The sequence below is a fragment of the Saccharopolyspora indica genome (genome assembly GCF_027853965.1).
Lineage (GTDB): Bacteria > Actinomycetota > Actinomycetes > Mycobacteriales > Pseudonocardiaceae > Saccharopolyspora > Saccharopolyspora indica.
This window is the reverse complement of sequence record NZ_JAQGLB010000016.1, coordinates 1-57,671: the sequence shown is the minus strand read 5'-3', so window position 1 is coordinate 57,671 and position 57,671 is coordinate 1. Positions and strand designations below refer to the sequence as shown.

45 protein-coding genes and 1 pseudogene (1 of these 46 running past the window's edge) are annotated in these 57,671 nt (G+C 72.0%); 15 read left to right on the top strand and 31 right to left on the bottom strand.

Features of this window, described 5'->3' with window-relative positions:
• The 5 genes and pseudogenes from OU416_RS28500 to OU416_RS28480 form a co-directional block, all read right to left on the bottom strand.
• A pseudogene (locus OU416_RS28500) lies at window positions 1–32 on the bottom strand (transglycosylase family protein); its annotated part reaches 214 nt to the left of the window's first position; the annotation flags it as partial.
• Window positions 33–318: 286 nt separating this feature from the next.
• Window positions 319–1,146 (bottom strand): TatD family hydrolase, encoded by an 828-nt coding sequence (locus tag OU416_RS28495; protein ID WP_270930119.1) that lies wholly within the window; start codon window positions 1,144–1,146, stop codon window positions 319–321.
• Between the two features lie 78 nt (window positions 1,147–1,224).
• Complete coding sequence (metG, locus tag OU416_RS28490) at window positions 1,225–3,018, bottom strand: methionine--tRNA ligase (protein WP_270930118.1); 1,794 nt, start codon at window positions 3,016–3,018, stop codon at window positions 1,225–1,227.
• Window positions 3,019–3,184: 166 nt separating this feature from the next.
• A complete protein-coding gene (locus OU416_RS28485) occupies window positions 3,185–4,033 on the bottom strand; it encodes a lipase family alpha/beta hydrolase (protein WP_270930117.1) in 849 nt (282 codons plus the stop codon).
• Between the two features lie 203 nt (window positions 4,034–4,236).
• Window positions 4,237–5,259, bottom strand: coding sequence for a DUF4185 domain-containing protein (locus tag OU416_RS28480; protein ID WP_270930116.1), 1,023 nt, complete (start codon window positions 5,257–5,259; stop codon window positions 4,237–4,239).
• A 112-nt stretch (window positions 5,260–5,371) separates the two neighbouring features.
• Between OU416_RS28480 and OU416_RS28475 the strand changes: the two genes are divergently transcribed.
• Window positions 5,372–6,619, top strand: coding sequence for an aminodeoxychorismate synthase component I (locus OU416_RS28475; protein ID WP_270930252.1), 1,248 nt, complete (start codon window positions 5,372–5,374; stop codon window positions 6,617–6,619).
• Window positions 6,620–6,628: 9 nt separating this feature from the next.
• Here OU416_RS28475 and rsmI read toward each other — a convergent pair whose 3' ends face one another.
• The gene (rsmI, locus tag OU416_RS28470) at window positions 6,629–7,462 is read right to left on the bottom strand and encodes a 16S rRNA (cytidine(1402)-2'-O)-methyltransferase (RefSeq protein WP_270930115.1); all 834 of its coding nucleotides are present in this window, start codon (window positions 7,460–7,462) and stop codon (window positions 6,629–6,631) included.
• Between the two features lie 97 nt (window positions 7,463–7,559).
• Between rsmI and OU416_RS28465 the strand changes: the two genes are divergently transcribed.
• Window positions 7,560–9,134 (top strand): dolichyl-phosphate-mannose--protein mannosyltransferase, encoded by a 1,575-nt coding sequence (locus OU416_RS28465; protein ID WP_372907216.1) that lies wholly within the window; start codon window positions 7,560–7,562, stop codon window positions 9,132–9,134.
• Window positions 9,135–9,205: 71 nt separating this feature from the next.
• On the opposite strand, the gene OU416_RS28460 is transcribed toward OU416_RS28465, so the two are convergent.
• Together OU416_RS28460 and OU416_RS28455 are read right to left on the bottom strand one after the other, a co-directional pair.
• Window positions 9,206–9,931: an ABC transporter permease gene (locus tag OU416_RS28460; RefSeq protein ID WP_270930114.1), complete on the bottom strand. Its 726-nt coding sequence runs from the start codon at window positions 9,929–9,931 to the stop codon at window positions 9,206–9,208.
• Window positions 9,928–10,821, bottom strand: coding sequence for an ABC transporter ATP-binding protein (locus OU416_RS28455; RefSeq protein ID WP_270930113.1), 894 nt, complete (start codon window positions 10,819–10,821; stop codon window positions 9,928–9,930). Before OU416_RS28455 ends, OU416_RS28460 begins: the two co-directional genes overlap by 4 nt.
• A gap of 134 nt (window positions 10,822–10,955) precedes the next feature.
• Here OU416_RS28455 and OU416_RS28450 point away from each other — a divergent pair, with 134 nt between their 5' ends.
• Together OU416_RS28450 and OU416_RS28445 are read left to right on the top strand one after the other, a co-directional pair.
• On the top strand, window positions 10,956–12,131 hold the full coding sequence (locus tag OU416_RS28450) for a sensor histidine kinase (RefSeq protein ID WP_270930112.1): 1,176 nt from the start codon (window positions 10,956–10,958) through the stop codon (window positions 12,129–12,131).
• Window positions 12,128–12,724 (top strand): response regulator transcription factor, encoded by a 597-nt coding sequence (locus OU416_RS28445; protein WP_270930111.1) that lies wholly within the window; start codon window positions 12,128–12,130, stop codon window positions 12,722–12,724. The genes OU416_RS28450 and OU416_RS28445 overlap by 4 nt, the downstream gene beginning before the upstream one ends.
• Before the next feature lie 160 nt (window positions 12,725–12,884).
• On the opposite strand, the gene lat is transcribed toward OU416_RS28445, so the two are convergent.
• On the bottom strand, window positions 12,885–14,252 hold the full coding sequence (gene lat / locus OU416_RS28440) for an L-lysine 6-transaminase (protein WP_270930110.1): 1,368 nt from the start codon (window positions 14,250–14,252) through the stop codon (window positions 12,885–12,887).
• Between the two features lie 243 nt (window positions 14,253–14,495).
• On the opposite strand from lat, the gene OU416_RS28435 reads away from it, so the two are divergent.
• Together OU416_RS28435 and OU416_RS28430 are read left to right on the top strand one after the other, a co-directional pair.
• Window positions 14,496–15,107, top strand: coding sequence for an NADPH-dependent FMN reductase (locus tag OU416_RS28435; RefSeq protein ID WP_270930109.1), 612 nt, complete (start codon window positions 14,496–14,498; stop codon window positions 15,105–15,107).
• 23 nt (window positions 15,108–15,130) lie between these two features.
• Entirely contained in the window at window positions 15,131–16,699 is a 1,569-nt protein-coding gene (locus OU416_RS28430) for an MFS transporter (protein WP_270930250.1), read from the top strand.
• Here the strand turns inward: OU416_RS28430 and OU416_RS28425 are convergent.
• From OU416_RS28425 to OU416_RS28390, 8 genes are all read right to left on the bottom strand, one after another.
• Complete coding sequence (locus tag OU416_RS28425) at window positions 16,677–19,850, bottom strand: ATP-binding protein (protein ID WP_270930108.1); 3,174 nt, start codon at window positions 19,848–19,850, stop codon at window positions 16,677–16,679. The two genes, OU416_RS28430 and OU416_RS28425, sit on opposite strands and share 23 nt — an antisense overlap.
• A gap of 45 nt (window positions 19,851–19,895) precedes the next feature.
• Window positions 19,896–20,297 carry a cytidine deaminase gene (locus tag OU416_RS28420; protein ID WP_270930107.1) on the bottom strand — a complete coding sequence of 134 codons (402 nt, stop codon included), beginning with the start codon at window positions 20,295–20,297 and terminating at the stop codon, window positions 19,896–19,898.
• A gap of 82 nt (window positions 20,298–20,379) precedes the next feature.
• Window positions 20,380–20,763 carry an ankyrin repeat domain-containing protein gene (locus tag OU416_RS28415; RefSeq protein WP_270930106.1) on the bottom strand — a complete coding sequence of 128 codons (384 nt, stop codon included), beginning with the start codon at window positions 20,761–20,763 and terminating at the stop codon, window positions 20,380–20,382.
• 91 nt (window positions 20,764–20,854) lie between these two features.
• Window positions 20,855–22,312, bottom strand: coding sequence for a catalase (locus OU416_RS28410; RefSeq protein WP_270930105.1), 1,458 nt, complete (start codon window positions 22,310–22,312; stop codon window positions 20,855–20,857).
• Between the two features lie 22 nt (window positions 22,313–22,334).
• The gene (locus OU416_RS28405) at window positions 22,335–22,769 is read right to left on the bottom strand and encodes a Fur family transcriptional regulator (protein WP_270930104.1); all 435 of its coding nucleotides are present in this window, start codon (window positions 22,767–22,769) and stop codon (window positions 22,335–22,337) included.
• 289 nt (window positions 22,770–23,058) lie between these two features.
• Window positions 23,059–23,856, bottom strand: coding sequence for a phosphotransferase enzyme family protein (locus tag OU416_RS28400; RefSeq protein ID WP_270930103.1), 798 nt, complete (start codon window positions 23,854–23,856; stop codon window positions 23,059–23,061).
• Between the two features lie 194 nt (window positions 23,857–24,050).
• Complete coding sequence (locus OU416_RS28395; protein WP_270930102.1) at window positions 24,051–25,232, bottom strand: acyl-CoA dehydrogenase family protein; 1,182 nt, start codon at window positions 25,230–25,232, stop codon at window positions 24,051–24,053.
• Between the two features lie 456 nt (window positions 25,233–25,688).
• Window positions 25,689–27,134, bottom strand: a complete 1,446-nt coding sequence (locus OU416_RS28390; RefSeq protein ID WP_270930101.1) for an alpha/beta hydrolase — start codon at window positions 27,132–27,134, stop codon at window positions 25,689–25,691.
• Between the two features lie 222 nt (window positions 27,135–27,356).
• Between OU416_RS28390 and OU416_RS28385 the strand changes: the two genes are divergently transcribed.
• The 3 genes from OU416_RS28385 to OU416_RS28375 all read left to right on the top strand — a co-directional run bounded on the left by OU416_RS28385 (window position 27,357) and on the right by OU416_RS28375 (window position 30,406).
• On the top strand, window positions 27,357–28,523 hold the full coding sequence (locus tag OU416_RS28385) for a sensor histidine kinase (protein ID WP_270930100.1): 1,167 nt from the start codon (window positions 27,357–27,359) through the stop codon (window positions 28,521–28,523).
• Window positions 28,524–29,201, top strand: coding sequence for a response regulator transcription factor (locus OU416_RS28380; protein WP_270930099.1), 678 nt, complete (start codon window positions 28,524–28,526; stop codon window positions 29,199–29,201). It begins immediately after the preceding gene.
• A 233-nt stretch (window positions 29,202–29,434) separates the two neighbouring features.
• Window positions 29,435–30,406 (top strand): peptidoglycan-binding protein, encoded by a 972-nt coding sequence (locus tag OU416_RS28375; protein ID WP_270930098.1) that lies wholly within the window; start codon window positions 29,435–29,437, stop codon window positions 30,404–30,406.
• 47 nt (window positions 30,407–30,453) lie between these two features.
• On the opposite strand, the gene OU416_RS28370 is transcribed toward OU416_RS28375, so the two are convergent.
• Entirely contained in the window at window positions 30,454–30,903 is a 450-nt protein-coding gene (locus OU416_RS28370) for a nuclear transport factor 2 family protein (RefSeq protein WP_270930097.1), read from the bottom strand.
• 255 nt (window positions 30,904–31,158) lie between these two features.
• On the opposite strand from OU416_RS28370, the gene OU416_RS28365 reads away from it, so the two are divergent.
• Window positions 31,159–33,426, top strand: coding sequence for a M20/M25/M40 family metallo-hydrolase (locus OU416_RS28365; protein WP_270930096.1), 2,268 nt, complete (start codon window positions 31,159–31,161; stop codon window positions 33,424–33,426).
• A gap of 46 nt (window positions 33,427–33,472) precedes the next feature.
• Here the strand turns inward: OU416_RS28365 and OU416_RS28360 are convergent, their stop codons facing one another.
• Complete coding sequence (locus tag OU416_RS28360) at window positions 33,473–34,741, bottom strand: sulfate adenylyltransferase subunit 1 (RefSeq protein WP_270930095.1); 1,269 nt, start codon at window positions 34,739–34,741, stop codon at window positions 33,473–33,475.
• Entirely contained in the window at window positions 34,741–35,676 is a 936-nt protein-coding gene (cysD, locus tag OU416_RS28355; RefSeq protein ID WP_270930094.1) for a sulfate adenylyltransferase subunit CysD, read from the bottom strand. Before cysD ends, OU416_RS28360 begins: the two co-directional genes overlap by 1 nt.
• Window positions 35,677–35,798: 122 nt before the next feature.
• Here cysD and OU416_RS28350 point away from each other — a divergent pair, with 122 nt between their 5' ends.
• Complete coding sequence (locus OU416_RS28350) at window positions 35,799–36,536, top strand: sulfotransferase-like domain-containing protein (protein WP_270930093.1); 738 nt, start codon at window positions 35,799–35,801, stop codon at window positions 36,534–36,536.
• Window positions 36,537–36,610: 74 nt separating this feature from the next.
• Here OU416_RS28350 and cysC read toward each other — a convergent pair whose 3' ends face one another.
• Together cysC and OU416_RS28340 are read right to left on the bottom strand one after the other, a co-directional pair.
• The gene (cysC, locus tag OU416_RS28345; RefSeq protein WP_270930092.1) at window positions 36,611–37,147 is read right to left on the bottom strand and encodes an adenylyl-sulfate kinase; all 537 of its coding nucleotides are present in this window, start codon (window positions 37,145–37,147) and stop codon (window positions 36,611–36,613) included.
• Window positions 37,148–37,158: 11 nt separating this feature from the next.
• Complete coding sequence (locus OU416_RS28340; protein ID WP_270930091.1) at window positions 37,159–39,033, bottom strand: non-ribosomal peptide synthetase; 1,875 nt, start codon at window positions 39,031–39,033, stop codon at window positions 37,159–37,161.
• A gap of 135 nt (window positions 39,034–39,168) precedes the next feature.
• On the opposite strand from OU416_RS28340, the gene gntD reads away from it, so the two are divergent.
• On the top strand, window positions 39,169–40,257 hold the full coding sequence (gene gntD / locus OU416_RS28335) for a guanitoxin biosynthesis L-enduracididine beta-hydroxylase GntD (protein ID WP_270930090.1): 1,089 nt from the start codon (window positions 39,169–39,171) through the stop codon (window positions 40,255–40,257).
• A gap of 3 nt (window positions 40,258–40,260) precedes the next feature.
• On the opposite strand, the gene OU416_RS28330 is transcribed toward gntD, so the two are convergent.
• The 6 genes from OU416_RS28330 to OU416_RS28305 form a co-directional block, all read right to left on the bottom strand.
• Complete coding sequence (locus OU416_RS28330) at window positions 40,261–40,620, bottom strand: ACT domain-containing protein (protein ID WP_270930089.1); 360 nt, start codon at window positions 40,618–40,620, stop codon at window positions 40,261–40,263.
• 423 nt (window positions 40,621–41,043) lie between these two features.
• The gene (locus OU416_RS28325) at window positions 41,044–43,131 is read right to left on the bottom strand and encodes a WD40 repeat domain-containing serine/threonine protein kinase (RefSeq protein WP_270930088.1); all 2,088 of its coding nucleotides are present in this window, start codon (window positions 43,129–43,131) and stop codon (window positions 41,044–41,046) included.
• Between the two features lie 173 nt (window positions 43,132–43,304).
• Complete coding sequence (locus OU416_RS28320) at window positions 43,305–43,439, bottom strand: DUF397 domain-containing protein (protein WP_270930087.1); 135 nt, start codon at window positions 43,437–43,439, stop codon at window positions 43,305–43,307.
• A gap of 21 nt (window positions 43,440–43,460) precedes the next feature.
• On the bottom strand, window positions 43,461–44,363 hold the full coding sequence (locus tag OU416_RS28315) for a helix-turn-helix domain-containing protein (protein ID WP_270930086.1): 903 nt from the start codon (window positions 44,361–44,363) through the stop codon (window positions 43,461–43,463).
• A complete protein-coding gene (locus OU416_RS28310) occupies window positions 44,323–44,853 on the bottom strand; it encodes a DUF6879 family protein (protein WP_270930085.1) in 531 nt (176 codons plus the stop codon). The genes OU416_RS28315 and OU416_RS28310 overlap by 41 nt, the downstream gene beginning before the upstream one ends.
• Before the next feature lie 2 nt (window positions 44,854–44,855).
• Window positions 44,856–45,056 (bottom strand): hypothetical protein, encoded by a 201-nt coding sequence (locus OU416_RS28305; RefSeq protein ID WP_270930084.1) that lies wholly within the window; start codon window positions 45,054–45,056, stop codon window positions 44,856–44,858.
• A 193-nt stretch (window positions 45,057–45,249) separates the two neighbouring features.
• Here OU416_RS28305 and OU416_RS28300 point away from each other — a divergent pair, with 193 nt between their 5' ends.
• Together OU416_RS28300 and OU416_RS28295 are read left to right on the top strand one after the other, a co-directional pair.
• Window positions 45,250–45,492: a zinc finger protein gene (locus OU416_RS28300; RefSeq protein WP_270930083.1), complete on the top strand. Its 243-nt coding sequence runs from the start codon at window positions 45,250–45,252 to the stop codon at window positions 45,490–45,492.
• A gap of 193 nt (window positions 45,493–45,685) precedes the next feature.
• On the top strand, window positions 45,686–46,015 hold the full coding sequence (locus tag OU416_RS28295) for a hypothetical protein (RefSeq protein ID WP_372907218.1): 330 nt from the start codon (window positions 45,686–45,688) through the stop codon (window positions 46,013–46,015).
• A 246-nt stretch (window positions 46,016–46,261) separates the two neighbouring features.
• Here OU416_RS28295 and OU416_RS28290 read toward each other — a convergent pair whose 3' ends face one another.
• The 3 genes from OU416_RS28290 to OU416_RS28280 are packed head-to-tail and all read right to left on the bottom strand — an operon-like array spanning window position 46,262 to window position 56,200.
• Window positions 46,262–47,602 carry a serine hydroxymethyltransferase gene (locus OU416_RS28290; RefSeq protein ID WP_270930082.1) on the bottom strand — a complete coding sequence of 447 codons (1,341 nt, stop codon included), beginning with the start codon at window positions 47,600–47,602 and terminating at the stop codon, window positions 46,262–46,264.
• Window positions 47,603–47,612: 10 nt separating this feature from the next.
• Window positions 47,613–50,867 carry a non-ribosomal peptide synthetase gene (locus OU416_RS28285; protein ID WP_270930081.1) on the bottom strand — a complete coding sequence of 1,085 codons (3,255 nt, stop codon included), beginning with the start codon at window positions 50,865–50,867 and terminating at the stop codon, window positions 47,613–47,615.
• Between the two features lie 17 nt (window positions 50,868–50,884).
• Complete coding sequence (locus OU416_RS28280; protein ID WP_270930080.1) at window positions 50,885–56,200, bottom strand: non-ribosomal peptide synthetase; 5,316 nt, start codon at window positions 56,198–56,200, stop codon at window positions 50,885–50,887.
• A 169-nt stretch (window positions 56,201–56,369) separates the two neighbouring features.
• Between OU416_RS28280 and OU416_RS28275 the strand changes: the two genes are divergently transcribed.
• Window positions 56,370–57,617, top strand: a complete 1,248-nt coding sequence (locus tag OU416_RS28275) for an MFS transporter (RefSeq protein WP_270930079.1) — start codon at window positions 56,370–56,372, stop codon at window positions 57,615–57,617.
• The last annotated feature ends 54 nt before the right edge of the window (window positions 57,618–57,671 follow it).

Sequence of the window (57,671 nt, the reverse complement as noted above, 5' to 3'; positions counted from 1 at the left end):
CCCGACTCGCACTTCGCCAGCCGGTCCCAGACACCGGCGGCTTCCGCCGTTCCCGGCGACACCGCCGCCGCCGAGACCGCTCCGGAGAGCACGATGGCCGCCGCAGCGGTCGCCTTCGCGAAATTGCCGAAACTCATCGCAGTCCTGACTGCCGTACCTCCGGTCCGGAGGGCCTCCGCCTGGTAGCGGCGGAGTTTCGGGGGATGCCCTCCACCCGGCTTCCGAAGTGGACGGTAGGTACGGCTCGGCGGACTGCAAGCGGGCGCGGTCGAACACCCCAATAGCAAAGGACGGCGAGTGAAGGAAGGCGACCCCGGGTTACACCTGATCGAGCGCGAAGAGCCGCTCGGCAGTGGCCGTCGTCGCTACCACGAGTTCTTCCAGCGTCATACCACGGAGTTCCGCAAGATCCCGCAGGGTGTAATTGACGCAGTAGGGCTCGTTCGGCTGGCCCCGGAACGGGTGCGGGGTGAGGAACGGCGCGTCGGTCTCCACCACCATCTGCTCCAGCGGCACCAGCCGCGCCGCCTCGCGCAGCGCCTTGGCGTTGCGGAAGGTCGCGGTCCCGGCGAACGAGAGCACGTAGCCGGCGGCCACGCAGGCCCGCGCGAACTCGGCGTCACCGGAGAAGCAGTGGAACACCACCTTCTCCGGGGCGCCCTCCTCGGCGAGGATCCGCAGGATGTCCTGGTGCGCATCGCGGTCGTGGATCATCAGCGGCTTGCCGCTGCGCTTGGCCAGGTCGATGTGCCAGCGGAACGCCTCCTGCTGCGGTTCCGGCGGCGAGTAGTCCCAGTAGTAGTCGAGCCCGGTCTCCCCGACCGCGACCACCCGCGGGTGCTCGACCAGCTCCTCCAGCAGGCCGCGATCGGCGTCGCTGAAGTCCTTGGTGCGGGTCGGGTGCAGCGCGACCGCGGCGAACACCCGGTCGTCCCAAGTGGACGCCTCCACGGCCCACTGCGCCGAGGCGATGTCGTCGGCGACCGTCACCACCCGGCCGACCCCGGCGGCCTCCGCCCGGTCCACGACGGCCCGCACCTCGTCGGCCGTCTTCGCCCCGCAGGCGTCCAGGTGGGTGTGCGCGTCGACCGCGAGCGCGGGCAGCGCCTCCGGTACCGGCGGCAGCTCCCGCTTCCGCTTGCTCATCGCACCTCCACGTTCGACACGGGTGAAGGGCACCTTTTAGCAAGTAACTCGCTAAAAGGTGCCCTTCACCAGCGCGGATCAGTTCTCGATCGGGGCCCAGTCGGGGCCGGTCTCGCCGAGCTTCGGGTCCAGCTTGGCGAACAGCGGGGTCGGCTTGTTCAGGGGGCGGCCGACCTCGATGTCGGTGGAGCGCCACGCCGCCTGCTCGGCCGCGTACTCGCCCATCAGGACCGGGTACTCGATGGACTCGTCGTCGAGGTCGGTCACCTCGCGGATCTCCGGCTGCGCCGACCAGACCCCGGTGCCGCCCAGCAGCTCGTGCACCTTCTGCGCCGAGTGCGGCAGGAAGGGGGTGAGCAGCGTGTTGGCGTCCGAGACCACCTGCAGCGCGGTGTGCAGGACGGCGTCGCGGCGGTCCGGGTCCTCCTTGAGCTTCCACGGCTCCTGGTCGGACAGGTACTTGTTCGCCGCCGAGACCACGCGCATCGCCTCCTGCGCGGCGGCCTTGAACCGGGACCGCTCCAGGTGACCACCGACGGTTCCGAACGCGTTGCGGGACAACGCCTTCAGCTCCTCGTCCGCGGCCTTGGGCGCGGTCGGGGCGGGCACCGCGCCGTTGTTCTTCGCGGCCATCGAGATGGAGCGGTTGACCAGGTTGCCCCACTCGTTGGCCAGCTCGAAGTTGGTGCGGCGGACGAACTCGTCCCAGGTGAAGTCGGTGTCCTGGTTCTCGGGGCCGGCCACCGAGATGAAGTAGCGCAGGGTGTCCGGGCCGAACTCGCGCAGGAAGTCCCGCACGTAGATCACCGTGCCGCGGGAGGTGGAGAACTTCGACCCGCTCATGGTGAGGAACTCGCTGGAGACGATCTCGTCCGGCAGGTTCAGGGTGCCGAACGGGCCGGGCTCGCCGCCCTTGTCGCCCTGGCCGTTGTGGCCCATCAGCAGCGTCGGCCAGATCTGGGCGTGGAAGGTGATGTTGTCCTTGCCCATGAAGTAGTAGCCCTTGGCCGACGGGTCGGTCCAGTACTGCTTCCAGGCGTCCGCGTCACCGGTCCGGCGGGCCCACTCGACGCTGGCCGACAGGTAGCCGATCACCGCGTCGAACCACACGTAGAACCGCTTCATCGGCTGGTCGCGCCAGCCGTCCAGCGGGATCGGCACGCCCCAGTCCAGGTCGCGGCTGATCGCGCGCGGCCGCATGTCCTCGACCAGGTTCTGCGCGAACTTGAGCACGTTCGGGCGCCAGTCGGTGCGGGTGGACAGCCACTTGCCGAGCGACTCGGTGAACGCGGGCAGGTCCAGGAACAGGTGCTCGGTCTCCACGAACTCCGGCTTCTCGCCGTTGATCCGGGACACCGGGTTGATCAGGTCGGCCGGGTCGAGCTGGTTGCCGCAGTTGTCGCACTGGTCGCCGCGCGCACCGTCGTAACCGCAGATCGGGCAGGTGCCCTCGATGTAGCGGTCGGGCAGCGTGCGGCCGGTGGACGGGCTGATCGCGCCGGTCGTGGTCTTGGGCAGCACGTAGCCGTTGCGGTGCAGCGCGAGGAAGAGCTGCTGGACGACCGCGTAGTGGTTGCCGGTGGTGGTGCGGGTGAACAGGTCGTAGGACAGCCCGAGGCCCTGCAGGTCCTCGGCGATGACCCGGTTGTACTTGTCGGCGAGCTGCCGGGTGGTCATGCCCTCCTTCTCGGCCTGCACCGAGATGGGGGTGCCGTGCTCGTCGGTGCCGGACACCATGAGCACCTGGTTGCCCGCCATTCGCTGGTAGCGCGAGAAGACGTCCGAGGGCACACCGAAGCCGGAGACGTGGCCGATGTGCCGCGGACCGTTGGCGTAGGGCCAAGCCACAGCGGTCAACACAGAGGCACTCATGCCGACCAGACTACGGTTCGCAGCCGTGTGACCTCGAACGGGTTCCGGGTTCGCCGGGCATCAGACCGCACGACCCGCCCCCGGGCCCGGAGCGACGCGATTTCAATGGAAATCAGAGGTCCGTTTTCCATTGAAATCGCGTAACCGCCGAACCCGGGACGGCGGTTCAGCAGCTGACCGGCCGGACGTTGGCCGGGTCGAGCGCGTTGAGGACCAGGCGGGCGACGTTGGGGTTGAAGGCCACCGCGACGTGCTCGGAGAAGTCGGCCGGGCAGACGTCCTGGAGGACGATGTTGGTCGCGCCGTCCAGGTGGCCGCTGGTGTACGGGGTGACCAGCTGGTCGTACTTCGTCATGATCGTCGTGTACTCGATGCCGGGCACCGCCGCGCCGTCGGCGTTGAGCTTCTTCATGAAGTCGGAGTCCTTGAACAGCTGCCTGCACGAGCCGCACAGCTCGTCCGGGACCTCGCCGACGACCGGGATCTCCTCGGCCAGCCGGTCCAGCAGCTCGGAGGTGCTCTGCAGCGTGGTGCCGTCGTAGAGCGGGGTGATCGCGACGTAGCGCCGCACCTCGTCCGCGCCGCCGAGGAACTTCAGGTAGTACTGCGGCATCACGGTGCCCTCGGAGTGGCCGACCAGGTCGACCTTCGGCGCGCCGGTGGCGGCCAGCACGTCGTCGACGAACGCCGCCAGCTCGGGCGCGCTCTCCTCCATCGGCGCGAAACCGCCGGTGACCGGCGGTACCAGCGGCGGGCGGCCGTAGGTCAGCGCGTACACGCAGTAGCCCTCGCTGACCAGCTTGGGACCCATGTACGCCCAGTTCGTCGGGGCCGAACCGCCGAGGCCGTGCACCAGCACCACGGGCGTCGGGTGCTCCTCGCTGGGCTGGCAGCTCCAGTCGTTGACGCCGGGTGGCGCGGGTTCGACGTTCGCGGGCTCGGCGGTCGCTGGGCTCGCCGCCGCGGTGACCGCGAGCAGCGCCGCCAATCCGGCCAGGACACCTCTGATCCGCATGTTCCGCCTCACCTCGTCGTGGGGATCCTGCGAACCACAACGGCCCGAGATCGCAAAGGTGACGCGCCGAACCCGGCCGGATTCCCCCGACCGAGCACCCCACCAAACCCAAAACCCCAGGTCGCGATGGGCGCCTGGTCAATTTCGTACGAAATTGACGTTCACCCGGGTGATGGTCAATTTCGTACGAAATTGACCAGGCCTCAGGCGAGGTCGGCTCGGAAGAGGTCGACGTTGTAGGGGATCCACTGGGTGAGGGTGAAGTGGATCGCCGGGCCGTCCGCCGACCACGGGTGCTGGAAGCCTCCGTAGAGGCCCGGGTACCGGGCGCCCGCCACCAGGACCTCGCCGTCGGTCCACGGGCCGGTCAGCTCCGGGGCCGTGCGCAGGACGATCGCCGCGCGGTGCTCGTCGAGGTGCACCGCGAACCACTGGCCGAAGTGGCGGTTGAACTGCACCGACAGCTCCGCGACCGGGGCGCTGAGCACCGGCTCGGCGCCGAGCACGTCGCTGCTCCAGGAGGAGCCGGTCCAGTACTCGTAGGCAGCCGGTTCGAGCAGGTCTTCGGCGCGCACGCGGGCCAGGTGGCCCGATCCGAACCGGCCGCTCGGGGTGCCCAGGAGGTGCACGCGGCCGTCCACCACGCCGGCGAAGCCGATCATCTGGAACGGGTGGCCGCCCGGGTCGCGGCGGCGGAACCGGCTCCACCAGCGCTGACCGCTGTTCGGCCAGACCGCGGTCGCGGACTTCGTCCAGGTGCGGCCGCCGTCGTCGGAGTGGGCCAGCGCGCCGTAGTTGGTGTGCCACACCCCGGGCATCCCCCAGCGGCGCACGGACATGTAGTGCAGGTAGTTGCGGCCGCCGATGGCGATGCCGGAGGTCGGGATGACGGTGTGCTCGCGCGCGGAGCGATCGGCGGGCAGGAACTGGCCCGCCGCGCCGTCCTCACGCGGCAGCACCCAGTCGAAGTCCAGCCCGGCGTCGAGATCGGTGCTGGTGGAGCGGGCTATGACGTTGAACCGCCAGTCGGCGCTCTTGGGCCCGGCGCCGCGTCCGCCCCAGCCCTCGCCGTAGGTGTCGCCGAAGGCCACCAGCACGCCGTCTCGGCCGTCGTCCCAGAGGATCCCCAGATCGGTCGCGGTGATCCCGAACCGGCTGGCGGTGCGGTTGCGGGAATCCTCACCGGTGATCCGGGTGAGCCTCGTCGCACCCACCACGCGCACCATGCCGCCACCGTACGCGGGGATGACGTTTCCGCAGGCCAACAAGGCCGTCGGCGGTGGCCGGGCGGCGTGGCGCGCAGGCCATACTGGCGCCGTGCCGGTTTTCACCCAGTCGATGGACGGGACGGCGAGCGCCGAGCAGGTGCTGCGCCGCTTGGCGGTGCGCGCGCGACTGCGCGGACTGCCACCGCCCGCTGCGCTGACCGGCGACTGGTTCGGCGGCTCCGCCGTGCTCGCGCCGTCGGTGCGGATCGACGCCACGCCGCCCGATCGCGCCTTCACCACGGTCGACACCGCGCCGGTGCGCGCCGAGCCGGGCGGGCCGGTCGGCGGCGGCTGGATCGGCTACCTCGGCTACGGCCTCACCGATCCCGGTCGGCACCCGCACCCCCGGCGGTTGCCGACCGCCGCGTGGGGCTGGGCCGATCACGTGCTGCGGCGCGATGCGAGCGGTCAGTGGTGGTTCGAGGCGCTCGGCGAGCAGTCGCCCGAGCTGATCGCGGAGCTCGGCGAGGTGATCACGTCCGACGAGGTGCCGCCCGCGGAGTGGACCGCGGGGCCGGTGCGGCGGCCGGATCGCGACGAGCACGCCAAGGCGGTGCTGAACTGCGTCGAGGAGATCGGCGCGGGCGAGATCTTCCAGGCCAACATCTGCAGCCGCTTCGAGGTGCCGTTCCGGGGTGATCCGCTGGAGGTGTTCGCCGCGGGCAGCGCTCGGTTCCGCCCGGCGCGGGCCGCCTACGTGGCCGGATCGTGGGGCGCGGTCGCATCGCTGTCCCCGGAGCTGTTCCTCACCCGGCGCGGGCGCGTGGTGCGCTCCAGCCCGATCAAGGGCACGCTGCCGCGCCGGGGACCTCAGGACGACCGCAACGCCGAGCTGCTGCGCGCGTCCGCGAAGGACGTCGCGGAGAACGTGATGATCGTGGACATGGCGCGCAACGACCTGGGCCGGGTCGCCGAGGTCGGCCGGGTCACCGTGCCGCGGCTGCTGGACGTGCAGGCACATCCGGGCGTGTGGCACCTGGTCTCGGACGTGCGGGCGGAGGTGCCCGCGGAGCTGCCGAACTCAGCACTGCTGGCCGCGACGTTCCCGCCCGCGTCGGTGACCGGTGCGCCGAAGGTCCGCGCGCTGGAGCTCATCGCCGAGCTGGAGTCGCAGCCGCGCGACGTCTACTGCGGCGCGGTCGGCATGGTCTCGCCGGTGGCGGGCCTGGAGCTCAACGTGGCCATCCGGACCCTGGAGCACGCCGACGGCGTGTTCCACCTGGGCGTCGGCGGTGGCATCACGGCGGACTCGAACCCGGACCACGAGTGGCGCGAAGTCCTGGCCAAAGCCGCCCCGGCCCTCGCCCTGCTCGCCTAGACGGCGCGATCAGCGGCGGGCGGCGAGGACGGCGTCGTAGAGCTCCTTCTTGCGGACGCCCGCCAGCTCCGCGACCTCCGCCACCGCGTCCTTCAGCCGCACGCCCTCCGCCGCGCGCTGCTCCACCTGCTCCACCAGGTCCGCCGGGTCGGCCACCTCCGGCTCGGCTCCGCCGAGCACCACGGTGATCTCGCCGCGCACGCCGTCGGCGGCCCAGGCCGCCAGCTCCGCGAGGCCGCCCCGGCGGATCTCCTCGTAGGTCTTGGTCAGCTCGCGGCAGACCGCCGCTCGCCGCTCCCCGCCGAGCACCTCGGCGGCATCGGCCAGCGCGTCGGCGAGCCGGTGCGGCGCTTCGAAGAACACGCAGGTGCGCTCCTCCGCCGCCAGCCGGCCGAACCAGCGGCGCCGCTCGCCCTGCTTGCGCGGCGGGAAGCCCTCGAAGCAGAAGCGGTCCGAAGGCAGCCCGGACACCGCCAGCGCGGTGGTGACGGCGGACGGGCCGGGCAGGCAGGTCACCGGCAGCTGCTCGGCGACGCACGCCGTGACCAGGCGGTACCCGGGGTCCGACACGCTGGGCATGCCCGCATCGGTGACCAGCAGCACCGTGCGGCCCTCGCGCAGCGCGTCGAGCAGCATCGGAGCGCGCGCCGTCTCGACGCCCTCGTAGTAGCTGACCACCTTGCCCGTGGGCACGACGTCGAGCGCGCTGGCCAGCGCCCGCACCCGCCGGGTGTCCTCGGCGGCGACGACGTCGGCCGAGCCGAGGGCCTCGATCAGCCGCGCGGAGGCGTCGCGGACGTCGCCGAGCGGCGTGGCGGCGAGCAGGAGCGTCCCGGAGTCCATGACAGCGAGCCTAATGACGCAGGCGCCACCGCTCCCGCGTGGCTCTTTCCACCGTCGCCGGACCGGGAACGCCGCCGGTCTCCTACGATCGGGGGTCGTGAGCGTCCTCGTCCCCACTCCCGGTGGCCGCAGCGCAGACGATCTCGTCCACGTCGGCCGCACACCACCGGCGCGGCAGCCGGGCGAGAGCGATCCCCTCCCGCTGCTGGACGTGACGATGCCCGCCGACCGGCTCCGCGGCTGGCTGGTCACCCTCGCGATCACGCTGATCGCCGTCGTCGTGCGGCTGTGGGACCTCGGGCACGCGACCAACGAGGGCACGCCGGTCTTCGACGAGAAGCACTACGTGCCGCAGGCGTGGCAGATGCTGCGCAACGGCGGTTACGAGGACAACCCCGGCTACGAGCTGGTGGCGCACCCGCCGGTGGGCAAGCAGCTGATCGCCATCGGCGAGTGGCTGCTGGGCTACAACCCGTGGGGCTGGCGGATCACGGCCGCGCTGAGCGGCGCGCTGATGGTGCTGCTGATCGTGCGCATCGCCCGCCGGATGACCCGCTCCACGATGCTCGGCGCGCTCGCCGGGATCCTGCTGATCTGCGACGGCGTCAGCCACGTGCAGTCGCGGGTCGGCATGCTCGACATCTTCCAGGCGATGTTCCTGCTGGCCGCGTTCGCCTGCCTGCTGGCCGACCGCGACCAGGTGCGCAGCCGGATGTGGCAGGTCTGCGTCGAGGGCAGGCTGGGCGACAGCCGGTGGGGGCCGCGGCTGGGGTTCCGCTGGTGGCGGTTCGGCGCCGGGCTGATGCTCGGGCTGGCCTGCGGCGTCAAGTGGAACGGCATCTACTACATCATGGCGTTCGGCCTGCTCAGCGTGATCTGGGATGCGCTGGCCAGGCGGGCGGCCGGGGTGCCGCGCCCGTGGCGGGCCGCGCTGCTGCGCGACACCGCGCCCGCGCTGTGGTCGCTGGTGGCGATCCCGCTGCTGGTGTACTTCGGGACCTGGGCGCTGTGGTTCGCCAGCGAGACCGCCACCGACCGGCACGCCGTGCTGGTCTCCGACGACGTCGGCCTGGGCTTCCTGCCGGATCCGCTGCGGTCGCTGCTCTTCTACCAGTTCAACGTGCTGGACTTCCACACCCACCTGGTCACTCCCAAGGAGCCGCACCCGTGGGAGTCGAAGCCGTGGGCGTGGCCGATGGGCATGCGCCCGATGCTCTACTACTACGAATCCGGGATGCCGGGCTGCGGGCGGTCCAACTGCGTCGAGGCGACGATGCTGATCGGCACGCCCGCGATGTGGTGGCTGGCGCTGCCGGTCGCGGGCTGGGCGGTCTGGCGGGCGACGAGCCGGATGGACTGGCGCTACGCCGCGGTGCTGGTCGGCTACGGCGCGGGCTACCTGCCGTGGTTCCTCAACCTGGACCGGCAGATGTACTACTTCTACGCGACGCCGCTGGCACCGTTCCTGGTGCTGGGGATCGTGCTGGTGCTGGGCGAGGTGCTGGGCACCGGGCGGGACCACTTCGAGCGGCGCCGCACCGGGCTGCTGGCGGTGGCGCTGTACGTGGGCCTGGTGGTGGCCAACTTCATCTGGCTGTGGCCGGTCCTCAACGGTGATCCGATCACGCCCGAGCGCTGGCAGGCCGAGCTCTGGCTGCCCTCCTGGCGCTGAGCCGGTTTCGCGAGACCCCCGAGCTCGCGAAACCGGCCGCGGTCAATTTCGTACGAAATTGACCACCACCCTCACACGCGCGGTTCCCAGCGGAACCAGGTGCGGGCGAGGATCGCGAGGAGTGCTGTCCAGGCGAGCAGGGCGCCGGTGGCCGGGAGCGCGCTGGGGACGTCTCCGCCGGTCATGGCCAGGCCGACCAGGTCCATCACGCCGCCGCTGGGCACCAGGTAGGTCAGCGGCGTGATCTCGCCGCTCATCGACACCCAGACCGAGCCGCCGACCAGCACCAGGAACCACGGCATGGTGGTGATCTGCGCCTGCTCCGAGCTCGCGGTGAAGCCGCTGGTCGCAGCCCCCGCCACCAGCGACATCGCGCTCCCGAGCAGCGCCGCGAGCACCAGCGGAAGCGGGTTGGCGGGCGCCGGAGCGCCGATGGCGGTCGCGATGGCCAGCACCACGGCCGTCTGGGCCAGGCCGAGCAGGACCACCGGCAGCAGCAGTCCGCCCAGGATCACCGCGTCGGACACCTCACCGCTGCGCAGCCGCTTGAGGTAGCGGTCCTCGCGGCGGCTGGCCAGCGTCGCGGTCGTGGTGAAGTAGATGGTGAAGCCCTGCACGGCCAGCACCTGCATGCCCAGGACCATGGACCAGGCGGCCGGCCCGGCGTCGGCGGGGACGTTGCTGGCCAGCACGTACCCGAGCATCAGCGGCAGCAGCGTCGCGCTGATCAGCACGGCCTTGTTGCGCGAGAGCAGCTTCCACTCGGTGCGCCCGAGGGCGAGAACGGCCGAGGTCATGCGACCAGTACCTCCTCCCGGACGCCCTTGAAGACGTCCTCCAGCGATGCGTGGTGCGCGCGCAGCCCGCTCAGCTCCAAGTGACCGTCCGCCCACGAGAGCAGTGCGTGCAGGTCCCGCTGCAGGTCCGGGGTGCGGATCTCGACGTGCGTGCCGGTCACCTCGGCCGTTCCGGCCAGCGGCGGGAGCACCGCGTCGCGGTGGGTGTCGAAGCTGATCCGGGCCCGGTGCGCGGCCAGCACGTCGACCAGCCGCCCGGACACCGCGATCCGGCCCTCGTGCATGATCGCCAGCCGGTGCGCGAGCCGTTCGGCCTCTTCCAGGTAGTGCGTGGTGAGCAGCACGGTGGTGCCGCGCGCGAGCAGTCCGCGCACCAGGTCCCAGGTGGCGCTGCGGGATTCCGGGTCCATCCCGGTGGTCGGCTCGTCGAGGAACAGCAGGTCCGGTTCGCCGAGCAGCGCCAGCGCCAGGTCCAGGCGGCGGCGCTCACCGCCGGAGAGCTGCCGGACGCGCACCTCGCGCCGCCCGGCCAGCCCGACCGCGGCGAGCGATTCGTCCACATCGGACGTCCGCGCGGTCAGCGCGCTGCCCAGCTCCGCGGTCTCGCGCACCGTCAGGTCACCGGCGAAGCCGCCCTCCTGCAGCATGATGCCGATGCGGCGGCGGATCGAGCGGTCCTGCCGCGGGTCCTGCCCGAAGACGCGCACGACGCCACCGCTGGGTTCCCGGTGGCCCTCGATGGTCTCCAGCGTCGTCGTCTTGCCCGCGCCGTTCGTGCCGAGCAGTGCGAACAGCTCACCGGGCTGCACGTCGAAGTCGATCCCGCGGACCGCTTCGAACTCGCCGTAGCGGCAGCGCAGGCCCTGCACGCTGATCACTGGTGTTGTCATGGCTCAAGCCTCGCCGGGCGGGCCGGGCGCCGGTAGTGCGCTGGCGTCAGCACCCGGCCGCCGATCTGTCAGCACAATCGATGACTCATGTCATATCCGGCGGCCGATCGCCGAGGATGTCCGATGCTGTACCGGTGAGCACTCCCGAGTTCGACCCCCGGCGCATCCGGCGACTGCGCCGGTACACGTGGTGGACGATCGTCCCGATGCAGCCGTGCTACGTGCTGGCCCCGCTGTTCCTGCTCCTGGCCGGAGCTTCGGACGGCCGCTACGGCACCGTCGAGGTCGTGCTGCTGACGTTGGTCGCGGTGGCCTCCGCGATCGACGGCACGTGGATGGCCCGGAGCCTCATGCAGGGCCTCGGGCACGGCAAGCAGCGGCCGGTGGTGCACGTCGCGGTGTTCGCCGCCGCGCTGGGCGCGATGGCCTACACGATGCACAAGGACGGCAGCGGTGCGCTGTGGTCGATGGTGGTCAGCGGCCTGGCCGGGGTGCACGTCTCGGCCGCGCCGTACCGGTGGCGCTGGCCGCTGGCGATCGGCACCGCGCTGGTGGTGGCGGTGATCGGCACCTTCGCGGGTTCCCCGACCGACCCGCTGCGCGGGCTGATCCCCGGCCTGTTCATCGCGGTCCTGGTGTCGGTGGTCATGGCGCTGGTGCTGGCTTCGGTGTGGTTCTGGGACATCGTGCTCGAACTCGACCGGGCCCGGACGGTCAGCGCCGAGCTGGCGGTGGCCAACGAGCGGCTGCGGTTCGCCGCCGATCTGCACGACATCCAGGGCCACCACCTGCAGGTGATCGCGCTGAAGGGCGAGCTGACCGAGCGGCTGATCGGCGTCGACGACGCGACGGCGCGCGCATCGGCCGCCGAGATCGCCGAGATCGCGCGGACTGCGCTGAAGGACACCCGCGACGTGGTGCACGGCTACCGCCACACCAAGCTCACCTCGGAGCTCGAAAACGCCCGCGAGATCCTGGAAGCCGCCGGAGTTCGCACCGCAGTGGACGGTGATGCGGCACTCGTCCCGCCGCCGCTGCAACCGCTCTTCGGCGCGCTGGTGCGCGAAGGCACGACGAACGTCCTGCGCCATTCCCGCGCGGAGAACTGCGAGCTGCGCATCGTCGTCGACGGGCCGCGCACCAGCATCGTGCTGCGCAACGACCGCGTGAAGCCGCCGAACGAGGCGGCGGGGTCGGGCATCGAGGGGCTGCGCCAGCGGTTCAGCGCCATGGGCGGTCACGTCGAAGGGCGCCTGGTGGACGATTGGTTCGAGTTGCGCGGAGCCGCCGAGCTGGGGAGGACATCGTGATCCGTGTGGTGCTGGCCGACGACGAGGACCTGATCCGCGGTGCCCTCGCGGCGCTGCTGGACCTGGAGCCCGATCTCTCGGTGGTCGCCCAGTGCAGCAACGGCGCCGAGGCGGTGCGCGCGGTGCGCGAGCACGCGCCGGACATCGCGGTGTTCGACCTGGAGATGCCCGAGGTCGACGGTGTCCAGGCCGCCCGCGAGGTGGCCGCGGAGGTGCCGATCGTGCTGGTCACCCGCCATGCGCGACCCGGCGTCCTCAAGCGCGCCCTGACGGCGGGCATCCGCGGCTTCGTCCCCAAGACCACACCGGCGTCCCGCCTGGCGGCGATCCTGCGAGACGTCCACGACGGCGGCCGCTACATCGACCCGGAGATCGCGGCCAGCGCGCTGACCAGCGGCACCTGCCCGCTCACCGAGCGCGAGCTGGAGCTGCTCGCGCACACCCTGCAGGGCGGCACGATCGCCACCATCGCGGCGGAGGTCCACCTCGCCCAGGGCACGGTCCGCAACTACCTCTCCTCAGCCATGACCAAGCTGGGCGTGTCAACCCGCCACGAAGCCGCCCGCCACGCCTGGCAAGAGGGCTGGATCTGACCCGCACCCCACAGCTGACGGACCGCGGTGAAGGGCACCTTCAGGCAACTTGCTCGCCTGAAGGTGCCCTTCACCTGCTCACTCGGATGAGGTGGGGTGAAGGGCACCTTTCGCTCGCATAGTTGGGGAAAGGTGCCCTTCGCCTCGCTGGATTCGGCGGTCAGGTGAGGTCGGCGAGGGTTTTGCGGAGGGCTGCTGCCGCGTCGACCAGTTCCTCCGGGCGCGCCGAGAGCGGCGGGCGGGCGCGCAGGGAGTCCGGACCGGACGGGAGGAACAGGGTCCGGTGGTTGTCGCGGGCCAGGGCCAGGGCGCGGTCGCGGTCGGCGGGGTCGTGGAAGGTGATCGCGCACATCAGGCCGCGACCTCGGGGGGCCTTGATCAGGGACGGGAACTCCACCGCCAGGTCGCGCAGCTCGCCGAGCAGCAGCTCGCCCATCAGGCGGCTGTGCTCGAAGAGGCCCTCGGCCTCGACGACCTCCAGGATGCGGGTCGCGCGCACCATGTCGGACAGCGAACCGCCCCAGGTGGAGCTGATCCGGCTGGGCTCGCGGAACGCGTTGTCGGCGATCTCCAGGACCCGCCTGCCGCCCATCACGCCGCACACCTGCAGGCGCTTGCCGAAGGCCACCAGATCGGGCTCCAGCCCGAGCGCCTGGTGCGCCCACGCCTGACCGGTCAGCATGCCGGTCTGCACCTCGTCGGCGACGGTGAGCACGTCGTGCTCGCGGCACAGCTCCTGCACGGCCCGCAGGAACTGCGGGCGCAGGTGCCGGTCGCCGCCCTCGCCCTGGATCGGCTCGTACACGAAGCAGGCGATCTCCCGGCCGTAGCGGTGCAGCGCGGCGCGCGCGGCGTCGAGCGAGGCCTCCTCCTCCGGCAGGAGCCCGGCGCTGTCCCACCGCTCGCCCGGTTCGACCGCCGGGCTGGGGATGCGCGGCCAGTCGAACATCGGGTAGTCGCGGATCTTCGCCGGATCGGTGTTGGTCAGCGACAGCGTGTAGCCGCTGCGGCCGTGGAAGGCCTTCTCCAGGTGCAGCACGCGGGAGCCGCGCACGGCGATCCCGTTGCGGGCGTTGAGCTTCGTCTTCCAGTCGAAGGCGACCTTCAGCGCGTTCTCCACCGCGAGCGTGCCGCCGTCGATGAAGAACAGCAGCGGCAGCTCGTCGATGCCGACCACGCGGCGGAAGGTCTCGGCGAAGCGCGCCTGCTCGACGGTGGCGAAGTCCGGGTTCGACGGTTTCACCCGTCCGGCGCGCACCAGCGCGGCCTCGAACTCGGCGGTGCGCAGGCCCGGGTGGCCGTGCCCGAGCGGCGCCGAGCTGAAGAACATCGTCAGGTCCAGGTACTCGGTGCCGTCGCGCGCATCGCGCAGCCGGCAGCCGTCTCCGGCGTCGAGGTCCACGACGATGTTCATCAGGTCGCCGGTGACCTGCGCCTTCAGGGATTCGACCACGCCGGTCGCGGCCTCGCGGGGAGCAGGTACGTCGGTCGGTGCCACATCGCGGACGGTGTCGTGCTGAGCGGTCATCGTCGGCCTCCCGGACCCGTGTCACGCATCACTTGTCAACAAGAATTACATCAGAGTCTCGTCAACAAGCAACATCCTTCAGTAAGGAGTGCGCAAAGGCGAAAGATTTTCTTTCGCTGGAGATCGCGGTCGCCACCTCCCCGCGAAGGGCCCCGATCGACCGGAGCCCTTCCAGAACGTTCCCGGAGCTCCTCGCTCGCACGATCGGTCCCGCAACGGAACTCGAACGAGGAGTCGACAGCGATGACCACGACCGCACCCGCCCGCCCCCTCCAGGTGGCGGTGATCGTCGGCAGCACCCGCACCGACCGGTTCTGCCCGACCCCGGCCCGCTGGATCGCCGATCAGGCCCGCAAGCACGACGGGCTGGAGGTCGACCTGATCGACCTGGCCGATCACCCCTGCCCGACCGTGCTCGGCGGCAACTATCCCGAGGAGCCCCGGCCGGAACCGGTCGTCGAGCTCGGCGCCCGGCTCGGGCGGGCCGACGCGTTCGTCGTGGTGACCCCGGTCTACAACCGCAGCTACCCGGCGGCGCTGAAGAACGCGATCGACTGGTTCTACGCCGAGTGGCAGCTCAAGCCGGTCGGGATGATCTCCTACGGCGGCATCACCGGTGGTCTGCAGGCCATCGACGCGCTGCGCGGGGTGTTCACCGAGTTCCACGCGGTGCCGCTGCGCGACTCGATCACCTTCGCCTACTTCTGGAACTCCTTCGACCACGACGGCCGACCGGTCGACGCCGAGCGGGTGGACCGGATCGCGACCGGGTTCCTGAACCAGCTCGCCTGGTGGGCCCGCACGCTGCGCGACGCCCGCGCCGAGCGTCCGTACCCGTTCGTCGAGTCCGCCTGAGCCGAGCTCCGGAGTTGACCGAGATGCCCCAGGGCTGCGCACCACCGCGGCCGACCTGGCGCGAGTGGTCCGGACTCGTGCTGGTCGCCCTGCCGCTGTTCATGATGGCCACCGACGTCACGGTGCTGTTCCTGGCCGTGCCCTCGGTGTCGGCGGACCTCGCGCCGTCGACGACCCAGATGCTGTGGATCATCCACGTGGGCGAGTTCGCCGCCGCGGGCCTGGTCATCACGGCGGGAAGGCTGACCGACAAGATCGGCAGCAGGCGCCTCCTGCTGCTGTCGATGGCCCTCTACGGCTCGGCGTCGGCGCTGGCCGCCTTCGCCCGGGATCCCGAGGTCCTCATCGCCGGACGGTTCCTGCTCGGCGCGGCGGCCGGAGCCGCCTCGCCCGCGGCGTTCTCGATCATGCGAGCGGTGTTCACCGATCCCCGGTACACCGGCACGGCCTTCGCCGTGCTGATCGGGGCGTTCACCGTCGGCGGTGCGCTCGGCCCGCCCATGGGCGGGTTGTTGCTGGAGCACTTCGGGTGGGATTCGGTGTTCCTGGTCAACGTGCCGGTCGCGGCCGCCGTGCTGCTGGGCGGTCCGCTGCTGCTCCCGCGCCAGCGGGCGATGAGCGGGGCCCGGATCGATTCGCTCAGCGCGGGCCTGTCCACGGCATCGGTGATCTCGGTGGTCTTCGGCCTCCAGGAGATCGCCGCTCGGGGCCCCTCGGCGTCCCACCTGATCGTCGTCGCGCTGGGCGTCGCGCTCGGGGTGCTCTTCGTCCGCAGGCAACGACGCCTGGCCGACCCGCTGCTGGACCTGAGCCTGTTCCGGATCCGGGGCTTGCGGAACTCGCTCGCGGTGCTGGTGCTGGTCTCCTCGGCGTTCGTCGCCGTGGACCTGGTGCTGGTGCAGTACCTGCAGATCGTCGCGCAGGTGCCCGCCGGTGAGCTGGGCGTGCTGCTGGCCATCTCCGGCAGCGCGGCCATCGTCGGCACCACCCTCACCCCGGTGCTGAACCGCCGGTTCCGGCCGAACCAGGTGATCCTCGCCGGGCTGTCCACGACGCTCCTCGGCGCGGGCACGATCGTCGCGGCGATCGTCGCCGCCCCGGAGCTGACGGCCCTGTTCATCGCCGGGAAGACGCTGGTGAGCTTGGGAACGGCGCCGATGATGGTGCTCGGCTCCCAGCTCGTCATCACCGCCGCGCCCCAGGACCGGGCCGGTTCGGCGGTCGCGCTCCAGGACATCAGCGCCGGGCTGGGCGGGGCGCTGGGCATGGCCTTCATCGGCAGCCTCGCGATGTCGGCCTTCAACCGCGCGTTGCACGCCGGAGCACCGCACCCGATCTCGGCGGCGGACCTGGACGAAGCCGGTCAGAGCCCGGGTGGCGCCGTGGCCGTCGCCGAGCGGATCGGTGGCACGAGCGGTCAGGAGCTGCTGCAGGTGGTGCGCGATGCGTGGTCGACGGGAGCCCTGGCCGCCTGCTGCGCTGCGCTGCTCATCGGCCTCGCGGCTGTCGTGCTCGTGCGGCGCGGCCTGCGCGGTGTTCACCTGCCCACCGACGACGCGCCGGGAGACGTCACCGCCCGGACAGCGAGCTGACGACTTCGTCGGGATCGCGGGTCCGCCCGCGGGCGATCGCCTCGGTGACCTGCTGGTCGTCGAGGCGATCGCCGATCGCGCGCACCACCCGGTCGATGTCGCGGCGCTCCGGCGCAGCCGGTTCGGCCGCTGCTCGGGCGCGCACCTCCTCGGCCGCGCCCAGCAGTTCCGCGGCCGCCACCGCCGACTCCGGCGTCCGCACCGCCGCGGCGAGTTCGAGCATGCGGGCCGTCGTCGGTGGCCCGTCGATGCGCCGCACCGCCGGGACGAGTTCGGTCAGCACCGAGCGGGCTTCGCCGGTCCGTCCTTCGGCGACGCGGAGGAACCCGTCTTCGAACCGGGTGAGGAGGTTGGCGGTGGCCGCATCACCCGCCTTCTTCCAGCGCTCCAACAGCTCTCGCGCCCGCCCGGTGTCGCCGTGGTACCGGGCGATCATCGATTCGCCGAAGTCGGCGTAGGCCGAGCCGTTGGTGTACCCGAGCTCGGCGGCCAGCGATCTGGACTCCTGGAGGGACTCGGCGGCTCCCGCCAGATCACCTCTGCGCAGCGCCGAAATCGCCCGCGCGGTGAGCCACAACGAGACCCCCGACCACAGGTGCAGCGCGAGGCTCTGCTCGTACGCCTGCTCCGCGACAGCGGCCGCCCGCGCGTAGTCACCGGAGAGCTCGGCCGTGCGGTGCTCGACCGCCAGCGCGTAGGAGAGCCCGTAGCTGTCCCCCAGCTCCTGCAGCACTTCCCCGGCGTCGCGGCCATCGGGCAGACCGCGCGGCGGATCGCCCCACGTGCTGACCACGAGCCAGTCCCGCAGGCACACCGCCACCGACGCCGCCCAGTCCGCGCCCCTGTCCTGGAGAACCGGCAGCGCCTCGTCGATGTGCCGTTCACCGGCCTCGCGAATTCCCGCGGTGAGCAGCGAAGCACCGGCGTACCACTGGATCCCGGCTCTGGCGAAGGGGTCGTCGAACATCGCCAGGGCCGCGTCGACCCGTTCTCCTCCGCGCCCTGATCCGGCGTCGAGGCTCAGGCAGACGTCGAGCGCGGCGACCGTCGCGTAGCCGTCGTCGCGCTTGCCGGGCAGGCCGAGCGCCGTGCGGAGGTCATCGCGCAAGTGGGCTTGGCGCCCGCTCATCGTCCGGTACCAGAACGTCACCAGGGCCAACGCGATCGCGCTGTCACCATCCCGCTGGCGGATGGCCTCCGCGCTCGCGTGCCGCAGCTGAATCCGCTCGGCCTCCAACCGTTGCAGCCAGTACCGCTGCTCGGGGCCTCGCAGGTTCTCGTCCGCCCGATCCGCGAAGTCGAGGTAGTAGCGCAGATGCCGCTGCGCGACGCGTTCCCGCTCGCCCGCCTCGTCCAGCTTCTCCGCGGCGTAGGTCGCAATCGACTCGAGCAGCCCGTAGCGCACCCCGGTCGGCCCGGACGCGCTCGCGATGACCATGCTGCGATCCACCAGCCCGAGCAGCGCATCGACGACCTGCGCGCCGGTCGCGTCGTCGGCGCAGATGGCTTCCGCGGCCTCCAAGCTCAGCCCACCGGGGTGCACGGCCAGCCGCCGCAACACCGCCTGCTCGGTCTCGTCGAGCAGCGACCAGCTCCAGTCGATCAACCCGCGCAGCGTCTGCTGCCGCCTGGGCACGCCGCGTCCCGGCCGGGCCAGCAGGTTGAGCCGGTCGCTCAGCCGCTCCAGGAGATCGCGGACCGAGATCGCATTGGTCCGGCTGGCCGCGAGCTCCAGCGCCAGCGGCAGACCGTCCAGCCGGCGGCACAACTCCACCACCTCGGTGGTCGAGCCCTCCAGGGTGAACGTGCGGTCGACGGCCCGCGCTCGCGCGGCGAAGAAGGCGGCGGCCTCGCTGACGCCGTCCGGCCCCGCCTCGACCGCCAGGGGCGCGACGCCGTAGCGCTGCTCCTCCGGAAGCCCCAGCGGCTGACGGCTCGTCGCCACGACCCGCACCCCGGGGGCTCTGCGCAGCAGTCGGGCCACGAACTCGGCCACCTCGTCCACGACGTGCTCGCAGTTGTCCAGCACGAGCAGGGACGGCCGCGAGCCCAGCGCCTCGCACACCTCGGCGAAGTTGTCGGCAGGAGCGCTGGGCAGGTCGAGCGCGGACATGACGAGGTCCGCCACCCGCTCGACCGAGGGGCGCTCGCCTGCCGGGGTGCTCGCCAGCTCGGTCAGATCGATGAACCACGTGCCGCGGTGGAACTGCGCCAGCTGCGCGCGGGCCAGGTGCAGCGCGAGCCGCGTCTTGCCAACGCCACCGGCGCCGGTCAACGTCACCAGCCTGGTGCCGGTCAGCGAGGCGGCGATCTCGTCGATCTCCCGCCGCCGCCCGATCAGCGCAGCGGTCTCCGCGGGCACGTTCGTCCGCGCGAGTGCGGAGCGCCCGCGCGGACGGTCGCCGGTCAACGCGGGATCCTGCCGCAGGATGCGCCCGTGCAGTTCCCGCACCTGCGGGCTCGGGTCGACGCCGACGTCCTCGGCGAGCCGGTGCCGCAGCGCCTCGAACAGCTCCAGCGCCTCGTGCTGGCGACCGGCCTGGTACAGGGCCAGCATCAGCGCGCTGACCAACCGCTCCCGCGTGGGATGGGCGGCCGCGACGCCGTTCGCGCGTTCGATCGCCCGCTCCGGTGTTCCGCTCTCCAGCAGCGCCTCCGCCAGGAGCTCGACGGCGGTGAGACGCGCCTCCTCGAGTTCGGCGATCACCGGTGCCAGCCAGAGCTCGTCCGCGAAGTCGGCGTACGCCTCGCCGTTCCACATCGACAGCGCCCGGTCGAGCACCTCCGCCCGCTTGCCCGCGCTCAGGCGACGGGCGCGCTCGACCTCGTCCCGGAACCGACCGGCGTCCACCGACCCGGGTTCCACGGCGAGCCGGTAACCGGCGGGGGTGTGCGCCAGCAGTTCGCGCGCTCCCGGGCGGGCCCGGTCCAGCGCGGCCCGCAGCTGGGAGAGCTTCGCTCGCAGCACCCGCTTGGGGTTCGCCGGCAGGTTCTCGCCCCACACCCGGTCGACCAGCGCCTCCGCCGGCACCGGTGCACCACCGGCGGCCACGAGAGCGGCCAGCAGCAAGCGCACCTTGCGCTCGGCGACGTCGACCGCAACGCCCACGTCGGTGCTGAGCCGAACCGGGCCCAACACCTCGATCCGCATGACCACACCCTAGTGCGACCGCACCGGACGATCGGGACTTTCCAGTCAGTCGACGTCCCGATCCGACCACCGCTCCGGCAGGAGGTCGGCGAGGGTCACGACCCTTTCCGGCCCCAGGACGACCCGGGCGGCCAGGTTGCGGTCGTCGAGCTGGTACAGGAACTCGCGGCACCGGCCGCACGGCGGCAGCACGCGGAGCGCACCGGAGTCGTCGCGCACGACGGCCACGACCACCGCGATCTCGGACTGCCTCGCGGTGATCATCGCGGCCGCGGCGGCGTGCTCGGCGCAGAAGCCCATGCTGCAGGGCGTGTCGATGCAGACGCCGAAGAAGAGATCGCCCTGCGCGGTGAGGATGGCCGAAGCCACGCCTCCCGACGTCCGGTCACCCCGCTCGGCGGGGTTCAGGTACTCAGCGGCGCGGGCGATGATCGACGCAGCATCCACCGGTCCAGAGTAGCCGTGGGTCCGTGCGCGGTTCGGGGTGTCATAGCGCCCCAAAGCGCTCACGGGTTCTGGAGGCGCGGGGTCAGTCCGACAGGAGGTTCTCGCGGCCGAACATCGCCGCCGCCGCTCGGGCCGAAGGGGTGCCCGCGTCGAGGTCCGCTCCTGCTTCGCGGAGGACCTTCACCACCGCTTCTTCGCCCTTGAACAGGGCTCCGGCGATGGGCGACTGGTCCCGGTCGTTGCGCAGGTCGGGGTCGGCCTTCCGGTCGAGGAGGGCTCGGACCGTTCCGGCGTGGCCGTGGTAGGCCGCGAGCATCAGCGGCGTGTTGCCCGCTTCGTCGGTCGTGTTGACCGGGAGGCCGTGGTCGACGAACTCGGCCAGCTCTTCCGTCCGGCCTTCGCGGGCCAGGTCCATGGCGATCGCCACGACGCGCTCGGCCTGCTCCGGGGTCAGTCCATCGCTCATGGTGGTTCTTCCTGATCTCGCTGGGAAAAGGAGGGGGCGGCGGCCGGATTCGACCGCCGCCCCGCTACGAGTCCGCAGACCCGGGTCGAGCTCAGAGCTCGCCCGCGGCCAGGGCCTCGATCGCCTTGCGGACGCCCTCGCCGTAGGCCGGGTCGGCCTTGGTGCAGTTGGCGATGTGGCGCTCGACGGTGGCCTGGGAGGCACCGTTGATCGCGCGGGCGGTGTTCTCGAACAGCACCTGCTGCTGCTCCGCCGACATGCTGCGGAACAGGTTGCCCGGCTGCTCGTAGTAGTTGTCGTCGTCCTCGCGGTAGTTGAACCGGTCGGCGACGGCACCCACGGCCAGGGCCGGGTCGCGGTACGCCGGCTGCTCCTGCCAGCGGCCGTAGGAGTTCGGCTCGATGGCCGGGGTACCACCCTGGTGGATGCGCATGGCACCGTCGCGGTGGTAGGAGTTCACCGGGTTCTTCGGCGCGTTGACCGGGATCTGGTGGTGGTTCACGCCCAGGCGGTAGCGCTGCGCGTCACCGTAGGAGAACAACCGGCCCTGCAGCATCCGGTCCGGGGAGAAGCTGATGCCAGGGACGACGTTGGCCGGGGAGAACGCGGCCTGCTCGACCTCGGCGTGGTAGTTCTCCGGGTTGCGGTTGAGCTCCCACTCGCCGACCTCGATCAGCGGGTAGTCCTTCTTCGACCAGACCTTGGTCAGGTCGAAGGGGTGGAAGCGGTAGTTGTCCGCGTCCGCCTCCGGCATGATCTGCACGTACAGCTTCCACTTCGGGAAGTCGCCGTTCTCGATCGACTCGTACAGGTCGCGCTGGTGCGACTCGCGGTCCTTGCCGACCAGGGCCTCGGCCTCGGCGTCGGTCAGGTTCTTGATGCCCTGCTGGGTGCGGTGGTGGAACTTGACCCAGAACCGCTCGCCCTCGGCGTTGATGAAGCTGTAGGTGTGCGAGCCGAAGCCGTGCATGTGGCGGTAGGACGCCGGGATGCCGCGGTCGGACATCACGATGGTGACCTGGTGCAGCGCCTCGGGCAGGTTGGTCCAGAAGTCCCAGTTGTTCTCGGCGTTGCGCATGTTGGTGCGCGGGTCGCGCTTCACCGCGTGGTTGAGGTCCGGGAACTTCAGCGGGTCGCGGAAGAAGAACACCGGCGTGTTGTTGCCGACGATGTCCCAGTTGCCCTCGTCGGTGTAGAACTTGATCGCGAAGCCGCGGATGTCGCGCTCGGCGTCGGCCGCGCCGCGCTCACCGGCGACGGTCGAGAAGCGGACGAACAGCTCGGTCTTCTTGCCGATCTCGGAGAAGATCTTCGCGCTGGTGTACTGGGTGATGTCGTTGGTCACCGTGAAGGTGCCGAACGCACCGGAGCCCTTCGCGTGCATCCGGCGCTCCGGGATGACCTCGCGGTCGAAGTGCGCCAGCTTCTCCAGGAACCAGACGTCCTGCAGCAGCATCGGGCCGCGCGGGCCGGCGGTCAGGGAGTTCTGGTTGTCCGGGACCGGGGCACCGGCCACCGTGGTCAACGGTTTCTGGTTGTTCTCAGGCAAAACTCGCTCCTCGGTGGGATCTTCAGTCAATCGCTCGTCCGTTGCCGCGGCAGTCCGGGCACACGCCCCAGAAGGTCACCTCGGCCTCGTCGAGCAGGTATCCGTGCGGATCGTCGGCGTGGAGGCACGGGGCCTCCCCCACCGCGCAACTGACGTCGGCGATGGCACCGCAGACGCGGCACACCAGGTGGTGGTGGTTGTCGCCCACGCGCGTCTCGAACCGGGCCGGCGAGCCGGCCGGTTCGATGCGGCGGACCAGGCCCGCCTCGGTGAGCGCGCGCAGGACGTCGTACACCGCCTGGGTGGACACCGACCCCAGGTCGCGACGGACGGTCGTCGCGATGGTGTCGGCATCGGAATGGGGATTCTCCGAAACCATCGCGAGCACGGCGACCCGAGGGCGGGTCACCCGCAGCGACGCCCCCTTCAGCAGGGCGGCGGCATCGATGGACGGCATGACATATGGCTATCAGCTTTTCTGGAATGAGTCAAATAAAGCCGATCAACCGGCGAGTCGCCGCGCAGCCGTCGACGGAGTCGCAGAACCGCAGGTCAAAGCCCCCTCGACCGCCGAGGAGCCGGACGCGCCCACGCCTGTCCGCACGACGTTCACCACTTCTCCACCTGGTCTGCACCTGCCCGCCCAGCCCCGCGCGGAGATCCCGGCGCACTCCGCTGAGCCACCGCTCACAGCCCTGCAGGACCACCTGGAGCCCAGCCGTACAGCGCACCGCAGAAGCTGCGGATCACCGCGCCTCCCACACGGCGTCGATCGCCCGGTGCAGGGTGCGGAACAGCGGTGCGGCGGCCAGTTCGGCGTCCGCGAGGTGCATCCGGGTGCGGTAGCCGGACAGCAAGCGGGCGGCCGCGTCCTCACCGGCAGCCGCGCCGAACCGCTGCCAGCACACGAGATCGTGCAGCAGCGGGCCCCAGCTCGGCGTGCCCCAGTCGATCAGCGCCAGCTCGTCGTCGGGCGACCTCAGCACCTCGGGAGCGGGATCGCCGTAGAGCACGCCGTGGGTCAGCCCGGTGTCGCGGTCGAAGGCGCGCACCGCGGCCACCGCGTCGGAGAGCGCCGCGCCGCGCTGCCCGCCCACCCGGTCGGCTTCCTCCTGGTAGAAGTCGAGCAGACGCCCCGCCGGAGCCACGTCTTCGGCCGAGCGCAGCACGTGGTGCACGCGCCCGAGCAGGTCGCCGCACCGCTCCGGCTCCGACCAGTCGAACGGCGTGCCCGGCACGAATTCCAGCAGGGCCAGCGTCCACCTCCCCAGCCGCACGCCGGTGCACAGCGCACCGGCGGAGGTCGGCACCGGTCTGCCGGTGCGGATTCCCGCGCGATCCAGCACCGACGCGATCCGCAGCCCCGGCACCACGTACCGGCGGGCGTCGAACGTCAGCTTCGCGACGTGGTCTGCGTCGTCGGCCCGCACCCGCCAGACCCGGGCCCGGTCGCCGAGGTCGGTCAGCTCCTCGACCACCCGCACGCCGGACAGCGGCCACGGGCGGAGCAGCTTCGGCAGCCGCCGTGCGAAACTCCGGGCCATCACGCCCCTCTCATCGCCGATCGCCGATGGTGACATCGCACTGCATCGGGACGAAAGCGATTTTCACGGCGACTGACACGATCAGGACATCAGATCGGCCATCACGGACGGCGCCGGCCCAGGACAGTCCACTACGGCCGGTTCCGGGTCGCTGGAGCGTTCATCCGGCGAGTTCGGCCGTGCGGCGGGCGCGGTCACCGGGCCAGGTCGAGGAACTCCCAGCGGGCTTCGGGTTCCAGACCGCTGAGCCACTTCCCGCAGTTCTGCAGCACCACCGGACTGGAGGTGATGTGCTGGGCTCCGGTGGCGACGTCGCGGAGGAACCGGTCGATCGGGCCGCGCCGGATCGCCGTCGTGCCCGCCCAGCGGTGCACCACCTGGCCGGTCTCCTGCGCCGTTCGCGTCGCGTGGTTGAGCGACAGCCTGATCAGCGTTTCCTGCTCGGTGCTCAGCGATCCGCCCGCGTCCAGGGCTTCCTCGACGTCCTGCCACACCTCCATCACCCAGGCGCGGGCCGCGCGGAGCCTGGCCACCGCGGTCGCGTACTCCGCGTGGAAGTGCCCGGTGTCGACCGCCGCGTTGTGCGTGCCGGACTTGGCCGCGGCGAGGGACTTCATCTCGTCGAGCAGTCGCCGCCCGGCGCCGAGCGCCCAGCCGCTGTGCACGATCGCGGCCATGTTCACCAGGCCGACCCGGTACATCGCACCGCCGTTGGCCGGAGTCGTGGTCGTCGCGATGTAGGTGTGCGTGATCGGGACGTGGACGTCGGTGCAGCGGTAGTCGATGCTGTGCGTCGCGCGCAGGCCCAGCACGTCCCAGTTGTCGACCAGCTCCACCTGCGACTTCGGCATCGCCAGCACCCGCAGCTCGCCGGTGCCCTCGACCTGGATCGCGCTGTGCACGTGGGTGGCGTGCGCCATCCCGGAGGCGAACTGCCAGCTCCCGCTCACCAGGAAACCGCCGTCCACCGGAACCGCCCGGCCGGGGCGGGTGCCGTGCCCGGCCAGCAGCGCGTGGTCGCCCCCGGCCACGTCGGCGAACATCTCGGCCGCCGCGACATCGCCCAGGTAGGCCGCGGTGGTGCCGGTGACGTGCAGCAGCGCCAGCATCGTCCAGCCCGCCGCCGCGTCGTGGTAGCTGACCCGCTCGATCGTCGCGATCAGCTGGCGCGGCGAGAACTCGTGGCCACCGAGGTTCGCGGGCAGCCCGGCCCGGACCACTCCCGCGTCCAGCAGCGCCCGCGCGGTGCTCTCGGCCAGCCTGCCGCGCTCCTCCGCCGCGGCGGCGTCCGACTCGAGTTCGCCGGCGAGCGCGTCGATCCGGTCGAGCATCGCGGGGAACTCCGGGCTGACGTGCACTCCGGCCGGGACCGTCATGGGCAAGACCACTCCTCGTCGTCGGTGTTGATCGCGGCCACTGTACGAGAGCTCCTGCCGCTCCCCGGCCGTTTCGCACCAGAATTCACCGGCGGGAAAGAAGATTCCGCAGCCGGGGCAAGGGCCGAAGCACCACCCGTTGGTCCACTTAGGAATTATTTGCCGGGCAGCGGCGTGGCGGTGAAGACGTGGCCCGGATCGTAGGCCTGCTTGGCCGCGACCAGGCGGGCTGCGTGGTCACCGCGCCGTTCCAGAGCGCCGAAGCACCGGCGTGCGCCGGATCGCCCGGGCGGTGCACGAGATGCTCCCCGATACGCCGGGCAAGTTCGTCGGCCGCACTCGCGGAACCCATGAGCTTCCTCCCCGAAGTCGCTGAGCCGACGCTAGCCCCGCCACCCCGGATCACCCGTCCCGCGCACCGCGCCCGGCCGGGAAACCCCTCACGAACCGCGCCCGCTACCCGGCGGGGCAGGCCACGTCGTGCGGCGGGCGCTTCCCGGTGGTCAGGAACTCCGTCACCGCGTTCTTCGCGCACGTGTTGGGGCCGAACGGGTAGATGCCGTGCCCGCCCTCGTCGGCCGTCACCATCGTGGCCCGCTGCCCGAACGCGCGCCGCAGCTCCTGGGCGCCAGCCAGCGGCGTTCCCGGGTCGCGCTCGTTCTGCACCATGAGCACGTTCGACGGGCCCTCGTCACCGATGCGCACCGGCGGTTCGACCCGCTCGGACGGCCAGAACGCGCACGGCCCGATGCTGGCCGTGGAGCCGCCCAGCATCGGGTGCTCCGCCCGGTCGACCTCGACCTGCCGCTGGTAGTCCTCGACCGCCCGCGGCCAGCGCGAATCACCGCAGACCACCGAAAGCCGCGCGGACATGGCGTTCTCCAGGTTCGCCATCGGCGGGCGCGGCGGCAGCGGCCGGTCCTCCGCCAAGGCCCGCCAGGTCTCGGCCAGCAGCGGCATGGTGGCATCGGAGTAGAGGCTTTCGAACGTCATCCCGCGGAACAACGTCCCGTCGACGCCCTGGACCGGCTTGGCCGTCAAGCGATCCGCGAGCTCGAAGAACTTCGCGGTCACCTGCTCCGGCGTGGCCCCCAGGCCGAGCTCGGGCCGCGCGGCCGCGAACGCCGCGAAGTCCGGGAACCGCTCCTCCAGGCCGCGGGCCATCAACCGGAAGGCCTTGGCGTCGTAACCGCCGGCGCCCAGGTTGCTGTCCAGCACGATCCGGTCGCTGTTCGCCGGGAACATCGTCGTGTACACCGCGCCGAGGGAGGTGCCGTAGGAGCCGCCGAGGTAGGAGATCTTCGGCTCGCCCAGCGCTTCCCGGATGCGGTCCACGTCGCGCGCGGTGTTCGCGGTGGTGAGGTGCGGCAGCAGCCGCGCCGTCGGCGAGGTGGCGCACTGCTCGGCGATGGTCCGCGCGCGGTCCGCCTCCCGCTCGACGTCGGCAGCGGTGTGCGCGTAGGTCGGGAAGACACCCCAGCCCTGCTGCTCCTGCGTCAGCTCGCAGGTCACCGGCGCGCTGCGGCCGACACCGCGCGGGTCGAAGCCGATCACGTCGTAGGCGTCCAGCACTTCCTGCGGCACGCCCGGGATCGGCAGCCCCTTCGCGGCGAGGAGCGCCGGGTAGTCGAGTCCGGCGACACCGGGGCCGCCCGGGTTGGTGAGCAGGACGCCGCGGCGCCGCGCGGGTTTCTCGCTCGCCAGCCGGGAGATCGCGAGCTCCACCTGCTCGCCGTCCGGATCCCGGTAGTCCAGCGGGACTTCGAGCGTCGAGCACTCGAGGCCGGGGGCGGTGCCCTCCGGGCACGGGCCCCACTCCACGGTGTCCGCCGACGCCACTCCCACGGCCGCGGTCGCGGCCACCGCCGCGGCGGCGAGGGAGACGGCCAGAGTTCTGCGCATCCGATGTCCTCCTGCATCAACGTCCGGCCGGAAGTGGGAGCTTCTCCACGTTCTTCCGTATTTCCAGGCACGACGAGTCTGTCCACTCGGCTCGGCGGGCACATCGGACCGGCGGCTCGAACCGCATTCGACCCGGGGCGAAGCGGTGGTTCGACCCGGGTCGAGTGCGGAACATCCCGCGGTCTGCTGCACCGGCCGCGCGGTTCCCGCGACAATGCGCGGGTGAAGTGGTTCGAGGTGTGGCAGCAGGCGTGGCGGCTGGCGGCGGCCGCGGCGCTGGGCATCCCCTCGTGGCTCCTGGCCGGCATCATGCTGCCGCCGGAGCACGCGGCCGAGGCCGGTTCCTGGTTCGCCACCGGTGATCCGCTGGTGGCCCTCGGCTGCCTGATCGCGCTGCTGCGGCGGCAGCGGTTCCCGCTCGCCGTCGCCACGGTGGTCGCCACCGCCTCGACCGCGTCGACGCTGGCCACCGGTGCCGCGCTGCTGGCGCTGTGCTCGCTGTCCACCCGCCGCCGCCCGCTGGAGATCGGGGTCGTCGTGGTGGCCTACGTGGCCGCGTCGCAAACGGCCGTCGAGCTCTACCCGATCGAGATGCCGTCCGCCTCGACGTGGCTCCTGCTCGCCTCCTCGGCGCTGACCGCTGGTACCGCGGTGGCCGTCGGCGCGGCCATCGGCGCGCGGCGCGCCGAAGTGCTGTCGTTGCGCGAGCGGGCGGAGAGCGCGGAACGGGAGCAGGCCGCGCGAGCGGCGCAGGCGCGGGCCGTGGAGCGCAACCGGATCGCCCGCGAGATGCACGACGTGCTCGCGCACCGGATCTCGCTGGTCGCCATGCAAGCCGGTGTGCTGGACCACCGCCGCGACCTCTCCGCCGAGGAGAACCAGGTGCTGATCCGCGGCATCGCCGACGGTTCCCAGCAAGCGCTGGAGGAACTGCGCGACGTCCTCGGCGTGCTCCGGGCCGAGGACGTCCCGGAACCACCGCAGCCCTCGCTCGACCCGATCCCCGAGCTGGTGGCCGACGCCCGCGCCTCCGGCCTGGACGTCGCGCTCACCACCGCGGTGCCGGGCGAACCGTCCGACGCCATCGGGCGGACCTGCTACCGGATCGTCCAAGAAGGACTGACCAACGCCGCCAAGCACGCCCCGGGTGCGCACGTGCGCGTCGCCGTCGAGGGCGAGCCCGGTGCGGACATGCGCATCAGCGTCCGCAATTCCGCCGCCACCACGACCACCGCGCGACCGCCGACCTCCGGATTCGGCCTGCTCGGACTCACCGAGCGGATCTCCCTCGCCGGCGGGGAGCTCAGCCACCGCCCGACCTCCGACGGCGGGTACGTCCTCACCGCGCGACTGCCCTGGCCGCGCCACGACCACGAGAAGAGGGCATGAGTGGACAGCGAGCGCACGCCCGTCCGCGTCGTCATCGTCGACGACGACCAGCTGGTGCGGATGGCGCTGCGCCTGGTCATCGACGGCGAACCCGACCTGACCATCGTCGCGGAGGCCGCCGACGGGGACGCCGCGATCGCCGCGGTGGACGAGCAGCAGCCGGACGTCGTGCTGATGGACGTCCGGATGCCCGGCCGCGACGGCCTCAGCGCGACCCGGGAACTGCTCACCCGCCCGGCACCACCGCGGATCCTCGTGCTGACCACGTTCGACTCCGACGAACTGGTGCTCGGCGCACTCCGCACCGGAGCGCACGGATTCGTCCTCAAGGACACCCCGCCTGCGCGGATCGTCGACGCGGTGCGCACGGTCGCCGACGGCAACCCCGCGCTGTCGCCCGCGGCCACCGCGCGGGTCATCGCCGCGGCCACCGGCCCGCAGTCCTCGGAAGCCCGCAGAGCAACCCGCCGAGCGGCGCGAGAGCGGCTGTCCGCGCTGACCGAACGAGAACTCGACACGGCCCGGGCCATCGCGGAAGGCCTGGGCAACCCGCAGATCGCCGAGCGCCTGCACATCAGCACCGCCACCGTCAAAGCCCACACCAGCAGCCTCTTCGCCAAGCTGGCGCTCGAGAACCGGGTCCAGATAGCCCTCCTGGTCCGGGACGCCGAGGACTGACCGGCGATCTGCGAGCTCGACCAGACCGCACCGTCGATTTCCGTTCCCGCTTGCGGCCCACCACTTCTGCGGGCGCTGCAACTCCTTCCGCGCAGCACGCGGGTGATTCCTCTGTGCACTCCCGGTGAAAGTTGGGATTCCCGCGCTTTAGCCTGCGAATGGCCGCATTTCGACGCCGCTGCCGGTTGTAGCATCTTCGCGCATCATGCCCGGTTCAGCCCTGGAGGAGCAAAATGTGTGATTCCTGCACGCCGTCGGCCGAGATGATCGCCGCCGAGGAGACCGGCGGACTGTCCCGCCGGACCCTGTTCGCCGGAGTGGGCCTCGGGCTCGCCATTCCCGCCATCGGCCTCATCGCCGGAGCACCGGTGGCGTCGGCGGCATCGCTGAAAGACGGTCGCTGGGCCAACCCCGCATTAGGTTACTTTCCACGAGGCGGCCACTTCGGAGCGTCCCGGCCCGGCGGCCCGCACGCGGGCCAGGACGTCACGAACTCGACCGGCACCGGCGTGTACGCGGCCGCCAACGGCAAGGTGATCCGCCGCGAGTGGGGAGGCGGCATCCCCGGCCGGAGCGGCAACGGCCTGGTCATCTCGCACGGCCACGACCAGTACACCTACTACGGCCACCTCAACGCCTACCACGTCGCGCTCAACGCCGAGGTCAAGTCCGGCCAGCGCATCGCGGACATGGGCGCGACGGGCAACGTGACGGGCCCGCACCTGCACTTCGAGGTGCACTCGGGAGGAATGGGCCGGATCACCGACCCGGTCGCCTTCATGGCCAAGCGCGGCGTGGACCTGGGCGGCGGCTGGCCGAGGATCGACCCGGGCTCGGCCGGTGCGACGGTCGTCGCGATCCAGCACCTGATGCGCCAGCACGGCCACGACCTGGCCGTCGACGGCAAGTACAGCTCGGCGGCGGTGGCCGCGGTCAAGCGCTTCCAGGCCGCGAAGGGACTGGAGGCCGACGGCCAGGTCGGCCCGGCGACGTGGCCGAAGCTGGTCCACACGCTCCGCGAGGGCAGCAAGGGCAACCACGTCAAAGGCCTGCAGGCCGCGCTGAACAAGCGCAGCGCGGGCCTCGCGGTCGACGGCGATTTCGGCCCGGTCATGGCGAAAGCCGTGCGCGGCTACCAGAGCACCAACCGCCTGGTGGTCGACGGCGAAGCAGGCCCGATCACCTGGCAGGCGCTGCTCGGCTGAACCGACCGGATCCCGGCCGCCGTCCCGGCCGGGATCCCGGGCCCGGGCTACTTCGGGTCGCGGTGCAGCTGCCGGACCTTCTGCTCGTGGCTGCTGGTGAAGTCCGGGTCCACGTAGATGTGCACCGAGCTGATGAGCGTGCCGCGGAAGGTGAAGACGTTGCAGAAGCGCCCGGTCGAAACGCGCTGGTCCGGCCAGGGCCGCCCGTCCGCGGTGGTGCCCCACTCGCGCCCTTCGACGATGATCCGGTCACCGGCCACCATGATGTCCAGGCCGTCGATGTCGTGCTCCAGGGCCGACAGATCGGCCCAGAGCCGCTGCGCGAACTCGGCCATGTCCTGCTTGCCCCGCCCGAAGCCGAACTTCGGGAAGTACAGCTCCACGTCGTCGGTGTAGAGGTCGAGCAGCCCGGGATCGCCCGCGTCGATGAGCTCGAAGGCCCGGCGGACGATGGCGATGCGCTGCTCGGCGAGACCGGAAGCGGTGGTCGAAGTCAACGAACGAGCCTTTCTGTATAGGACAGTCCAAAACTGAGGTGTGCGCGAAGCCCCTCGCGCTCCAGCGAGAAGTCGGCGGCCGCCCGCTCGGCGAAGCATCGGGAACTGCGCCCCGCGACCGTACCACAGTTATGTACAGAGGAGTACAAAACAGCCTTCCGGTTGTTGCCAGGCCACTTGTGACCAGGGCTCGAACCTCCCGTCCGGGGCTCGCGGAACGCGATAGTCGCTGGGAAGCCCCAGATTGGAGAGACCGTGCTGAGGAAGAGCGTGCCGAGGCGGCGGGTGGGCCCGGCTGCCCCGCTGACCTTGCTGGCCGTGGCGGTGGTCGCGGCCATGGCCCTGATCCCGATGATGACCCCGGCGCCCCGGGGCGCGGACACCCCGGCCGCGGACTTCGCCTCGGCGCGGGCCCTGGCGCACGTCGAGCGGATCGCGGCCGAGCCCCGCCCGACCGGATCGGCCGCGAACGCCCGCGTGCGCGAGTACCTGGTCGGGCAGCTCGCCGCCCTGGGGCTCGACCCGCGCGTCCAGGACACCACCGCGCAGCGCGTGTGGCCCAGCGGCGCGCACCTGGGCGGCCGGGTGCACAACATCCGCGCCACCCTGCCCGGCACCGGCGGCACCGGCCGGGTGCTCCTGGTCGCGCACTACGACTCGGTGGTGCTCGGCCCGGGGGCCACCGACGACGGCATGGCCGTGGCCACCATCCTGGAGACGATGCGCGCGCTGACCGCCGCGCAAGCGCCGCACAACACCGTCGAGGTGCTCCTCACCGACGCCGAGGAGCCCGGCCAGCTGGGCGCGCAGGCCTTCGCCGACTCCCCCGACTCCGGCGACCGCGCGCGCACGGTCGTCCTGAACCTGGAGGCCCGGGGCACCGAGGGGCGCCTGGTCATGTTCGAGACCGGCCCGCACACCGCCGCCGTCGTGCCCAACCTGACCGGCAGCCTGCCGTTCACCACCTCGACCTCCGACGAGATCTACGAGGTGCTGCCCAACGACACCGACTTCACCGTGTTCAAAGAAGCCGGGTTCACCGGCATGAACTTCGCGGTGGTCGACGGTTCCGCGCGCTACGACACGCCGCTGGACGACCTGGCGAACCTGAGCCCGGAGAGCTTGCAGGACATGGGCAACGCGGTGCTCGCGGCCACCCGGGCCCTGGGTGCGGCGGAGCTGGACCTGGCCGGTGCCGGAGAGATCACCTACTTCACCGCGTTCGGCGTGCTCCTGCGGTACCCGCAGGAGCTGGGCCTGGTGCTGGCCGGGCTGTCCGCGCTCGGGCTCGGCGCGGTGCTGTGGCGGCGCCGGGACACCGCGCGGCCGTCCCAGGTCGGTGCGGTGTCCGGGCTGGTGCTGGTACCGGTGCTCGGCTCGGCGGTGCTGGGCTGGCTCGGCTGGCAGGCGCTGACGCTGGTGGCGCCCGCCTACGCGAACTTCGAGTTCGGCGACCCGTACCGGCCGGAGCTGCCGACCGCCGGGTTCGCCGTGCTGGGCCTGGTGTGCTGCGCGGCGTGGCTGCGCTGGGTGCGGCGGCGCTGGTCCGCACCGGTGGTCGCGGCCGCGGCGGCCACCTGGTTCGCGGTGCTGGGCCTGCTCGCGGCGGTGCTGCTGCCCGGGGCGGCCTACCTGTTCACCTGGCCCGCGCTGTTCGCGGTGGCCGGGCTCGCGCTGCTGCCCGCCGAGGGCTCGCCGTGGCGCCCGCTCGCCCTGTCCGCGGCGGCGTTCCCGGCGGTGGCGCTGGTCCTGCCGCTGCTGGTCGTCCTGCTGCCCACGGTCGGGCTGGCGCTGATCGCGGTGACCATGCTGCTGCTGGCGCTGATTCTGCTGCCCGCCCTGCCCGCGGTACCGCGCATCCCGCGTTCCGCGCTGGCCGCGGCGGTCGTGGCGGGCCTGCTGCTGGTGGCGGCCGGTCCGCTGACCGACCGCACGGACGCCGCGCACCCGGCGCAGCTGTCGCTGTCCTACACCAAGGACGTGGACACCGGCGCCACCGCGCTGCGCAGCCCCACCCCGGCCGGGGAGCCCTGGCTGGACCGGCAGCTGACCGGTGCGCCGGAGACGGTGTCGGAGACCTTCCCGGGCCTGCCCACCGAACCGCTGCGCCAGGGCCCGGCCCGCGACGCCGTCATTCCCGTGCCGCGAGCGGAGGTGGTCGAGCAGACGGCCGAAGGCGAGGTGCGCACGGTGACGCTGCGGATCAGCCCGGCTGAAGCCGAGGCCACCGCGATGTCGGTGTACGCGGCGACCGGCATGACCTCGGTGCGCCTCAACGGCCGCGAGCTGCCCGCCGAGGACAACCGCGACGCGGGCAACCAGTGGCGGTGGGCGATGCACTACGTGGCGCCGGACGAGGGCTTCACGCTCACCGTGAGCTTCCGGGGCGCGCACCTGCCGCTGCGCCTGGTGGCGTGGGGCGCGACCGTGCCGGACGCGGCGCTGCCCGCCCGCCCGGACGCGGTGACCTGGTCCGCCGGCGGCTTCGGGCAGACGCAGGCCGTGCGGCAGCTGACGCTCTGACGCGGACGCGGCGAAGCCCCCGGGGAGCCCGGGGGCTTCGTCGTGTTCAGAGCGCCGGGAGGGGCGCGCCGACCAGTCCCGCGGCGAGGGTCGCGCCGTCGGCCGGGGAGATCACCAGGAACGCACCGGTGCGGCGGTCCTGGGCGTAGGCGTCGACCGGCAGCGGCTCCGCGGTGCGCAGCCGGGCGCGGCCGATGTCGTTGAGCGAGAAGCTCGCCGGGGCGTCGGTCGTGCTCAGCGTCTGCTCGTCGAAGCGGCTGACCAGCACCGTCACGACCGCCGGGACCGTGCGCGCGCCGTGCTTGACCAGCACTCGCGCGCCCGGTTCCAGGGGCGTCTCGTGCAGCCAGCACAGCGTGGCGTCCAGCTCGTCGGTCAGCTGGGGCGGCGCGGACGCCGCGGCGATCAGGTCGCCCCGGGAGACGTCGAGCTCGTCGGCCAGCAGCAGCGTCACCGACCGCCCGGCCTGCGCCGCGGCCAGCGGGCCGTCCGGGGTGTCGATGCCGGTGACCGCGCTGCGCCGCCCCGAGGGCAGCACCACGACCTCGTCGCCCGGGCGCACCACACCCGCCGCGACCTGGCCCGCGTAGCCCCGGTAGTCCGGGTGCTCGGCGGTGCGCGGGCGGATCACCTGCTGCACCGGGAAGCGGAACGGGCGCTCGTGCGGATCCGGAGCGACCGGAACGGTTTCCAGGTGGTGCAGCAGCGTCGGGCCGCCGTACCAGGGCGTGTTGCCCGAGGGCTCGACCACGTTGTCGCCCGCCAGCGCGGACACCGGCACGCACACCACGTCCGCGGCCGGGTAGCCCAGTGCGGCGGCGTGCTCGCGGAACTCGGCGGCGATCTCCTGGAACACCGATTCCGCGTACCCGACCAGGTCGATCTTGTTGACCACCAGCACCAGCTTCGGCACGCCCAGCAGCGCGAGCACCGCGGCGTGCCTGCGGGTCTGCTCGACCACGCCCTTGCGCGCGTCCACCAGCAGCATGGCCAGCTGCACCGTGGAGGCGCCGGTGACCGTGTTGCGCGTGTACTGCACGTGCCCGGGGGTGTCGGCGAGCACGAAGTTGCGGCGCGGGGTGGCGAAGTAGCGGTAAGCCACGTCGATGGTGATGCCCTGCTCGCGCTCCGAGCGCAGTCCGTCCACCAGCAGGGAGAGGTCCGGTGTGGACAGTCCTCTGTCGACGCTCGCGCGCTCGACCGCGGCCAGCTGGTCGGCGAGCACGGACTTGGTGTCGTAGAGCAATCTGCCGACCAGGGTGGACTTGCCGTCGTCCACCGAGCCCGCGGTGGCCAGTCTCAGCAGCTGCGTCATCAGAAGTAGCCCTCCCGCTTGCGGTCCTCCATGGCGGCCTCGCTGAGCCGGTCGTCCGCGCGGGTCGCACCGCGCTCGGTGAGCCGGCTCGCGGAGACCTCGGCGATCACCTCGGGCACGGTGCGCGCGCCGGACTCGACCGCGCCGGTGCACGAGCCGTCGCCGACCGTGCGGTAGCGCACGAGCCTGGTCTCGACCTGCTCGTCCAGGCGGGGCCCGAACCACGGGCCCTCGGTGAGCCACATGCCGTCGCGGCGGAACACCGGGCGCTCGTGCGCGTAGTAGATGCCGGGCAGCTCGATGCCCTCGCGCTCGATGTAGCGCCACACGTCCAGTTCCGTCCAGTTCGACAGCGGGAACACGCGGACCTGCTCGCCAGGCCGGTGCCTGCCGTTGTAGAGGTTCCACAGCTCGGGGCGCTGCCGCTTGGGCTCCCACTGGCCGAACGCGTTGCGCAGGCTGAAGATCCGCTCCTTGGCGCGGGCGCGCTCCTCGTCGCGGCGGCCGCCGCCGAAGACCGCGTCGAACCGGTTGGCCGCGATGGTGTCCAGCAGCGGCACGGTCTGCAACGGGTTGCGGGTGCCGTCGGCGCGCTCGGCGATGCGGCCGTCGTCGATCCAGTTCTGCACGTGCGCCACGACCAGGCGGGCGCCCAGCGATCCGGCGAGCTCGTCGCGGAAGCGCAGCACCTCGGGGAAGTTGTGGCCGGTGTCGACGTGCAGCAGCGGGAACGGCATCGGCGCGGGCCAGAACGCCTTGCGCGCCAAGTGCACGAGCAGCGTGGAGTCCTTGCCGCCGGAGAACAGGATGACCGGCCGGTCGAACTCGCCCGCGACCTCGCGGAAGATGTGGACCGCCTCGGACTCGAGCGCGTCCAGGTGCGACAGCGGCGGGACCGGCCGCGGAATCGCCTCCAGCGTCGGCGAAGCCTGCATGTGCCCTCCCAGGCAGCGTGTGGTGACAGGTTTCGCCGTGATGCAACCGCGCCGGTGCCCTCGGGCGGGATAGGGGCTATCCCCGACTGCCCGGGTCCGCCCGCGCCCGCGAGCCTGGCGGCATGGAGACTCCTCTCACCGGCCCCCGCGTGCTCGCGCTGTGGAGCGCGCCCCGGGCCCGGTCCACCGCGTTCTTCCGCAGCATGGTCGAACGCGACGAGTTCACCGCCCTGCACGAGCCCTTCTGCAACCTCGTCGACTTCGGCGCGACCGCGGTCGGCGAGGCGGAGGTGCGCACCGGCCCGGAGCTCATCGCCGCGATCCGCGCGCACGCCCGGACCCGGCCGGTGTTCCTCAAGGACACCACCGACTACCGCTACCCGGAAGTGCTGGCCGACGAGGCGTTCCTGCGCGAGACCCGGCACGCCTTCCTGATCCGCCACCCGGACGAGATCGCCGCCTCCTACTACGCGCTCAAGCCGGACATGACCCGCGACGGCATCGGCCTGGAGCAGATGTCCGAGCTGCACCGGGCGGTGCTGGCCGCGGGCGGGCGGGCCGCGGTGCTCGACGCCGAGGACCTGGCCGCGCACCCGGAGGCGACGCTGGCCGCCTACTGCGCGTGGGCGGGCATCGAGCACCGGCCGGAGACGCTGTCCTGGCAGCCGGGGGCGCGGCCGGAGTGGGAGCGCTCGGACCGCTGGCACCGGTCGGTGGCCAACAGCTCGGGCTTCGACGCGCGCCGCACCGAGTACGCGGACACCGTCGGGAACAACCCGCGGCTGGCGGAGTTCAGCGCCCACCACCTGCCGTTCTACGAGGCGCTGCGCGAGCAGCGGCTGACCGTCCCGGTCGCCTGACGCCCGCACCGTCCACAGTGGATGTCTGTCGCGGCGAAAGCCCACCCGGTTCCGGCCGGGTGGGCTTTCGCACGTCAGCGGGCGCCGACCGGGGCGCCCAGGACCAGGTCCAGCACGGTCGAGACGCAGTCCGGCAGGCTCAGCTCGTTCGTGCGCAGGCGGAGCTCCGGGGCCGGCGGGGCCTCGTAGGGATCGTCCACGCCGGTCAGGCCGGTCAGCTCGCCGCGGTCGGCCTTGGCGTAGAGGCCCTTCACGTCGCGGTGCTGGCACACCGTCAGCGGGGCGTCGACGTGCACCTCGGCGAAGCGCACGCCCCGCTCGGCGTGCCGGGCGCGCACCCAGTCCCGGCTGTCGCGGTAGGGGGCGATCACCGGGACCAGCACGTGCACGCCGTGGCCGGCCAGGGTGAGGGCGAGGCGGCCCGCGCGGCGCACGTTCTCCTCGCGGTCGGCGCGGCTGAAGCCCAGCTCGGGGAAGAACTCCCGGCGCAGCACGTCGCCGTCCAGGACCTCGACCGGGTGGGTCCTGCCCAGCTCGGCGGCCACCGCCGCGGCGATGGTGGACTTGCCCGAGCTGGGCAGCCCGGTCAGCCAGGTGGTGATACCGGACATGGGTTTTCCTCTCACTGGGAGTCGGCGATGCGGTGCAGGGCCCGGCGGTCGACCTTGCCGCTGGGCGTCAGCGGCACGGCGGGCACCGGGTAGAGCCGGGCGGGCATCAGGTAGGCGGGCAGGCGACCGCGCAGGTGCGCGCGCAGCGCCGTGGTGTCCGGGGCGGTCGCGCCCTCGGCGGGGACCAGGAAGGCGACCAGGGAGCGGTTCCCCTCCTCGCCGCGCAGGTCCACCACGGCCGCGGCCAGGTCCGGGTGCGTGCACAGCGCGGCCTCGACCTCGCCGGGCTCCACGCGCATGCCGTTGACCTTGAGCTGGGTGTCGATGCGGCCCAGGAACTCCAGCTGGCCGTCCGGGCGCCAGCGCACCAGGTCACCGGTGCGGTACAGGCGGGCGCCGGGCGGGCCGAACGGGTCGGGCACGAACTTCTCCGCGGTCAGCGCGCGCCGGCCGAGGTAGCCGCGCGCGACGCCGACGCCGCCCATGAGCAGCTCGCCGGGCGCGCCGACCGGCACCGGCTCGCCCGCCGGGTCGAGCACGTAGCACTGGAGGTTGGCGATCGCGCGCCCGATCGGCGGCGGGCTGTCGACCTCGCGCGGCAGCCGGTAGTCGGTGGAGGTCACGGTGACCTCGGTGGGGCCGTAGGTGTTGTGCACCAGGCGGTCCGCGGTGCGGAAGCGCCGCGCGACCTCCAGCGGCATGGCCTCGCCGCCGATGTTGGCCATGCGCAGGTCGGGCAGCTCGGCCGGGTCGAGCAGGGCGGCCACCGCGGGCGGCAGCTCGGCGATGGTCACGCGTTCGGCGCGCAGGTGCTCGGTGAGCGCGCGCGGGTCCAGCAGCGCCAGTCGCGGCACCTGCACCAGGGTCGCGCCGTTGCACAGGGTGGCGAAGAAGTCCCACACGCTGACGTCGAAGCAGGGGTTGGCGAACTGGATGATCCGCTCGGCCGGGCCGATGTCGTAGGCGGCGCGGCTGTAGAGCACCAGGTTGACCACCGAATCGTGCTGCACGAGCGTGCCTTTGGGCAGGCCGGTGGAGCCGGAGGTGTAGAGCACGTAGGCCAGGGAGTCCGGGCGCAGCTCGGCCGCGAGGTCGGTGTCCGGCTGCGCGTCGACGGCGGCGCGCACGGCGGGCTCGTCCAGGCAGATCGGCAGCACGTCCTCCGGCAGGCGCTCGGCCAGGCCGGTGGTGGTGAGCACGAGCTCGCAGCCGGCGTCCTCGGCGAGGTAGGTGAGGCGGTCGGCCGGGTGGCCGGGGTCCAGGGGCACGTACGCCGCGCCCGCTTTGAGGATGCCGAACAGCGCGGTGACCAGGGCCGGGTCGCGCTCGAAGAGCACGCCCACCACGGTCTCCGGGCCGACGCCCAGCCGGTTGAGGTGCCGGGCGAGGCGGTTCGCGCGGCGGTTCAGCTCGGCGTAGGTGAGCTGTTCGCCGTCGAAGCGCACCGCCGGGTGCTCGGGTTGCACGCGCGCCCAGTGCTCGAACAGGCGCGGCAGGCTCGCCCCGGGCGCCTCCGGGTAGTGCGCGGCGGTGGCGTTCCAGCGGCGCACCACCGTCTCGCGCTCGTCCTCGGCGAGCACGGGCAGCCCGGCGACGGGCGTGGCCGGATCGGTCCCGGCCAGCCGCGCCAGGTGCGCTGCCAGGGCCTCGGTGTCGAGGGCGTCGTCCCCGGCGAGCGCGAACCCACCTCCTCGATATTCCACAGTGGACAACGCCTGTTCGGCGGCGGCCAGCAGCTCGCCGAAGGTCTGCTGCCCGGTCACGGACAACGTCACCGGTGCGGGCGCGCCCGCCACCTCGAACACCGGCTCGTCCGCACCGGTGTACCGGCTCGCCAGCACGGCCATGGCGGCCAGTCCGGCCGCCTCCCGGGTCACCACGGTCACCCTCGGCTCCTCTCCCGCTCGATCTGCGGCGAGCCTGGCAGCGCGAGAGCGCGCGGCGTCGTCGGGAATCCTCCTGACTGTGACCGGTGGTGGGGTCGGCCGAGACTCTGGGAGAACCGAACGAGGAGGTTAGAGGTGGCACACCCCGCCGTTGACTCGGCCGCCGAGCTGAGCTGGCAAGACGATGTTCCCTACCTGCGGTTGACCGATCGGGAGCGCGTCGAGGTCCGCGCGCTGGCCGAGAAGCTGGTGGCCGAGCTCGGCGTGACCGACCCGGCCGAGCTGGAGAACCGGCTCAACGACATCGCCGTCTACGCCCACCGCATGCCGGAGCGGGTGCGGGCGGTGCTCACCGAGTTCCGGCTCACCGGGCGCCCGCACGGCGGCCTGGTCGTCTCCGGGCTGCCGGTGGAGGAGGACTCGCTGGGCGAGACCCCGACCTCCTACACCGCGGCGATCGGCGGCGCGGAGGTCGTGGTCGCCACGGCCGTGCTGCTGCTGGTCGGCTCCCTGGTCGGCGACCCGTTCTCCTACCTGTCGCAGCAGCACGGACGCCTGGTGCTGGACGTCTTCCCGGTGGCCGGGCACGAGCACGAGCAGCTCGGCTCCAGCTCGTCCACGCTGCTGGAGTGGCACAACGAGGACGCCTTCCACCCGGACCGGGCGGACTGGATCATGCTGCTCGGACTGCGCAACCACGACTCGGTGCCGACCATGTTCGCCCCGGCGCAGGACCTGGACCTGTCCGAGGACGCGCGCAAGGTGCTCTTCGAGGAGCGCTTCGTGATCCTGCCGGACGAGTCGCACACCGCCTCGTTCAACTCGGCCACCACCGGCGTGGACGACGACGGCAAGCAGGCGCAGGCGTTCGCGCGCATCAGCGGCATGTACACCGAGCAGCAGCGCACCGCGATCTTCAGCGGCGACCCGGACACCCCGTACGTGCGCATCGACCCGGCCTTCATGCGCCGCGACCTGGACGACGACACCGCCGAGCAGGCCCTCGGCGAGGTGATCGACGCGTTCGAGGCGAAGATGCAGGACGTGGCGCTGGGCACCGGCGAACTGCTGATCATCGACAACAAGCGCGCGGTGCACGGGCGGCGGCCGTTCACCGCCCGCTACGACGGCACCGACCGCTGGCTGCGCCGCATCAACATCACCGCGGACCTGCGCCGCTCGGCGGGGCGCCAGTTCGGCGCCCACGGCCGCGCGGTGGTCTGACGCCTACTCCGCGACCTCGTGCCCGGCGGCGCGCAGGGCCGCGGCGGCCTCGGCGCGCGCGTCCTCGGGCACCAGCACGACGTCGGCGTGGAAGGTCGAGCACACGAAGACCGAAACCCCGGCATCGCGCAGGGGCACCAGCAGTGCGGCGAGCATGCCGGGCACGTCCAGGTCGTGCGCGGTGTCCCCGCTGTACAGCGCGACCCAGGCCGCTTCTTCCCCCGCCTCGGCCGCCCGCACCACGGTCAGCCCCTCGGGCGCCCGCACGACCGACAACCACTCCTCGCCCGGCGGTGGCACGTCCACCGCCGGGCGGTGGTCCACCTGGAAACGCCCCGTCAAGAACCGCAACCGCTGTGTCACGGGCGCAGCATAGGGGAGAGCACGCGGAATCCGTCGTCCGGCACGTCACACCGAACTCCGGCACCCCGCACGAACCCAGCGACCTGACCTCGCTCCGAAGCCGCGTGGGCCACCCGGAGGCCCACCCCGGCGACGACGAGGCAGGCCTGGAACCGCCCACCGGCCAAGACCCCACGCCGCTGTCCGTCCGGCTACCAGGCCCGAAACCGTTCGCGCGCAACCGAAACTCGCCAGCCGACGAGGCGAAGGGCACCTCTCACCAACTATGCGAGCGAAAGGTGCCCCTCACTCCACCTCATCCGTGTGAGCGCACCCTCGATCGGGGAGGTGAAGGGCACCTTTCGCCAAGTAACTGGGTGAAAGGTGCCCTTCGCACCGCCCAGATCGAGCTGTGAAGCTGGGTGCGGGCACCGCCGTGTCCGGTCAGCGGGCGGGGACTTCCCAGAGCCGCACGGTGCCATCACCGATGGTGGCCAGCATCCGGTTGTCCTGGCTGAACGTCATGGCCCTGACGCCGTCGACGTCGGGGCCGATCTGGTCATTGCCGACCAGGTTCCACAGCTCCAGGGTCTTGTCGTTCAGGGTGACTGCCATGTTCTGGTCGGTGGTGAACATGATCTCGTCGTACTCGGGAACGGTGCTGGGCTGGCGGATCTGGTTGTGGCTGGCCACGTCCCAGTGCCGCAACGTCCGGGAGCTGGCGACGCCGTTGCCGCCGAGGGTCACCAGAACGCGTCCGTCGGGGCTGAGCGCGGCGTAGTCGACGGTCTCGCTCGGCGGCATGGTGAGCGGGTCACCGAGCTGCTTGCGGCCGGGCACGTCCCACAGCGTCACGACTTCGTGCGGTTTCGAGTCGTCGGTGCTGGCGGCGCGGTCCGACCAGGTCGCGATGATCGCGAGGGTGCGGCCTTGCGGACCGTGGACGAGCACGGAGCGCTCGTGCTCCAGGACAGGATCGTCGTTGCGGGGGGCGAGATCGCTGATCAGCTGCCCGCCGGGCATTTCGTACAGCTTCACGAAGCCCTCGTACTCGGTCGCCAGGGTGCGGCCGTCCGGGCTGAGCGCGTCGAGGGCCAGGGCCCATTCACTGACGTCGAGGTCCTTCTGATCGACCTGGCGGCCGCTGTCCACGTCCCAGGACTGCACCCGACTGCTGGAGCCGGCGGTTCGCACGACGGTCAGGGTGGTGCCGTCCGCGCTGAACGCCATGTCCCGCAGGTTCTCGAACGGGCCGAGGATCTGGCCGACCTGGTGACCGCCCGCCACGTCCCAGAACTGCACGGTGTTGTCCTCGTGCTCGGTCGCCAGGGTGCGGCCGTCCGGGCTGAACACCGCGTCCACGGCAGCGGAGGAAGCGGTCACCGCACCGACCTGGCGAAGCTGCGGTGACAGCGCGGTCGACAGTTCCGGCCACACCCCCCAGGTCACGATCCCGGTCAGAACCAGAGCGGTCGCAGCGATGCCGAGCCACAGCCCGCGCCGTCGGCCGCGCCTGGCGACCGTCGGACCGCCGGTGGAGTCGGGTGCGGCTCCACCGTCTTCCCGGGTGGGGTCCGCCGCGCCGGTGTCCACCCGGGTGGCGGCCACCGTGGGCGTGCCGGTGTCCACCGGCTCCGGTGATTCGTCGAGGAGCCGGGCGATGTCGGCGTGCCGCCGCGCGATCAACCGGTGCACCCCGGGCGGCCACGGCCGCGCGGAAGGCGAGATCTGGCCGATCGACCGCAGCAGCTCGGCCGGGGTCGGCCGTTCGGCGGGGTCCTTGGCCAGGCACGGCTCGACGATGCGCCGGATCGCGCTGGGAACTCCGGAGAGATCCGGGTCGGCCCGCACGACGTCGTTCAGGGTCTGCAGGGTCGCCGCGTGGTGGAACGGGCCGGTTCCCGCGCACGCCGCGACCACGACGGAGCCCAGGGAGAACACATCGCTGGCCGAGGTCACCGGTTCGCCGTTGGCCTGCTCGGGAGACATGTACTCCGGCGAGCCGACCAGCCAGCCCGCCCGCGTCAGGTCACCGGCCTGGTCGCCGTTGACGGCCCGGACGATGCCGAAGTCGATCACCCGCGGGCCGTCTTCGGTGAGCAGCACGTTGGACGGCTTCAGGTCCCGGTGCACCAGACCTGCCTGGTGGATCTGGATCAACGCGCTGGACAGCCCGGCAGCCAGGCGCAGCACCGGATCCTCCGGCAGCGCACCGACCGCCGTGATCACCTCGTGCAGCGAGGGGCCCGGCACGAACACCGACGCCAGCCACGGCGTGGGCGCATCCGGGTCGGCGTCGACCACCGCGGCGGTGTAGGCGCCGGAAACCGCGCGGGACGCCTCCACCTCCCGGCGGAACCTCGTCCGGAAGCTGTCGTCCTCGGCGAACTGGTCGTGCACCAGCTTCAGCGCGACCAGCCGGCCGTCCGGGCCGCTGCCCAGCAGCACCCGGCCCATGCCGCCCCGGCCCAGTTCCGCGAGCACCCGGTACGGTCCGACCTCGACCGGACCTGATGGACCTAACGGCCGCACCGCCACCCCGCTTCCTCCGGTGCCGGGCCGACCACCAGAACACCGCCACCCATCGCCCCGCCTGTCGCGATCCGCTCTCCGGGATCGTGAGCGGATCTTCGCACGAAGATCCCCGGCTCGGAGGCGAAACCGCGCATCGCGACGGGCTTCCCGGCAAGCGGCGTCCACCCGCGTCAGCGATCGAAACGGTCAATCTTCACCGCGGTGATGAAGTCCGACCAGCGCTCGTTGGTGAAGCTGAGCAGGCCGCCGTCGCGGTCTTTGGTGTCGCGCACGCCTGTCAAGCCGGGAGCGGTGCCGACCTGCATCGTCTCCTTCGATCACAGCGGTCATCCCGCGGTCTGCCGCCGGTACTCGGCGGCGAGCTCCTGCAGGATCGCGCGGACTTCATCGCCCTCGGACGCCACCTGCCACAGCCGGTCCGTGAGCCGGTGGTAGATGGCGACCTGTTCAGGGTCGTCGATGGTGAGTTCGGCGGAGACGTGCTCGACCTGGACCAGGTCGTCGAACATGGTGAAGCCGTTCATCGTGATGTTCGGCAGCCGTCGGAACCCGGGCAGCACGCCGAACCGCAGACCAGGGATGTCGATGGCGGACATGAGCCGGTCGAGCTGACCGAGCATGACATCTGGCGGCGCTACCGGATGTTGCAGCGCGTGCTGGGACACGATGAGCTCGATGTCTTTGCCCTGGTAGAGAACTTGTTGCCGTTGCAGGCGGACTCGTACTGACGCCTCGACATCCGAGTCGGGCACCTGGAGGAGCTCGGCTTGGGTGCGGAACACGGCGCGTGCGTAGTCCGCAGTCTGGAGCAGCCCGGGAACGACACCGTATTCGACGGTGCGGATGCGGGTTGCGGCGTGTTCGTTGTCGAAGCTCTGCTGCTGCCGCGCCCGGTGACCGGCGCGCAACTGCGCTTTCCACGCAGCTTTGCTGATCCGCAGCTCGGAGAGCTCGTCGAGCATCTGTTCAACCGAGGACTCGGACGCGCCGATGGCGTCGAGCCATTGCCGGACGTCCGAGTCCTCGGCGGTTTGCTTGCCGGTCTCAAGCTTGGAGATCTTCGAGTGCGGCCAGCCCAGCGCCGACGCCAGCTCGCGGCCGGTCAAGCCCGCTTCATCGCGGAAGCGGCGCAACCGCTCGCCGAAGTCCTGCCGCCGCTGTTCGAAGCTGGTCACGATCCCCTCTTCCTCACTGCACCAGCACTGCCCATTCCTCGGCTGGTGCCGCATCGTTCCATGCCTGGTCTCGCCACCGCCGGTACTGCTCGATCTCGGCAGGGTCGGTGATCATCTCAAGTCCGAGCATGCCTCGTTCCCCGAAGTGCATCACGCCGACCTGATCGTCGTCGAACATCCAGAAGTCGGTCCCCAGCGGTAGCCCCAGGGCCGCGGCCGCAGAGATCGACAAGCTGCGGATCTGTTCGCCCGCCGGGAGGTTCGCCCGCAGTGCCAGGTCCATCTCGAACCGCAGGTAGTCGGTCAGCGGCTCGGTGAGCACCCGGACTCGCTGGAACCTGCGCCCCTCGCTCGTCGCGATGCGGACGTTGTCGGTCCAGGGGGCCAGCCACTCGTCGTCCGGCGGTTCGCCGTTCAGGAAGCGCCGCAACGGCTCGTCTTCGATCGGCTCCCGGTACACCCCTTGTGTTTCCAGCCGGAACGCGGTGTTGCGGAACGACCGGAACAGCCGGTCGAACTCGGCACCTGAAACCAGTTCGACCATGGTCAGCCCTTCGCAAAGCGCAGCAGGGCCTTCGGGATCTCGACCGCGGTTTCGTGATCCGGCAACCCTCGTTCGCGCAGGGTCGCCAACGCAGCGGGATCGGTGATCCGAGTGCCCTGCACGACGTAGGTGCCCCGGTCGGTCTCGTACAGCTCGGGGCAGCCCCCGCCGCCGCTAGTGGTGCCGAGGTGAGTGAGGCGCATGTTCGGTCTCCTTGTACGTCATTAGTGAACCAAGTGCGCTCTGTTCGCGCAAGTGCCAGTCAATTACAAGAACCAGACTTGAAGAGTGCCCTAATCAAGTGATTCATACGCGAAGCTTCTCGATGCTTCTTGTTTGGTTCTCGAAACTGAGTCATGCTGCTGTGGTCAGATCAGCAGGACGCAGGAGGTCACCATGAGCGGCTACCGGCCTCACCCGTTCCACTGGGCTCCGGCCGCCGGGCAGCGGCATGCGAGCGCGGACGAGCACCCGCCGGGTGCAGCGGTCTATCCGAACGGCACCGAGATCACGACCCTGTGCGGGCTGGCAGTCGAGGCTGACGCCGGCGACATGGCGTGGTTGTGGCCGACCTGCGTCGACTGCAATGCGGCGGCGCGGACGTTGGCCGGGGTTCCGCCGTTGGCCGGTGGGCGATGAGTGCGGGGTGTTCGCGGCTCGCTTACCTGGCGCGTGGGGCGATCTTGGCTCTGGACGGCGCGGTCGTGGACCTGGAATCGGGCGAGTGCACGGCTTTTGAGCGCGAACGGCTGGCGAGCTGCCTCGAACGGCTGGCCGGGGCACTGCGCGCGGAAGACACCGTCATCACCATTCGAGCCGAGAGGACAGATCGTTGATCACCATGCTGATTTCATCCGCAGTCGCCGTCGTCGCCTTCGCCGCGTGGTTGTCGGTGCGTCAGTTCTCCGAGCAGGGCAAGCACGCTGGTGCAGGCGCGGGTTCGTTGACGGTGCAGCAGCTGCTGGCCCAAGCCAAGGCTGAGGACGCACGCGGCGGCAGGCACCGATTGCGCGAGCCGGTGACGCAGCGCGATCCATCCGACGACTCGGTGACACGACTGCTGCCCCGAGTCGGGACAGGTCTTCCGCTCGACGATTCCGCTGCGATGGCAAGGCATCCATGGACGTTGCGCCGCATTCACGACCAGCTCCAGAAGCGGTGAAGCTCGGTGAGGGCACCGCGGTCCCCCTCCCGGCCCCGGTGTCCTCGCCGTTCCCGTGCCCGCACGCCGTCGGCCCCCAGATGGCAGCCGGGCACTCGGGTGGCCGGGCGGCGGAGCCCTCCCCGACGCCGCTCGGCCGCCCATCCCCGCCCCGGCGCGATACCGCCCCGACACTGGTCGCGCCGGGGCACTCCCGAAGAAGCCGCCCCGGCGCCAACTCCGACCGGCACCGGGGCGGCAGCGCGGCTAGGCCGGGAGCGGGAAGCGCCAGCAGAGGGCCGCCACCGCGGACCGCGCCGACTCGCGCGCCTGGTCCGGCAGCAGGAAGTCCTTGTCTCCCAACGGGGTGAGGGACGTCCAGACCTGGTCCACGATCGCCGCGCACTCGGCGATCGCCGCGTCGTCCATGCCGCGCAGCGCCAGGATGTTGGTGCCGAACCGGATGCCGCCCGCGATGCGGGCCGGGTAGCCGTCGTTGTGGATCTTGTTCCGGTTGACGATGATGCCGCAGGACTCCAGGGCCTGCTCGGCGATCGCACCGGTCAGGCCCCGGGCGCTCACGTCGGCGAGGACCATGTGGTTGTCCGTGCCGCCGGTGACGATCGGCCAGCCGCGGGCGGCCAGCTCCGCGGCCAGGGCGCGGGCCGCGTCGCGGATGCGGGTGGCCAGGATCCGGAACTCCGGGGTGCTCAGCTGGTCGAACGCGCGGGCCTTGGCCGCGATGCCGTTGATGCGCGGGGTGCCCTGGAAGTAGGGGAACACCGCGTTCTGCAGGACCGCGGTCAGCGGGCGGCCGTCCACGCGCAGGTCCGCGTCCCCGCCGACCAGCACCAGCCCGCCGCGGGGGCCGTAGAGCTGCTTGTACGTGCTGGTGGTGGTCACGTGCGCGTGGTCCACCGGGCTCGGGTGCACGCCCGCCGCCACCAGACCCGCGATGTGCGAGATGTCGGCCAGCAGGAACGCGCCCACCCCGTCGGCGATCTCGCGGAAGCGCGCGAAGTCGATCTCCCTGGGGTAGGCGCTCGCACCGCAGATGATCAGCTTCGGGCGGTGCTCGGCGGCCAGGCGTTCGATCTCCGCGTAGTCCAGCAGGCCCTGCTCGTCCACGCCGTAGGAGACCGACCGGAAGTAGCGGCCGGAGAAGGAGACCGCCGAGCCGTGCGTCAGGTGCCCGCCCGCCGCGAGCTCCAGTCCCATGACCAGGTCGCCCGGGTCGAGCAGGGCCGTCATCACCAGCTGGTTGGCCGTGCTGCCCGAGTGCGGCTGCACGTTCGCGTAGCGCGCGCCGAAGGCCGCCTTCGCCCGGTCGACCGCCAGCCGTTCGATCTCGTCGACGACCTCGCAGCCCGCGTGGTACCGGCGGCCCGGGTAGCCCTCGGTGGTGATGTTGCCGCTCGCGCTGCCCTCGCAGGCCAGCACGGACGGGTCCGACCAGCTCGCGGAGGCGATCATCGCCAGGGTGTCGGACTGGCGGCGCTGCTCGCGCTCCAGGAGGTCGTGCAGCACCGGGTCCTGGTGGCGCAGGCGCTGCGCGCCCTCCACGGCCAGGGCCGACACGTCCACGGGTGTCAGCGAATCGAGGTTCATCCCAGCTCCCTCACTGCTGCTCGGCGAGCAGGGCGGCGACCTCGTCCTCGCCCAGCTGCTCGATGTCCAGGGCCATCTGCGCGATGGCGGTCACGTCCACGTCCTGCGCCTCGCCCGCCGCGACCAGGACGACGGCCTGCTCTGCGACGGTCGGGGCCTCGAACACCGCGCGCAGCGGCACGTCCACGCCGAAGGTCTCGCCCACCAGCGCGGCGATGCGGGTGGCGGCCAGCGAATAGCCGCCCAGCTCGAAGAAGTCGTCGCGCACGCCGACCCGGTCGATGTCCAGCACGGTGCTCCACAGCTCGGCGAGCACCTCCTCCACCGGGGTGCGCGGTGCCAGGTAGGCCGCTTCCAGGGTCGGGCGCGCGGTGCCCGGTGCGGGCAGCGCCTTGCGGTCGACCTTCCCGTTGGGGGACAGCGGAAGCGCGTCCAGGGCGACGAACGCCGAGGGCACCATGTAGTCCGGCAGGGCCGACTTGAGGTGCGCGCGCAGGTCGCCGGTCGTGGGCTCCGGCCGCGAGGCGGGCACGTAGTAGCCGACGAGCTTGGCCTCCGCGCCGGAATCGGTGCGGGCCACCACCACGGCTTCCTCGACGGCCGGGTGGCCGAGCAGGGCCGCGGTGACCTCGCCGAGCTCGATGCGGAAACCGCGCACCTTGGTGAGCGAGTCGATGCGCCCCAGCAGCTCCAGCACGCCGTCCGGTCGCATCCGGGCCAGGTCGCCGGTGCGGTAGAGCCGCGCGCCCGCCGGGATGTGCGGGTAGCGCCCGGCGCAGGGGTGCGGCACGAACTTCTCCGCGGTCAGCGAGGGCCGGTTCAGGTAGCCGCGCGCCAGGCCGGTGCCGCCGAGCATCAGCTCGCCCGCGACGCCGACCGGTGCCGGGTTGCCGTCCTGGTCGAGCACCAGGACCTGCTGGTTGTCCATGGGCCGGCCGTACGGCACGCTCACCCACGCCGGATCGGCCTGCTCGACCTCGAAGATCGTGCTGTGGATGGAGGCCTCGGTGGCGCCGCCCAGCACGACCGCGCGGAACTCGCCGGCGACCTCGCGGGCCCGCTCGGGCAGCGTGACCGACACCCAGTCGCCGCCCAGGAAGGCCAGGCGCAGCGAGTCCAGGCGCACCCCGCGCTTGGCCGCGTTGTCCACGAGGGACTCCAGCAGCGCGGGCGCCGAGTTCCACACCGTCGCCCCGTGCGCGTCCACCAGGTCGACCCAGTGCTGCGGGTCCTGGTTCCGGTCGGGGTCGGGCAGCACCACGGTGGCGCCGGCCGCCAGCGGGCCGAGCAGGTCGTAGACGGACATGTCGAAGCTGGCCGAGGACAGCGCGAGCAGCCGGTCGCCGGGACCGACCCGGCCGACGCGGTTGAGGTCGAGGACGTTGTTGACCACGCCCCGGTGCACCACGGAGATGCCCTTGGGGCGGCCGGTGGAGCCCGATGTGTAGATGACGTAGGCCAGGTTCGCCGGGGTCACCGGCGAAGGCTCCGCCACCGCGGCCCCGTCCAGGTCCTCCACGCACAGCACCCGCACCCCGGCGGGCACCCGGTCGGCGACCGCGCGCTCGGTGAGCACCACCGCGGGCCGGGCGTCCTCGACCATGAACGCCAGCCGCTCGTCCGGGTACTCGGGGTCGAGGGGCAGCTGCGCGCCACCGGATTTGAGGATGCCGAGGAAGGCCGCGACCCGTGCGGGCCGGGGCCCGAAGCAGGCGCCCACCAGCGAATCCGGGCCGACGTCCTGCGCGCGCAATGCGGCCGCGATCCGGTCGGCCTGCGCGTTCAGCTCGCCGTAGGTGATCGCACCGTCCTGGTGCCGCACGGCTTCCGCGTCCGGTTGCGCGAGGGCGTGCTGCTCGAACAGCTCGTGCAGGCACACCTCGGGCAGCTCGGCGGCGGTGTCGTTCCACTCGCCGACGATGGTGTCCACTTCGGCGGAGGTGAGCAGCGGCAGCTCGGACAGGCGGGTGCCCGGCGCGGCCACCGCGGCGGCGAGCAGGCCGGTGAACTGCGACCACATCCGCTCGACGGTGGTCCGGTCGAACAGGTCGGCGCTGTACTCGATGAAGCCCTCGTAGCAGGAGCCGCCGTCCCACAGCTGGAGGTCGAAGTCGACCTGGGTGGCGTGCCGGGGCACGTGCGCGGTGGAGACGTCCAGCTCGCCGATGGCCGGGTTGGGCATGGGCGCGTTCTGCATGACGAACATGACCTGGGTCAGCGGCTGGTGGCTGAGGTCGCGCTGCGGGGCGATCTCCTCGACCAGCTTCTCGAACGGCAGGTCCTGGTGCTCGAAGGCGTCCAGCACGGTTCGCTTCACCCGGCCGACCAGCTCGCCGAACGTCGGGTCCCCGGCCAGCGAGGTGCGGAAGAGCACGACGTTGATGAAGCAGCCGATCAGCGCCTCCACCTGCGCGGTGCGCGTGGCGACGCCGGTGCTGATCACGACGTCCTTGCTGCTCGCCCAGCGGCCGACGGCGGTCTTGAACGCGGCCAGCACGGTCATGAACGGCGTGGCGCCCAGGCTCCGTGACAGCTCGGTGACCGCGCGGGAGAGCTCCGGGCTCAGCTTCACCGGCAGCATCTCGCCTTGGAAGGTCTGCACGGACGGCCGGGGCCGGTCGCCGGGCAGCTCCAGCACGGGCGGCGCGCCGTCGAGCTCCTTGCGCCAGAACTCCACCAGCGGCGCGAGCCCGGCCTCGCCGAGGTGCTCGCGCTGCCAGATCGCGTAGTCCACGTACTGCACGGGCAGTTCCGGCAGTTCCGCCTCCTCCCCGGCGAGGAACGCGGGGTAGCAGGCGGCCAGCTCGCGGACGAAGATCCCGCAGGACCACATGTCCGAGACCATGTGGTGCATGGTCACGGCGAGCACGTGCTCGTCCTCGGCCAGCCGCAGCAGCGCGACCCGGACCAGGCGCGCCGCGATGTCGAACGGGCGGCGCGCCTCCCGGCCGAGGAACTCGGCGAGCAGGTGCTCGTCGGCGGCCTCGGGCGTGCCGGTCAGGTCCAGCTCGTCCAGCGGCACCTCCATGACGGGGTGCACGACCTGCGCGGCCACGCCCTCGCTGGTGGTGAACACGGTGCGCAGGGCCTCGTGCCGGGCCACGACGGCCTCGACGGAACGGGCCAGCGCGGGCTTGTCCAGCTCGCCGCGCAAGCGGATCGCGAACGGCACGTGGTAGGCGGCCGTACCGGGGAACAGCTGCTCGATGATCATCAGGCGCTGCTGGGCGTACGCCACGGGGAACGTCATCGGCTCGGCGGTCATCGGATTCTCCACGGGTTTCAGTCGTCGGCGCGCGAGCGGAGGGCGCGCGCGGCCTGGAGCTTGCGCAGCACGTCGCTGCGCTGGACGGTGGTGGCGCCCGCGTAGCGCCCCCGGTCGACCTTGGTGATGGCCGCAGCGGTGCTCCGGGCCTCGGAGTTCTCGACCAGCTCGGCCAGCCCGGCCACGGTGGGCGCCTCGAAGAGCCTGCGCAGCGGCAGCGTCACGCCGAAGGACTCGCGCACCCGGATGGCCAGGCGGGAGACGAGCAGCGAGTGCGCGCCCAGCTCGAAGAGGTTGTCGCGCCTGCCGACCGACGCGCCGCCGAGGAGGTCGCCGATGATGTCGGCCAGCGCCTTCTCGGTCGCGGTGGCCGGGGCCTCCTTCGCCTGCCCCGCACCGAGGTCCTCGGGGGCGGGCAGCCGTTTGCGGTCGAGCTTCCCGCTGAGGTTGAGCGGGAACTCCTCCAACCACGTGAAGTGCGTGGGCACCATGTAGGACGGCAGGCACCGGCGCAACGACTCGCGCAGCGACCGGTTGGCTTCCTGCCGGTCGAAAGCGGCGGTGCTGGCGCGGGAGCGCGGCTGCACGTAGGCGACCATCGCGCGCTCCCCCACCACCTCCACGACCGCGCGGCGGACCGCGGGGTGGCGGCCGAGCGCGGCCTCGATCTCGCCGAGCTCGATGCGGTGGCCGTGGAACTTGACCTGGTGGTCGGCGCGGCCGAGGAACTCGATGCGGCCGCCCGGGCGCACCCTCGCCAGGTCGCCGGTGCGGTACATGCGGCTGCCCGGGCACGAGCCGTGCGGGTCGGGGACGAACTTCTCCGCGCTCAGCCCGGGGAGCCCGAAGTAGCCCCGGGCCAGGCCGTCACCGCCGATGCACACCTCGCCCGCGACGCCCTCGGGCACGGGCTGGAACTGCTCGTCCAGCACGTAGATCCGGGTGTTGGCGATGGGCGAGCCGATCGGGATCGGGCCTGCCTCCGGGTCGACCGCGGCAGCCGCCGACCACACGGTGGTCTCGGTGGGGCCGTAGAGGTTCCACAGCTGCCCGCCGAGGCCGCCGAGGCGGTCGGCGAGCTTGCGCGGCAGCGCTTCCCCGCCGGAGAGCACGACCAGGCCGGGGGTGCCGGTCCAGCCCGCGTCGCAGAGCAGCTGCCAGCTGGCCGGGGTGGCCTGCACGCTGTCCACGACGCCGGATTCCAGGCGCAGGCGCAGCTGGTCGCCGTCGGCCTTGACCGAGCGGCCCGCGATGTGGCTGGTGCCGCCGGTGAGCAGCGGCAGGAACAGCTCCAGCACGGAGATGTCGAAGGAGAACGTGGACAGCGCGAGCAGCCGCTGCCCGGCCTGGAAGTCCAGCAGCTCCTGCATGCCGACGAGGAAGTTGACCATCGACGCGTGCTGGACCTGCACGCCCTTGGGGCGGCCGGTGGAGCCGGAGGTGTAGAGGACGTAGGCGGTGTTGGAGGGGTGCACGCGCACGTCCGGTGCGGTGTCCGGGCCGTCCTCGGGCAGCTCGTCCACGCGGATCCGGCGGGCGGGCGCACCGTCCAGCGCACCGTCCACTGTAGAGTGCGTGAGCACCAGTTCCGCGCCGCTGTCGGCGAGCATGCCGGACAGGCGCTCCGGCGGCAGGTCCGGGTCGATCGGCAGGTAGGCGCCGCCCGCGCGGTGCACCGCGATGAGCGCTACCGCCAGCTCCAGGGAGCGCGGCAGGTGCACGCCGACGACCCGCTCCGGGCCGACGCCCTCGGCGACGAGCCGGTGCGCCAGGCGGTTGGCGGCGCGGTCCAGCTCGGCGTAGGTGAGCGTGGGCACGCCTAGGACCGCGGCCCGGTCGGGGCCGGTCAGGTGCTGCTCGTCGTAGGCGACGGCCGGGGCGTCCGGGGTGCGGGCGGCCTGCTCGGCGACCCGGTCCACGACGGTGCGGCTGGGGTCGTAGGCGGTCTCGGTGCTGTTCCAGGAGCGCAGCGCGGTGTCGCGTTCGGCCGGGCTGAGCAGGTCGGTGGCGTGCAGCGGCCGGTCCGGGTGCTCGGCGACCGCGCGCAGGAAGGTCTCCAGGTGCGCGGCGAACCGGGCCGCGGTGGCGTCGGTGAACAGGTCGGTGTCGTACTGCAGCAGCGCGCCGAGCTGCCCGCCGGTCTCGGCGAAGGTCAGCGCGAGGTCCATCTGCGTGTTCGGCTGGTCCAGGGTGACCGGCCGCAGGGTCAGGCCGCCGAATTCCAGGCTGGCGCCCGGGTGCCCGAGCACGAACGCGGCGAGCGCGTTGCCCTGCGGGCCGGTGGGCCGCTGGAGCGTGAACAGGGCCTGCACCAGGGGCTGGCGGCCGGGGTCGCGGGCCACCTGGAGGCGTTCGACCAGCTGGGACAGCGGCAGGTCGGCGTGCGCGAGCGCGGCGCGCACGCGCGGGCCGGCGCGGTGCAGCAGCTGGGTGAAGCTCTCCGCCGGGTCGAGCTGGGCGCGCAGCACCGCGGTGTTGACGAAGCAGCCGATGGTGTCGGAGACCTCGGCGCGGTTGCGGCCGTGCACCGGGGAGCCGACGAGCAGGTCGCGCTGGCCGGTGTAGCGGGAGAGCAGCACCTGGAAGGCGGAGAGCAGCACCGTGTACAGCGTGCTGCCGGTGGTGGTGGCCAGGTCGGTCAGGCGCGCGGTGAGCTCGGCGTCGAGCGTGAAGCGGCGGACCTTGCCCCGGAAGCGCTGCTCGGGCGGGCGCGGGTGGTCGACCGGCAGCTCCAGGACGCGCGGGGCCTCGGCCAGCTCGCTGCGCCAGAACTCCCACAGCCGGTCGGCCTCGCCGCCGTCGAGGGCACCGGCCTGCCAGCGCGCGGCGGCCGGGTAACCGGCGACCGGCGGCAGTTCCACTGTGGACTGGTTCAGCTCGGCGCGGTAGTGCAGGTCCAGCTCGCGCAGCAGCACCTCCATCGACCACAGGTCGGTGACGAGGTGGTGCAGGCTGATCACGAACCGGTGCTCGGCCGCGGCGCGGTGGAAGACCTCGATGCGCACCAGGGGGCCCTCGGCGACGTCGAAGGGCCGGTAGGCGGCGTCGCGGACGCCGTCGTCGAGCTGCTGCCCGGTCCACTCCCGCGCGTCGTGGGTGGTGCAGGCGGCGGGCAGGTGGGCGTGCACGCGCTGCACCGGTTCGCCTTCGACCAGCGGGAACGTGGTGCGCAGCGCGGGGTGGCGGGCGACCACGGCGGCGAGGGCTCGGTCCAGGGCGGGCACGTCCAGCTCGCCGTGCAGCTCGGCGGCGGCGGTGATGTTGTAGGCGGCGCTGTGCGGGGCGAGCTGGTTGAGGAACCACATGGCCCGCTGGTTGCGGGAGAGCGGGTGGTCGGCGGGGGTGTCGGCGACCGGTTCGGCGGCATCGGCGGTGCGCGGCGCGGCGGCCAGCGTCGCGGCCAGCTCGGTGATCGTGGCCGACAGCGCCTCCTCCACGACGACCTGCACGCGCAGCCAGCTCTGCACGCGGTGCTGCACGCGCACCGTGTCCAGGGAGTCCAGGCCGAGTTCGAGCAGCGGCTGGTCGAGCGGGACCTCGGCGGGGTCGGTGCGGAGCAGCTCGGCGACCACGGTGCGCAGGAACTCGGCCACCGCCTCGGGGTGCGCGTCCTCGGGCGCGGCGGGCAGAGCGACGGGCGCGGCGGGCGCGGGGGTGCCGGCCTCGTCGAAGCGGGCGAGCACGAGGAGGTCGTCGGCCAGGAAGCCGTTCCGGGCGGCGTGCCGGGCGACCTTGCCGCTGGAGGTGCGGGGCAGGCCGCCGACGCGCAGCAGCACCACCGACTGCGGGCGGACCTCGTGCTGCTCGGCGACCACTTGCTGGACGCGCCGGGCCAGGGCGTCGAGGTCGTCGACGCCGTGGTCGTTGCGCAGCTCGTGCACGACGACCAGGCGCTCCTCGCCCGCGTCGTCCTGGACGGAGAAGACCGCGCCACCGTTGGCCTTGAGTCCCTCGTGGACCTTCTCGACGGTCAGCTCGACGTCCTGCGGGTAGTGGTTGCGGCCGCGGATGATGACGAGGTCCTTGCGGCGACCGGTGACGTAGAGCTGGCCTCCGGTGCGGAAGCCGAGGTCGCCGGTGCGCAGGAACGCCGCGGTGTCCTCGCCCGCGATGCGCGCGCCGAAGGTCGCGGCGGAGGCGTCGGGGCGGTTCCAGTAGCACTGGGAGACGGAGGGGCCGCTGACCCAGATCTCGCCGACCTCGCCGTCGGCGCACGGCTCGTGCGCGTCCGGGTCGACGATCTCCACGCGCTGCTGGGGCGGCATGGCGCCGCTGGCCACGATCTCCCCGGCCGCGCCGGAGCCCTCGGGCGCCTCGTGCGTGCGGAAACCGCTGCCGACGGGTCCGGCGCTGACCACCAGGGAGCCTTCGGCGAGGCCGTAGCAGGGCAGGAAGGCCTCGGCGCGGAAACCGGTGCCGGCGAAGGTCTCGGCGAAGCGGTCCAGGCTCTGCGCGCGGATCGGCTCGGCGCCGTTGAAGGCCACCCGCCAGGAGCTGAGGTCCAGTTCGGCGCGCTGCTCGGGGGTGACGCGGTCGACGCACAGGTCGAAGGCGAAGTTGGGGCCGCCGGAGACGTTCGCGCGCTCGTCGCTGATCAGGCGCAGCCAGCGCACGGGATCGCTGGCGAAGCTGTTGGGCGCGAGCAGGGCCATGCGGCCGCCGACGCGCACGGTGGCCATGACCGAGCCGATGAGGCCCATGTCGTGGTACATCGGCAGCCAGGACACGCCGCGCATGTCCTCGTCGAGCTCGAAGAGCTGCGCGATGAGCGCGGTGTTGGCGAGGAGGTTGTCGTTGGTGAGCACCACTCCGCGCGGGGTGGCGGTGGAGCCGGAGGTGTACTGGAGGAAGGCGATGGTGTCGCCGGTCAGCTCCGGCTCGGCGAAACCGGCGGCGCTGTCGTCGGTGATCTCGTCGGTGGCGAGCAGGCGCAGCCGGTCCAGGCCGGGCACGGCGGACAGGCGCGGGCCGATCTTGTCGCGGACCCGGGCGGTGGTGAGCGCGGTGCCGGCGCCGCTGTCGGCCAGGATCGCGGTGAGCCGGTCGATCGAGCGCTTGTGCCTGCTCGGCGGGTAGGCGGGCACCGCGAGCACTCCGGCGTAGAGGCAGCCGAAGAAGGTGGCCACGTAGTCCAGGCCCGCCGGGAACAGCAGCACCGCGGTCTTCCCGCCGAGTCCCTCGGCCAGCAGCTCGGCCCCGATGGCCCGGGCGCGGCGGTCCAGCTCGCCGTAGCTGAGCCGGTCCGGCGCGCCGCCAGCGTCGGGGTGGAAGGTGAACGCGGTAGCGTCCGGGCGGCGCCGAGCCACGCCGGAGAGCACATCACGCCAGGTCATCGGCAACGCCCTCACAAGGTTCGTCCAGGTCGCGGCTCGACCCGCCGCGCGACTGGTGATCACCTTGCTGGTCGCGGCCGCCCAGCGGGATCGGGTGTTTCCCCTACTCCCCCGAATCGAGTCGCCCTGTCAGGTTCGCTGCGGACACCCCTCAGACCTAGGACGGGCGATGACCACGACCGAAACGTCCACTGCAGACAAAGGGCTGCTGCGGCAGCGCGATTTCCGGTTGCTGTGGGGCGGGGACCTCGTGTCCCAGCTGGGCTCGCAGATCACCATGTTCGTGCTGCCGCTGCTGGTGATCTCCGCGCTGGGCGCGACGGCCACCGAGGTCGGCGTGCTGCACGCGCTGTACACGGCCCCGTTCTTCGCCCTGCCGCTGTTCGTCGGGGTCTGGCTGGAACGGCGGGCGCGACGACCGGTGATGATCGCGATGGACCTGTGCCGGGCAGCGCTGGTGCTCACCGTGCCGCTGGCGACGTGGCTGGACGCGCTGACGCTGACGCAGCTGTACGCGGTGGCGGTGGCGGTGGGATCGATGACCGTGGTGTTCGACATCGCGGCGGCCAGCTACGTGCCGCGCCTGGTCGCGGCGCAGCACCTGGAGTCGGCCAACAGCAAGCTCAGCGCCGACCAGGCGGTCGGCTCGGTGGCCGGGCCGGGGATCGCGGGGTGGCTGAACGGGGTCGTCGGATCGGCGTCCACCTTGGTCCTGGACGGGCTGTCGTACCTGGTGTCGGCGGTGTGCCTGCTGAGGATCCGGCACCGGGAAGTTCCCGCGGAGCCCGTGGAGCGGGACGTGCGGCGGGAGCTGGCGGACGGGCTGCGGGCCGTGTTCGGGAACCGCTACATCCGCCCCATCGCCATTCACGCGGCCATCTACAACGCCGGGATCGAGCTGGTCACGGTCGGGTTCCTCGTCCACTTCGTGCGGGACCTCGGGCTCGGCAGCGGGTTGTACGGCGTGGTCCTGGTCGTGGGCGGGCTCGGCGCCATCTGCGGCGCGCTGCTCGCGCCCTCCGCGATCGCCCGCGCCGGGTACGGCAACGCCTTCACGGGGGCGCTCGCGCTGTCCACCACCTCGTACTTCCTGCTGCCGTGGGCTTCCGGGTCGGCGGCTTCCGTCACGTCCGTCGCCGCGCTCGGGTACTTCCTCGGGTGCGTCGGCTCCGCCACCGGCGGCGTCGCCTCGGTGACCCTCCGGCAGCGCCTCACCCCGCCGGAGCTGCACGCCCGGATGACCGCCACCTACCGGCTCATCAACTTCGGGGCCATTCCCGTGGGCGCCGCCCTGTCGGGCGTGCTGGTGGATTCGCTGGGCGCGGCGACCGTGCTGTGGATCGCGCCGGTCGTGCTCATGGCTTCGACGCTGCCCGTGGTGCTCGGTCCGGTGCGAACGCTGCGATCGCTGGACTGACTGCTCGTGACAGAAGTGGTGGACCTCCGCGATGCCGGTTGACATCGCGGAGGT

Bases quoted from the DNA above. Each gene is read 5' to 3' on its own strand.
- OU416_RS28425 (WP_270930108.1), bottom strand. From the start codon at position 19,850: ATGCGGATCGAGGTGTTGGGCCCGGTTCGGCTCAGCACCGACGTGGGC.
- OU416_RS28350 (WP_270930093.1), top strand. From the start codon at position 35,799: ATGGAGACTCCTCTCACCGGCCCCCGCGTGCTCGCGCTGTGGAGCGCG.
- OU416_RS28315 (WP_270930086.1), bottom strand. From the start codon at position 44,363: ATGCGGCACCAGCCGAGGAATGGGCAGTGCTGGTGCAGTGAGGAAGAG.
- lat (WP_270930110.1), bottom strand. From the start codon at position 14,252: ATGACCGCTCAGCACGACACCGTCCGCGATGTGGCACCGACCGACGTA.
- OU416_RS28415 (WP_270930106.1), bottom strand. From the start codon at position 20,763: ATGAGCGATGGACTGACCCCGGAGCAGGCCGAGCGCGTCGTGGCGATC.
- OU416_RS28275 (WP_270930079.1), top strand. From the start codon at position 56,370: ATGACCACGACCGAAACGTCCACTGCAGACAAAGGGCTGCTGCGGCAG.
- OU416_RS28460 (WP_270930114.1), bottom strand. From the start codon at position 9,931: ATGACCTCGGCCGTTCTCGCCCTCGGGCGCACCGAGTGGAAGCTGCTC.
- cysD (WP_270930094.1), bottom strand. From the start codon at position 35,676: ATGCAGGCTTCGCCGACGCTGGAGGCGATTCCGCGGCCGGTCCCGCCG.
- OU416_RS28285 (WP_270930081.1), bottom strand. From the start codon at position 50,867: ATGACCGCCGAGCCGATGACGTTCCCCGTGGCGTACGCCCAGCAGCGC.
- cysC (WP_270930092.1), bottom strand. From the start codon at position 37,147: ATGTCCGGTATCACCACCTGGCTGACCGGGCTGCCCAGCTCGGGCAAG.
- OU416_RS28480 (WP_270930116.1), bottom strand. From the start codon at position 5,259: ATGGTGCGCGTGGTGGGTGCGACGAGGCTCACCCGGATCACCGGTGAG.
- OU416_RS28485 (WP_270930117.1), bottom strand. From the start codon at position 4,033: ATGCGGATCAGAGGTGTCCTGGCCGGATTGGCGGCGCTGCTCGCGGTC.
- OU416_RS28360 (WP_270930095.1), bottom strand. From the start codon at position 34,741: ATGACGCAGCTGCTGAGACTGGCCACCGCGGGCTCGGTGGACGACGGC.
- OU416_RS28495 (WP_270930119.1), bottom strand. From the start codon at position 1,146: ATGAGCAAGCGGAAGCGGGAGCTGCCGCCGGTACCGGAGGCGCTGCCC.
- OU416_RS28310 (WP_270930085.1), bottom strand. From the start codon at position 44,853: ATGGTCGAACTGGTTTCAGGTGCCGAGTTCGACCGGCTGTTCCGGTCG.
- OU416_RS28455 (WP_270930113.1), bottom strand. From the start codon at position 10,821: ATGACAACACCAGTGATCAGCGTGCAGGGCCTGCGCTGCCGCTACGGC.
- rsmI (WP_270930115.1), bottom strand. From the start codon at position 7,462: ATGGACTCCGGGACGCTCCTGCTCGCCGCCACGCCGCTCGGCGACGTC.
- OU416_RS28400 (WP_270930103.1), bottom strand. From the start codon at position 23,856: ATGGCCCGGAGTTTCGCACGGCGGCTGCCGAAGCTGCTCCGCCCGTGG.
- OU416_RS28290 (WP_270930082.1), bottom strand. From the start codon at position 47,602: ATGAACCTCGATTCGCTGACACCCGTGGACGTGTCGGCCCTGGCCGTG.
- metG (WP_270930118.1), bottom strand. From the start codon at position 3,018: ATGAGTGCCTCTGTGTTGACCGCTGTGGCTTGGCCCTACGCCAACGGT.
- OU416_RS28430 (WP_270930250.1), top strand. From the start codon at position 15,131: ATGCCCCAGGGCTGCGCACCACCGCGGCCGACCTGGCGCGAGTGGTCC.
- OU416_RS28405 (WP_270930104.1), bottom strand. From the start codon at position 22,769: ATGCCGTCCATCGATGCCGCCGCCCTGCTGAAGGGGGCGTCGCTGCGG.
- OU416_RS28320 (WP_270930087.1), bottom strand. From the start codon at position 43,439: ATGCAGGTCGGCACCGCTCCCGGCTTGACAGGCGTGCGCGACACCAAA.
- OU416_RS28375 (WP_270930098.1), top strand. From the start codon at position 29,435: ATGTGTGATTCCTGCACGCCGTCGGCCGAGATGATCGCCGCCGAGGAG.
- OU416_RS28305 (WP_270930084.1), bottom strand. From the start codon at position 45,056: ATGCGCCTCACTCACCTCGGCACCACTAGCGGCGGCGGGGGCTGCCCC.
- OU416_RS28390 (WP_270930101.1), bottom strand. From the start codon at position 27,134: ATGCGCAGAACTCTGGCCGTCTCCCTCGCCGCCGCGGCGGTGGCCGCG.
- OU416_RS28300 (WP_270930083.1), top strand. From the start codon at position 45,250: ATGAGCGGCTACCGGCCTCACCCGTTCCACTGGGCTCCGGCCGCCGGG.
- OU416_RS28435 (WP_270930109.1), top strand. From the start codon at position 14,496: ATGACCACGACCGCACCCGCCCGCCCCCTCCAGGTGGCGGTGATCGTC.
- OU416_RS28395 (WP_270930102.1), bottom strand. From the start codon at position 25,232: ATGACGGTCCCGGCCGGAGTGCACGTCAGCCCGGAGTTCCCCGCGATG.
- OU416_RS28280 (WP_270930080.1), bottom strand. From the start codon at position 56,200: ATGACCTGGCGTGATGTGCTCTCCGGCGTGGCTCGGCGCCGCCCGGAC.
- OU416_RS28475 (WP_270930252.1), top strand. From the start codon at position 5,372: ATGGACGGGACGGCGAGCGCCGAGCAGGTGCTGCGCCGCTTGGCGGTG.